Here is a 56326-nt window from a genome sequence, read left to right on the forward strand (position 1 = left end):
CATTGCCGTTCGTATCCCCGCCCGCAGCATCGTCGTGGAACGAGGTGAAGATGATCGGCTGCGCTTCGGTGCCCTCCGCCAGCAGCGTCCCATGCACGTCCAGATCGGTGTTGTTGACAAACTTCACCACCGTCCCCGGCACCAGGGTCAACTGCGCACCTTCCTTCACCGTCAGCGTGTTACCAATCAAGGGAAAAGAGGTCTCACTGACGAAGCTGACCGTACCGCTGATACTGCCGGTTACCTCGACGCCATTCTTGGGTGAGCCGGTCGAACTGTTCCCCCGCAGGTCGAAGCTCGCCGCCCCATCTGTCAGCGTGGCGTAGATCGCCCCGCTCGTATTCGAGATGAAGGTCGTATTCGTCACCCCCAGGCTGCTGCTGGTGCCCACACCCTCGTAGTAGATCCCGTAGCCACTATTCTCCCGCAACGTGTTGCCCCAGAGTTGCGGGGTTACATCGGCGGCGTGAAGACCATGGCCGCTGGACTGGACAATCGTACTCGCCTCGACCAGCAGATCACTGGTCTGCACATACAGACTGCGTCGGTTGCCCCAATACTCGTAGCCACCGTAGCGCACCTGTACGTGGCGCAACCGGCTCCCACTGCTCTGCGGGGTGAAGTACAGCCCGCCCCAGTTCCCCGCCGCCGGACTCGTCGTCGTACCATTGCCGTTCGTATCCCCGCCCGCAGCATCGTCGTGGAACGAGGTGAAGATGATTGGCTGCGTCTCCGTCCCCTCGGCCAGCAAGGTTCCGTTCACATCCAGATCCGTGTTATCGGTGAACTTCACCACCGTGCCGGGAGTTAGTGTCAACTGCGTCCCTGCATTTACACTCAGGGTACTGGCAATCAGTGGGAAGGTAGGCTCACTCACAAAGCTGACCGTGCCGGTCAGGTTGCCCGTCAACAGCAGGCCGTTGCGTGGCGAGCCGGTTGAACTATTGCCCGTCAGGTCAAAACTCGTCTGCGCCTGGTCTACCGTCGCATAGATCGCCCCGTTCGTATTCGAGATGAAGGTGGTACTGGTCACCGCCAGGCTGCTGCTAGTGCCCACGCCCTGGTAGTAGATGCCGTAGCCACTATTCTCACGGAAGGTATTGCCCCAGAGTTGCGGGGTGACGTCGGCGGCATAGAGGCCATGGCCGCTCGACTGGATAATCGTGCTCGCCTCGACCAGCAGGTCGCTCGTCTGGACATAGAGGCTGCGCGGATTGCCCCAGTACTCATACCCACCGTAGCTCACCTGCACATGGCGCAACCGGCTCCCACTGCTCTGCGGGGTGAAGTACAGCCCGCCCCAGTTCCCCGCCGCCGGACTCGTCGTCGTACCATTGCCGTTCGTATCCCCGCCCGCAGCATCGTCGTGGAACGAGGTGAAGATGATTGGCTGCGTCTCCGTCCCCTCGGCCAGCAAGGTTCCGTTCACATCCAGATCCGTGTTATCGGTGAACTTCACCACCGTGCCGGGAGTTAGTGTCAACTGCGTCCCTGCATTTACACTCAGGGTACTGGCAATCAGTGGGAAGGTAGGCTCACTCACAAAGCTGACCGTGCCGGTCAGGTTGCCCGTCAACAGCAGGCCGTTGCGTGGCGAGCCGGTTGAACTATTGCCCGTCAGGTCAAAACTCGTCTGCGCCTGGTCTACCGTCGCATAGATCGCCCCGTTCGTATTCGAGATGAAGGTGGTACTGGTCACCGCCAGGCTGCTGCTAGTGCCCACGCCCTGGTAGTAGATGCCGTAGCCACTATTCTCACGGAAGGTATTGCCCCAGAGTTGCGGGGTGACGTCGGCGGCATAGAGGCCATGGCCGCTCGACTGGATAATCGTGCTCGCCTCGACCAGCAGGTCGCTCGTCTGGACATAGAGGCTGCGCGGATTGCCCCAGTACTCATACCCACCGTAGCTCACCTGCACATGGCGCAACCGGCTCCCACTGCTCTGCGGGGTGAAGTACAGCCCGCCCCAGTTCCCCGCCGCCGGACTCGTCGTCGTACCATTGCCGTTCGTATCCCCGCCCGCAGCATCGTCGTGGAACGAGGTGAAGATGATCGGCTGCGTCTCCGTTCCCTCGGCCAGCAACGTGCCGTTCACGTCCAAACCGGTGTTGTCGGCGAACTTCACCACCGTGCCCGGTTGCACGGTCAGGGTCACACCCTGGGCGATCGTAACGCCCTGCAAGACATAGACATTACTCGCTGTCCAGGTGGTATTGGTGCTGATCGTGCCATTGACCAACACGGTGCTCTGTGGGACGATTGTTGTCAGCGATCGCGCTCCTTGAGCCGCAGTCACAAAACGAAGACCTGTTGCAGCAACAGGCAGGGCAAACGCACAGACGAGTACGAAGAGACCACCAATCAGCCACCGTAGCCAATCGCTCCGCTTCATCGTCGCCTCCTTGGGCGTAACCAGTTGTAAGCGCACAGAGACACCAGGACTGTAGGGGACATCGGCAACCCGTGCTGTTGTCAGCAACAGGGCAAGCGAGGAAGCTCACAGATGAGATTCCTCGCTTCACAACAACATGATTAGTAGTCTGTAACCTAAGTTTCTTGATACCAGCGGGGGCTTCGACAGGCTCAGCCTCCGTCCCTTTAAGTTTTTTGGCATTCTTGGGAGTGAGGGCGGGACGCCCTCGACCGCTCCCCGAGGGCGGGACGCCCTCGCTCCCAGGGTGCAAAGTACGTTGAAAACGTAAAAGAGGGATGTTAGCCAGAGCATAGCACAACAAGAATGTTGCATTGGTGGAGAAAAAGTGACCATCAGGAGAGGTGTTTTTTTGTATGGTTATTCACAATTAACTTTTTCGCGTGCTACAAGAAAAAACGGGCAGGCCCACCCAGCATAGCTGGGTGGGCCTGCCCGTGAAGACCAATGCTCACGTAGCAGTCATCACCGCCGTCATGTTCCACCGCAGACGCGGTTCAAACCGGTCGGGTTCGATCACAACAGTGTAGACAATGTCACCCTGGCGGCTACTCCCGATGGCTTTGATCTGGATGATATGACCAGGAAGCTCCAGATCGGGCAGGGCATCAAAGGTGAGCATCACAGCGTCACCTTCGCGTAGATGCACGACATCAAGCTCGCTGAGGTCGTCGGTTTCGATCTGCCAGGCCTGAAGATCGGCCAGGATCAGCGCAGGGATGCCAGGGCCGGCCACTTCGCCGATCGTCAGATTGAGTTGCGCAACACTGCCGGCGATTGGAGCAACAAGCGTGGCGCGTTCGAGGTCAAGCAGAGCCTGATCCAAATCGACCTGGGCGGCGTTGATTTCCACCTGGGCAGCAACAAGATCGACCTCGCGGGGTGCGGCACTGACCTGATCACGGTTGGCCTCGGCAAGCTCAATGCCTGCCGCAGCGACGGCGATCTGGCTGGTGCGCTGCGCGCCCTGGAGACGGGCAAGATTCGCCTCGGCCTGGGCAATGCGGGTGCGCGCCGCCGCAATGCGGTCATTGGTGGGGGCCGCCACCAAAAGCGCCTGACGCGCTTCGGCTTCGCGGAGCCGGGCTTCGGCATTCGCCAGGCCATCACGCTCGTTCTGCTGGGCCTGCTCAACCGCGACCTGGGCTTGCGCCAGCGAGTGCTCGGCATTCTCGACCGCCCGCAGCGCCGCAGCCTCTTGATCGATGCGCGCTTGCGGCAGATCTTCGTCATCCAGACGATCGGCAAGCTCAATATTTTCCCAGTAGATCCGGCTGTAGGCATCCTGAGCATTGCGTAGCGCATTTGCCGTCTGCTCCAGCGCCAGTTCGGCATTGGTTCTGGCTGCCGAGAGCGCGGTCTGTTGCTGATCGAGCGCCGTGCGTGCCTGATCAACCGCCGCCTGCGTCTGGTCAAGCTCGCTGGTTTGCGGGCCATCGAGCAGCGCCGCCAGCGCAGCCCGTGCCTCGGCGAGTTGGGCCTGCGCTGCCGCCAGATCCTGGGGCGAAACCGAAGTGACCACCTGCGAACGCTGCGCCGCCGCCTGTGCAATGCTCGCCTCGGCCGCCGCGATCGCCTCGGGGGCAGCGCCAGACGCGACCTGCTTGTAATGCGCCTGCGCCCGTTCCAGGTTGACCCGCGCACGCGCAACCCGCAACTCTAGTTCGCGGGTATCGAGGCGAGCCAGCGCTTGTCCTTCGGTGACCAGATCGCCTTCGGCCACCAGGACGGCGGCAACCGTACCGCTGCGTTCAAACGCAAGGTGTGCCTCGGCCACCGGAACAACCCGTGCATCGGCGATCACGGCGGGAGGCGTAGCAATACTCTCGTCAACCGGGCTTGCCGTCGAAGTTGTGGCAGGAGCAGGGTTCAACAAACCCGTTTGTGCCACGACGATGCCACCGCCAAGCAGAACCACGACCACGATCAGCCCAATCACAAGCTTACGCATCTTCGTCTTCCTCTATAATCCATCAGGCGTAACAATCAAGCCATCAGTCACCGTAATTGACCGTCCGGCCCGCTGCGCCAGATCGGTATCGTGCGTCACCATCACAATTGTTTTGCCCATCTCGACGAGGTGCTCGAAGAGATGGAAAATCGCGTCTGCCGTGCGCGAGTCGAGGTTGCCGGTCGGCTCGTCGGCAACAAGCAAGGGAGGATCGTTGGCGAGCGAACGCGCAATCGCGACCCGTTGCTGCTGCCCGCCCGAGAGCGCACCCGGCAACTTATCGGCGTGCTCACTGATCTCCATCTGCTCAAGCAAAACCATCGCCCGTTGCCGTCGCTCGCGGGGGCGCCCGATGTTACCAAAATCCATTGGCAACATAATATTCTCGGCGACTGTCAGCGTCGGCAAGAGTTGAAAGAACTGAAAGATAATGCCAACCGTGCGCCCCCGCCAAATCGCCAGTTGTCCTTCACTCAAACGCCCCAGATCGGTTCCGTCAACACAAACGGTGCCACTCGTCGAACGGTCAATGCCGGTGATCATATTGATCAGCGTGCTCTTGCCACTCCCCGATTTGCCCACTACCGCCACAAACTCTCCCGGCCTAATAGTTATGTCAATTCCTTTGAGCGCCCGATAGGGGCCGGCTGCAGTGGGATATTCTTTGATCACCCTGGTTAGCTGGATCACTGCTTCTCTTTTCTTTCGTTTTTAGGGCTGACGCCCTAAAAACCTAGGCGTATGCTGGCGAACATAGTCAGCGAAGCTGACTATGTTCGCCAGCATACGCGGATACCTGGGCATCTGCGGCCCTGAAGCTCCGCTTCTTTGCTGGCTTTGGTCGAGCACTCACTCATACGCTAATACCTCACGGACCGTTAGGCGAGTGGCATTGCGAGCGGGAAGATAGCTCGCAAGGCTTGCGATCAGCAGCACAATGAACAACCAGGCGACAACGGCAAGCGGCGCGTAGGTCCAGGTGAGCGGCAGATTGAGCAGACCCATGCCGAGTTGATAGCTCATGGCATAGCTCATCGGGAACGAGAGCAGCGTGCCAATGAGCCAGGCCAGTAGGCCGATGGTGATGCCTTCGACAAAGACCATCTGCTGCACGGCACCATCAGAAGCGCCGACGGCTCGCATAATGCCAAGCTCGCGGGTACGCTCGAGCACGTTGATGCTCATCGTGCCGGCCAGACCCAGACCGCCTACCGTACCGATGATCGCCGCCATCAGCGACAGCACCCCGGTCAGCACATTGAACCGCTCGCTGAGAATGTCGCGGTCTTCGGTGCGCGAGCGAATCAGGCGCACCTCGTAGCCACGCTCGTTCAAACGCTGCTCGACCGCCATCGTCGCTGCGGCGTGCGCGGCAGCATCGTGGCCGGTCGTCGCGATCCGCAGGGCATCAACCCGCCCCGTCCCACCATAGGCTCGCGTGAAGGACGCAAGATTCACATAGCCCAGCGCCGGGGTTGTGGGCGGCAAAAATTCTTCGACAAAGCCGGTAATCTGCCAGGTGGTATCACGATTATTGATCCGCAAGGTTAGCTCATCGCCGAGTTGAACGGTTGGATCTTTGGTACGATAGTTCGTGCTGAGCACGATGCTTCGCTCGTCAGCCGGATCAAGCCAGTGCCCATTCGACATCCGCGGAGCCAGTAGACTCGTTTCGGCAGGCAACGCCCGTAGATTCACCATCTCGGCGGTTGTGCCATCGGGCTGCACCGGAAACGCCTGCGCCCGCACCAGCGCTTCGAGATGCGTCACCTCAGGCAGTGATGCCACTTCTTGTATGATCCGTTCGGCACGGTAAGGGCGCGCTAGCTGGACTTCCAGGTCGTACTGCTGCGCCGCGATACTGTCGTCAAGGGTCGTAAAGAGCGAGACGCGCAGCGTCATCACGCTCACAAAGACGGCGCCGCCAAGCGACAGCGCAATGAGGGTACGCACAAGTCGCCCGCGCCGCCGAAACGTATTGCGCAGCGCAAGAATCGTCGGGCGTGTGATGAAGGCGACCGCACTCAACAACCGACTCAAGAGGCTCATCCGCGCTGGCGGCGGTGTCGTATCACCACTCAGCGCCTCGCGTACCGTTATCCGTGCGGTCGCCCGAATCGGCACTGCCGCCGAAATGATTGGTACCAGCACTGCCGCTACACCCTGCAAAGCCATAATTTCCAGGGGCCAGCGTATCCCTTCAAGCGTAACATTGAGCTGTGAAGCAACAAACAAGGCCACGCCATACCCGCCAAACATGCCAAGCGGGACAGCCAACAGCAACGCAAGCAGACCAAAACCCGCCGCGAGCACAAAATAGAGCCCCATGATCTGGCTGGTACGTGCCCCTATGGCCTTCATGATCCCGATCTGGCGCGTTTGTTGGGTCAAAATTGCCGTGATCGTATTAATAATCAAAAAGCCACTGATCAACAACGCCAGCAAACCAAGGGTCGCCAGAATCGCAACGAGCGTACCGAGCACCAGTTCGACAGGATGTTGCAAAGGCGTCGGCACATCGATCACCAGCACCTCACGGCCACTCCGTTCAATCAACTGTTCGACCTCACTGGCAACGCGCTGAATATGCTCGGCATCATCGCGCCCAGTGCTGGTCGTCATCAGCACCTGGTTATCATCGGCAGGGCCGCCGAGCCAGATCAGCGTCTCGGCGGTCACATAGCCAAACGCCTGACCGGCAATGGCCGCCGGAGGCAAACTCAAATCATGGGTAAGCCCTACCAAGGGCACCGATCGTGTCGGCCCATCAGCCAGTTGCAGAGCCAACACATCGCCAACCGACGCACGGGTCATGTCCAACGAGGCCCGCTCGATCAAAACGGTGCGATCATGCGGCGGCCACAGTCCCGTCTCGGGGCGCACAAGATTGATCGTCATCACACCATCATCGGGCACCACAAACAGCTGCAGATCGACCCACTCGTCAGGGCCAACCTGCGCCCGCGCCGCCACCGCACGTTGCCCCTGCGCATCGGCAACATCCGGTAGCCGCCGAATATTTTCGAGCAACACCTCATCAAAAGGCTGCGTTGTGATCAGCGCACTCGCCGGATTGACCGCAAGATAACTCGACTGCAACTCAGCGCGAATAATCGTCAGGCCCGTCAGGATCGCCCCGAATGCCGCCACACCAATTGCAATCGAAAGCACCACCAACAACGTGCGCGTGCGATACGCAAAGAGATCGCGGATTACTTTTGACCAGCGTGGAGCCATACAAACCTTAAAACTTTGCGCCTTTGCGCCTTTGCGTCAAAAAAACCGTCATAGCGGCAAGGTCTTGCCCCTAGACCTCCATCGTCCGCAAAAAAGCCTCGACCGTCTGTTCCACCATCGCCTCGGCACTGATTGTTGCCGCATCAGGCTGGGGAAAGAGCTCGCGCATGATCACAAAAGCCAGCAAGGGGCCAATAAACAACCGCACCGCAATGCCAGGATCCATCTGGCGCATCCGCCCAGACGCAATCTCTTGATCGAGGTAGAGCCGGAGAAAGCGGGTGCCCCGTTGTGGCCCGATCTTGTTCACGAGCTCGGCGATAGCAGGGCGGCGAAAAGCCTCGCTCACCACCAACTTGTAGGCTGCAAAGAGTTGACGATTCTCGGTCGCTTTCAACACCGTCGCGGCAAAGAGCGTCAAAACCTCACGCGCTGGGCGCTGCATCAGATCATCGGGATGATCGAGCAAGCTGATCATGGGCACAAAATGCTGAACCACATGGCGAAACAGATCGGCCTTATCAGCAAAATAGTGATAGATTAAACCTGGCGAATTGATGCCCGCTGCGGTAGCAATATCTTTATTTGTTGCCTTCTCAAAGCCCTTCGCGGCAAAAACCTCGAGCGCACCATCAAGGATTTGCCTGCGCCGTTGCTCAAATTCATCCTGATCACGCGGGGGCATACTGCTTCTCCTCAATCTTGATTGACCAATCAATCAAGATTGTAGCACAAGTTGATTGACTGGTCAATCAATTCTTCCCGCACAAAAAAGCCAGCTACGCTGGCTTTTTTGTGCGGGAAGAATTGGAAATTCAGGATGGGAGCATCTGCGCAAACCGCTCGATCGCCGCTGCAGCCTGCGGCCAGTCCGGGTCGAGCATCAGGTCGTGTGCGGCCTCAGGCACGACAATCAGTTCGGCTCGATACGTCGCCGCAGTGACCTGCTGCGCTTCGAGGCCAAAGACCATATCACGCCCGGCGGCAATGACCACTACAGGCGTGGCGTTGCGCGCCGGTCGCGGTCGCAACACCATGCTCTGCATCGTCACCAGCGGCGGCTCGGCGACCATCTGCGCAACATAGCCATGCAACGCTTCGGGGTCAATCTCGGGGCGGAAGAGCAGCTTGCGCATCGTCTCGGGCTCGCGGCGCAGCATCGCTCGTGGATCGATCTGTGCTTCAGGGGGCGTTGTTCGGGTAAGGAAATAGCGCACGCTGTCAACCGGCGAACTGCAGAGCAACACAACGCCAGCCAGCGGCGGCACTGGCCCAAAGCGTCCCGTCATATAGAGTTGCGCCAGATATCCACCCGAGCTATGCCCAACTAGGATCGGCGGTGCCGGCAGCGCCCGCACCACATTGATCAGATCGCGTCCATAATCAGACGCCGTCGTGAGCCAGTGGCGCCGCGGGCGATCACTCGCCCCATGCCCCCGCGTACTAAAGGCATGCACCAGAAAGCCACGCGCCGCCAGGTCACGCATCGCCTCGTGCCAGCACCACGCGCCATGCCACGCCCCGTGCAACAGCAGCAGCGGCGAAGCATAGCGCTGAGTAACTGGTTGCATGCAGATGTGTTCTAACGTATGCATCGTTCTTTGCGCCTTTGCGCCTTTGCGTCAAATCATCGGGCAACTTCATGCACAGTCTTCTTATGCCGAGCCGATCTCGTGCGGCAAGCCACGCTCGCGGCGCAGTTCCTCGGCGAGGCGTCGTTTCTCGGCGATCATTTCGTCGGTAACATAGACCCCAAAAGAACGCAGGCCAGCCAGTTTCAAGCCATGCTTCTGCCAGAGCCGGTACATCTCTTTGACCCGGTCGATCTCAATCGTCCGCCCAAGGGTGTAGTCTTCGAATTTGCCGTCCATCGCCAGCAACGCCGTTTCAGAAAGACATGCGTAGGCGGTGCCCGGAGGCATATCAATATCAAAGCCAAAGTCTGGTTCGCCTGGCAACACGATTTCGCCGCTTTCGACGATCAGCACGTCGGGACGACGGGCCGCATCCGCTTCTTTGACATCAGGCGGGCGGGCGACGTCACAGATCACCGCCCCTGGTTTGAGCTTGTCAACATTGATCACCTTGCCCGTCAGCGCACTGGTCGTCGTAATGATCAGGTCGGCGTCGCCAACATAGGCATCAGGGTGCGTCGCCGCAATCACCCGTGCCCCCGGGGTCTCCTGCTCGATCTGCTGCTTGAGCAAGAGCAGGCGCTCGGGGCGCGGCGCAATCAAGACAACATCGCGCACCGCCTGGGCCAGCAACCGCGCACAGACCGCGCCAATCGAGCCGGTTGCGCCAATGACTACAGCGCGAACCTTGTCGGGCCGTCCGCCCTTCATCAAATAGACCGCCTGCTTGGCCGCTTCGAGCGTCGCGGCCACCGTCAACGAATTGCCCGAGGTAATGCCAATATCGGCTTTCTGCGCTACCGTAATGCCCGCATCGCCAACCACCGAGGTAAAGGCACCGAGGCCCATCAGTTGTGCGCCCATCCGCTCAGCCATCCGGGCAGCACGAATAAGCCGCCGATAGGTGAAACTCGGTGGGCGGCGCATCATCTCGCGGGGCGTCGTGCCCAGGCTCAAGAGAATACCTTCCGCCTCCTGGCCGGTCGCAATCGAGCGAATCCCCCTGATCCGCGAAAGGTAGAGTGGTGGCATATGGGCGGCGATCCGCTCCACAACGCGCTCAGGCAAAAAACGTGTCCAGCTAAACCGGGGGTCATTGGCAATCAGGCTGGTGCGCAACGGGTGGATCACAAACGCAAATTTCGGCAGCGGGCGCGGATTCAAATCTTGCACCGTCGGCGTCCACCCGGCGGCAGCAATGAAATCGAGCGCATCGGCCTCACCTGGTTGCCCATCGGTCTCTTGCAGGGCCACCATGATCGCCTCGATGGCATCGGCGGCAAGGAAAGGCCGCTCGGTACTGATGGGCGGGGTCATTGTCACCAGGGTCATCACCCCACGTTCACGCAACTCCTCGATCTCCGCTGGCGAAGGATCATCGGTAATGATCGTCTTGCCCGTCAGATCGTTGGGCGCAAAGCGGCGAATAAAGGCAAAATCACCGGCAATCACCTGGGCCCACTCAAAGAGCCCTGTTGCCCGACGGTCGTGCCCCTCCTGGCCAAGCGCGACCGGGTGCAGAATGCGGTACGGCAAAAGTGCCGTCAAAGGCAGCGTCGTCGCCGCATAGAGCTCAAGCTGTTCAAGCGAGCGCGGCACGGGGAGAAAGGCGAGCCCACTATGGATCAGCGGATCAGCAAACCGCATTTCGGGCTCATACTGACTGATCGCCGCCGCAAGCTGATAACGTTCAATCCCACTGGTCATCAGTACGCGTCGATAGCGCAACAGCGACGGAATCTTGCGCACTGCCTGCGCAATCGCCCAGCGCTCGAGCGTCGCCTTGACCACCCCACCATCAACAACCGGCGTGCGACGCGCCTCAGCCGCAATCTGGATCGCCTCGTGATGCGGATAACGCGCCCGGCCAACCCGAAAAACCGGCGTCAAACCACCAAGCCCGATTGCGTCAACCCGCCCATCGAAAGCTCGGATTAACTCGGCAGCACGCGCCGTATTGCCATCTACCCCAAGTCGCTCAAGTTCTATCGTCTGGCCAAGAATGGACGTCGTTACACGATAATCACGGGCTGAGGAACCCAGACTGATACTTACAATGCGCTTCATCGCACAATGCCTCCGACATTATTTAGAGGGTCACCCTGTTGCTATGCACGAAGTATACCATATTGCCAAAAGCTTCCCGGAAGCTGTCAGGGCTACGCTGAAAATGGGGGAACCAAGTTCCCCCATTTTCAGCGTAGCCCTACGGAAGCTGTCAGCAGGTAATCCATTGGTAGCCGTTTCGCGGTATACTAAGGGCACGGTAAAAGAAGAGTAGGGAAAGCACTGCAATGCTTGAGCCGGGGGCCATTCTCCAGGATCGGTATAAAATTGTTGAGCAGATCGGCAAAGGCGGGATGGGCGCCGTCTATCACGCCCGTGATCTTCGTCTGCGTACCGATGTAGCGCTCAAAGAGACTTTTTTTCAGGATGCCGTCTACCGACGGGCGTTTGAACATGAAGCGCAGGTGCTTGCCCGCCTCCGCCATCAGGCTCTCCCACGTGTCATTGACCATTTCAACGAGGGCCAGGGCCAGTTTCTCGTGATGGAGTTTATTCACGGTGAGGATCTGGGCAATCAGATTAATCGCCTCGGACGCCGTTTTGCGTCGCCGCAAGCCATGCCCATGATTCTGCGGTGGACCGATCAGTTGCTCGATGCGCTGAATTATCTCCATACACGCCCCGTCCCGGTCTTTCACCGTGATATTAAACCCAAAAACCTGAAACTCACCCAGAGTTACGATATTATTCTGCTTGACTTTGGGCTTGCCCGTGGCGGGGTGACAGTGGCGATTGATCTTGAAGAGGTGGCCGATGCATCGGCCAATGCCCGCAAGATTTATGGCTTCACGCCACCCTATGCACCAATCGAGCAGATGCGCGATGGTGAGGCTGACCCACGCAGCGATCTCTATTCGCTCGCGGCCACCATGTATCAACTGTTGACCGGAACCCTTCCCGTTGATGCGATGACGCGCATGACGCGCATGATCAGTGGGCAAGCCGATCCGCTCAAGCCAATCCGCACGGTTGCCCCTCACGTGTCTGAACCCGTCGCCAAGGTGCTCGAACACGCGCTTGCCGTGATGATCGATGAACGCCCCGCCTCGGCCCGCGAGATGCGCACCGCGCTGGCCCGTGCGCGCAACCAGGGCGGCTCGCGAGAACGGGCGCGCGCACGACAGGAAAACGCTGAACAGGCCCCCCCTGAGCAAGAACTCCCGGTTGAGGCCGCACCGGAACCAATCGCAGGTCTTGTGCCCGGCGAAGTGACGGCTGGCAATCCGCTTGCTTCGCAGACCGGGTCGGGCGACAGTCAGGCGATCACTGGATCAAGTCTCGATCCTCAAGCCACCCTCTTGCATATGCTGACCACCGGTAGCCCCATCCGTTCAGTCGCCTTCAATCCGGCGGGTGATCTGCTCGCCGCTGGCTATGACGATCATACCGTCGGGCTCTGGCAGGTCAATAGCTATAGTCCGCTCGCTACCCTCAAAGGCCATGCCAGCAGTGTGCGAAGTGTCGCCTTTGCGCCCTATGGCAATCTCTTGGCTACCGGCAGCGATGATGAGACGGTGCGCCTCTGGCAGGCCAATGATGGTGCCTTCATCCGTGAGTTGCGCTTGCCCGGGTGCCCGGTAGAAAGCATTGCGTTTAGCCCCGATGGAACAAAACTGCTCATTGGTGGCTGGGGTGGTTCGCTCGCGCTCTGTGAAGTCGATCACGAGTATGTGCGGATCACCAAGACCCTCATCTGCCCGTTTGTCCATAGTGTCGCGTTTAGCCCCGATGGCAACCTGATTGCGGCCGGAGGCTACGATGGGGCGGTCTATCTCTGGCAGGTGAGCGATGCGTCGCCCTTGCCTTCATTGAGCGGCTTTCCAACCTTCATTCTTCGCGTCGCCTTTAGCCCCGATAGTACCTACTTCGCCGCCAGTAGCAATACGAGTATTCAGGTCTGGCGGATGAGCGACCAGAGGCCGATCGAGTTTTTTCAAGAACATCGTGGGCCTGTTCACGCTATCGCGTTTAGTCCTAATAGCCAGTTGCTGGTCACAGGAAGCGAAGATAAGAAGGTCTTTTTCTGGCGCCTCAGCGATGGAGTCCGCATCCCTGTTGCGTTAGAACATCGTGCGGGTATCGCCTCGCTCGCCTATAGCCCCGATGGCAAGCTCCTGGCAACAGGATGCCACGACGGGCGTCTGTACTTATGGACGGTAGGCGTCTAAGTGTCGCCATGGTGCAATGGCACGGTAAGGTGGAATGACCGTGTGATAAGGCACAACTATGAGCCAGAGAACCCACCTGAGCCTGCAACGCAAACTGTTCCTCGCCTTTGTCCTGGTGATGCTCATTCCGATTGTCGTGCTCTCGGGTTATGTGTTGGTGCGCGTGCGCGCCATGATTGTGCAACAGGTCAGTACCGATCAACTGCGCCTGCTTGAAACTCAGGCGACGCTGCTCAACGGTCAATTGGTCACCAGCGGAAGTGACCTGATTATTGCGCTCAAGTCGGCTGAACTGCAACAGTATGCCGCGCAGCGAGACGATCCTCAGCCTCTGATCCAGAGTTTTGCCACCTTCTTGCGCCAGTCACAGGGACGCTACACTGGCCTCTGTCTGCTTGATATCGAGGGCAACGAAGAGGTCTGTGTACGGGCCACTGAGGGTGCCTATCTGTCCGTCCCTCAGGCCGAACTCCGGAACCGTGCGGCTACACCGAGCTTTCAGCGCACCCTCCTCCAGGCGCAAGCCGGCCCCGGGGTACCGCTGACGATGACCCGGATCCCGTCCCATGCCAACGAAGTTCCACGCCTTGATCTTGCGACGACCTATCTTGATGACTCAGGTGCCGCGATCGGGGTACTCGTCCTCGAAATGCCGCTGGAGCCCTTGTTTGCCACCTTCCATACCGAGACACCAGACATCGAAATTTCGGTCGTTGAACACGATGGCACCTATCTCTTTGAGCAGAATCAACTCACGACTTCAACCCAGCCGGCCCGTCGGCTTGATCAGGTGCATCCAGCGAGCGCGGCGACGATCCTTGGTCAAAGCGCGGGCATTCTGATCAATCCAACTGATGCCCCGGGCAAGTTGCTTACCTTTGCCCGGGTGTCACCATCAAGCCGGAGTGTGTTGCAATGGACGCTGATCTACGAGCAGCCGATCGACAAACTGCTCGGCGGGGTCACTGAAACGTATCTCGTTATCGGGTTGATCACCGGTCTTAGCATCCTTGTGGCCCTGATCGCTGCCCATCTGCTCTCCATCACCATTGTCCGACCAATCCAGCACCTGGCAGCCGCAGCCGAACAGATCGGAGCAGGCAACCTTGCCATTCCTATTCCGCAGACTGGCCCCGCCGAGATCCGCGCGCTTGGCCAGACGCTCGATCAAACGGTGAGCCGCCTGCAGACAGCCCTGACCACGGCGGAACAACGCCGCCATGAGGCCGAGGCCCTTGCCTCAGCGATGCAGATGTTGAGTGCGAGCCTCAACCGCGAAGAGGTGCTGGGGCTGATTTTTAGCGAACTGCGCAAGGTTGTGCCCTATGATAGTGCGTCGGTGCAAGCGATCCAGGGCGACGCCTCGGTGATCATCGGCTGTTATGGCCTCGCCTACGCCGAGTCTTTGATTGGCATACGGTTCAGCCTGCAAGCGGGAACGACCCCCAACGCCGAAGTTGCCCATAGCCACACACCGTTGATCCTCAACGATGCCACCCAGAACTATCCGTACTTCAACGACGATCCACCGATCAATAATCCTATCTGCGCCTGGATGGGGGTGCCGATGCTGATGGGGGATCGCTTGCTCGGCATCATCACGCTCGACAAGTACGAACGCGGTTTCTATACCGTGGAACATGCCCGCCTCGTGGCCGTCTTTGCGACCCAGGCGGCGATTGCGATGGAACATGCCCGCCTCTACGAAGAAGTCTCGCGTGAACTGGCCGATCGCCGCCGCGCCGAGGCCGCGTATGCCCGGCTCGCCGCGATTATTGAGTCAACCAACGACCTCGTTGGCATGGCCCGTCCCAATGGCGAAATTCTCTTCCTCAATACCGCTGGGCGTCACGTGCTCGGCATTTTACCCGATGAAGATCTTGCCACCATCCGCGTGACCGATCTCTATCCGCCTTCACGGTTGGCATGGCTGCGTACTGAAGCGATCCCTGCGGTGATGCACGAGGGGATCTGGTCAGGCGAGTCGATCATCTATGCCCGTGATGGTACCGAGATCCCCGTTGAGCAGGTCATCCTCGCGCATCGCACCCCCGATGGTCAGACCGAGTTTATTTCAACGATTGCCCACGATATGCGTGAGCGGATGCGCGCCGAAGAACAACTGCGCGAAAGCCAGAAGATGGAGGCCCTGGGCCGCCTGGCTGGCGGGGTCGCTCACGATTTCAATAATCTGTTGACGGTCATTATGGGCGAGGCCGATCTTATCCTGAGTGACCCACCTGACGATGAGGATCTCTGCACCTCGATCGCACAGATCCGTCAGTCAGGCGAACGAGCCGCCACGCTCACCCGCCAGTTGCTCGCCTTCAGCCGTCGCCAGGTGCTCCAGACGGAAACGATTAGTCTCAACGAAGTCCTGACTGATATCGAACAACTTTTGCGACGTTTAATCGGCGAACAGATCCGACTTCAGATCAACTTGGATCCTGACCTTCCGCTGGTACGAGCCGACCCCGGGCAGATGACGCAGGTCGTGATGAACCTGGTGATCAATGCACGCGATGCGATGCCCGATGGAGGCATCATTGCGCTGACAACCACGCAACGCTCGATTACCCCCGCAATGGAAACCGAGTATGCCTCTGTGGAGGCCGGCACCTATGCGGTGTTGACCGTACGTGATACCGGCCAGGGCATAGATGAGCAGACCCGCGATCATATTTTTGAGCCTTTTTTTACCACCAAACCACGCGGCAAAGGGACTGGTCTGGGGCTGGCAACGGTGCATGGGATTGTTCGGCAGAGTGGGGGCAAAATTTTGTTTGCGAGCCAGCCCGGTCAGGGAACACAATTTGTGATCTACCTTCCCGTCGTTGTCGCCGCAGAAATACCGCCCATGACGTCACCCGATCCGACGGCTCAAGCGCACAAGACAAAAGCCTGTACGATTCTGCTGGTTGAAGATGATGCGAATGTACGCGAACTGACGCGCCAGTTGTTATCCCGCCTGGGCATGGTGGTGTTAGAAGCCAGTGATGGCGAGGCGGCGCTGGCCATCATTCGCAGCCATCCTACCCCGATTGATCTGCTCCTCACCGATGTCGTGATGCCTGGCGAACTGAACGGATTTCAACTCGGTGTTGCCGTCCAGACGCTCTGCCCCTCTATCCGCACCATCTATATGTCTGGCTATAGCGACATAGCCCTGCGCCAGCAAGCGTTGGCCGACCAGGCGATCTGCTATTTGCAGAAGCCCTTCACCGCCGATGAACTCGCCCAGGCTCTGCAGGCGATGATCACCTAAACGCTTGCACCGGTCTCGGCTACTCAGGTATAATGCGTAACGGATCCAGGGGGCCTAGCCCCTCTATCAAGGAGAAAGTATGTTCAAATGGCTCAAAAAGCTCGTTGGTGATACCAACGACAAAGCCATCCGTGAGCTCCAACCACTGGTTGAAGAGATAAATGACCTTGACTCTGAGTATCAGGCGCTGTCTGATGAGGCCCTCGCCGGGAAGACGGCCGAGTTCAAGGCGCGGCTTGCCGACGGTGAAACGCTTGATGATATCCTGCCCGAGGCCTTTGCCACGGTGCGCGAGACGGCCCGGCGGACGATTGGCCTGCGCCACTATGATGTGCAGTTGATCGGTGGCATTGTGCTGCACGATGGCAAAATTGCCGAGATGAAGACCGGTGAAGGCAAGACGCTCGTCGCGACGCTGCCCCTCTATCTCAATGCGCTCGAAGGCAAAGGGTCCCATCTGGTGACGGTCAACGACTACCTGGCCCGCGTCGGTGCAGGCTGGATGGGGCCGATCTACCATTTCCTCGGCCTCAGGATTGGCTTCATTGCGCACGATCAGAGTGCGATCTTTGACCCGACGTATGTTGATCCCAATGCCAATGCCGAAGATACACGCCTCATTCACTGGCGACCTGTGCCCCGGCGCGAAGCGTATGCAGCTGATATTACATACGGTACCAATAACGAATTTGGTTTCGATTTCCTTCGCGACAACATGGCCTATGAAAAAGAACAGATGGTGCAGCGCGAGTTGCATTTTGCCATTGTTGACGAAGTTGACAATATTCTGATTGACGAAGCGCGTACCCCGCTCATTATTTCGGGGCCGGCCCAGAAATCCTCCGATCTCTATCGTCAGATGACCAGCGTGGTCAAGCATCTGCGCCGTTCAAGCGTGACGCCCAAGCAGATCAAGGAAGAGGGCATAGAGCCCGATGGTGACTTTTTCATCGAAGAACGCACCAAAAGCATTACCCTCACCGAGCAGGGCATTGAGAATGTCGAACGCCTCTTGAAAATCCCTGATGGCGAGAGTCTCTATGATCCGCTGCATTTTGAAAAGACCCATTTTGTCGAAAATGCGTTGAAAGCTCAGTTCATCTTCCAACGTGACCGCGATTATATGGTCACCTCGGAAGGTGAAGTTATCATCATTGATGAGTTTACCGGTCGCTCGATGCCCGGACGCCGCTGGTCTGATGGGCTGCATCAGGCCGTTGAAGCGAAAGAGGGTGTGCTCGTCAAGAATGAAAATGTCACTCTGGCGACGATCACCTTTCAGAACTATTTTCGTATGTATGGCAAGCTAGCCGGGATGACCGGTACGGCCTATACCGAACGCGAAGAGTTCGCCAAGATCTATAATCTTGAGGTGGTGATCATTCCCACCAATCGTTCTTCCGTACGCGATGATCTGCCCGATCAGATCTATCGTAGCGAAGCCGCCAAGTTCAATGCCGTGGTCAGTCAGGTGGCCGAGTTGAACGAACAGGGCCGACCAGTGCTGATTGGTACGACCTCGGTCGAAACGTCAGAGAAGGTGAGTGAGTTGCTCAAGCGACGCGGCATTGACCATAGCGTGCTCAATGCCAAGTTCCACGCCAAAGAGGCGACGATTGTTGCCCAGGCTGGGCGCAAGGGCTCGGTCACAGTGGCAACCAATATGGCTGGTCGTGGAACCGACATTCTGCTCGGTGGCAACCCCGATGGCCTGGTGGAAGAGTTGCTGGCCGCGCAAGGGGTCGCGTTTGAAGAGGCAACCCCTGAACAGGTTCGGGTGGCAACCGAAGAGGCTCGGCGCCTGACGGCGACCGAGGGTGATCAGGTGCGTGAGCTTGGTGGACTGCATATTATCGGTACCGAACGCCACGAGGCGCGCCGCATTGATAACCAGCTTCGTGGTCGCGCTGGTCGTCAGGGTGATCCTGGCTCCTCACGCTTCTTCCTGTCCCTCGAAGATGAACTGATGCGGCGCTTTGGGCCGGTCGATCGCATCAAGGGCCTGATGAATCGCTTCCTTGATGAGGATCTGCCCCTTGAAGCTGGCCTGCTTGATCGTACAATCGAAAGCGCCCAGACCCGCGTCGAAGGTTATAACTTCGATCTGCGTAAACATACCGTCGAGTTCGACGATGTGATGAATAAGCAGCGCCAGATTATTTATCAGGATCGCCGCGATATCCTTGATGGCAAAGATGTCCGTGACCAGATCCTGCAGATGATCGGCGAAGAGATCGCGGCCCTCGTGGATGAGCATCTGCCCGACGAGGGGCCCGCAAGCTGGGATCTCGAGTCGCTGCTGCGCCAGTATCGTCAGATCAATCCGACCCTGCCTGAGGCGATCACCCCCGCAACCCTCAGCACAAAAAGCCGTGATGAGATCGAGATCTGGCTTGTTGAGCAACTCGAGGCCGCCTACGAAGAGCGCGAACAGGCGATGGGGGCCGAGACAATCCGCTTTGTCGAGCGTCGGATGATGCTCGGCACGATTGACCGCCAGTGGATCGATTATCTGACCGCGATGGACGAGTTGCGCCAGAACATTATGTTGCAGGCGTTTGCCCAGCGCGATCCGTTGATCGAGTTTCGTAAACAGTCCTTTGCGATGTTCGATCAACTGAAAGAGAATATCACCCGCGATATCGTCTATCAGATCATTGCGCAGTCTTTTGCCTACGAACGCTACCTGCGCCAGCTTGAGCTTGAGCAGAAGAACCGTCTCGCCACGGCACGTGCGGCGGGCGGCAGCAGCGAAATGCAGAATGTGACGGCCAAACCCCAGCGCAAGCTCACGAATATTGGGCGCAACGAGCGCTGCCCCTGTGGCAGTGGCAAGAAGTTCAAGCATTGCCACGAGGGCCGCGAAGAAGAGCTTGTCCATCTGCTCGCTGCGCAGGGCCAGGGAGCACAACCAGTCCATGCCGCCGTTGCGCAGGCAAGCCAGCCCCAGCCCCAGGCCGTGCCAGCCGGAACCCAGGCCGAGGCGCGTCGCGGACGCCAGGTGCCCTCTAGTGTGCCTCGCGGCAAAAAGCGTTAAGGTTGTCTCGGGTTGACGCAAAGGCGCAACGCGGCGCATGCAGATCTAGCAAATCTTCGCGCCTCTGCGCCTTTGCGTCACATATCCCACCGTAAACGGGCAGCGAGCAGGCCGGCCACCCGCAGGGCGTCGCTGAAGGTCTGATCGCGATGCCGCAGGCGTAGTTCGGCGGCGAGCAGGTCGGCCAGACCCGGTTCTTCGCAGCGGGCGAGACGGCTGATCGGCTCCATCCCAGCGATGGTCGCCGTAGTCAACGCATACCCCGGGGTCTCGGTGCGGTCAACCCGGAAACTCGCGGTGACGCCATCGAGTGCTTCGAGATGCAAGGCAAGCATGCCAGGCGTCACCCCGATGGCAGCCTCCACCGGGCAGAGATCAATGGTGACGAGGCGGATCGCATCAGGCCCCACCCCAACCGCCGGGCGACGGAGATGAAAGCGGATCTGAGCGGCTTCGATGCTAACGGCATCCTCCAAGGGAACCCAAGCGAGCGACGACGCAAGCCATCCCGCGAACAACAGGCCCGCTACCGGGTTGTTTGCACCACCTGGCGCTTGATACGTGATCGTCACATGATCGATCCGCCGCAAATGTGGTAACAAGGGGCGGGTATCAAAAAACTGGGCCGTCAGTTCGCGCCACGCCGTTAGCGAGGCCCAGGTGAGGTCGCTGATCGCAAAGGTATGCAAGGCGAGTCCGCCCGACGACACCGCACGCTCAAGCTCGGCCATGTGCACGAGTTCTTTCGTTGGATGGGCAAACGCCTGTGAATTGACAATCACCCGGTCAACGACGCTGCGCAAACGAGTGAGCAACGGGTCAGCAAAAGGATCAGGGTGGCTGAGCCACAACACGACGGGCAAGTCGGGCACAAGCAGCGCCAGGATCAGCGAGGCCACCTGTTGCACCGCCGAGCCACGCGCATCAAGCGTGATCTGTTCACCACAGACCTGGGGCGTCCCGCGCCTACTCAAGAGGCAATTGGCTTGCACAAAGCCGTCTAGCCGCGGTTCCGGCGCATCCGGCTGCAACAGCGCCAGGATCGCCCGACTCGGATGGCTCGCCGTCAACTGCTGGATTGCGTCGGTCATACGGTCGGCATGTGCGGCATCGTGCGTACAGGCAATCAGGTTCAGCGTCAGGGCTCGGATCACCGCCTGACCATCAGGCGCCTTCTCGGCGCTCTCGCTCCAGAGTTGACGCAATTCACGCTCGATGGCCCCGATCTCAACCGTGGTCATACTGGTCATTGGTCACACCTCAGTCCCACGCTCGGAGGGCGTGCGAGGGCGAGACGCCCTCGCTCCCAGGGTGCAGAAACTCGTTGACAGAGTATTCACAAACGCCGCCAGGTACGCCCATCACGGGCCATGAACTCGTCGGCACTGGTTGGCCCCCAACTCCCGGCCTCGTAATTGGGAAACGGCTGTGCAGGTGACGCCAGCCAGCCCTGATGGATCGGCGTAATCAGCGACCAACTCGCCTCAACTTCGTCGCGCCGCGTAAAGAGCGTGCTGTCACCGAGCATGCAATCGAGCAGCAGGCGCTCATACGCTTCGGGTGAGGCCACCCCAAACGAGGTACCATAGCGAAAATCCATCGTCACCGGGCGAATCTGCGGCTGACCCGGTACTTTCGAGCCAAACTTGAGCGTAATGCCTTCGTCGGGCTGGATCTTGATCGCCAGCACATTTGGCTCGATATCGTGCATCGGGGTCTCGGCAAAGAGCATCGTTGGCACCGTCTTGAACTGAATCGCAATCTCGCTCACCCGGCGCGGGAGCGCTTTGCCACTCCGCAGGTAAAAAGGCACGCCCGCCCAGCGCCAGTTCTCGACAAAGAGCTTCAGCCCGACGTAGGTCTCGGTCTGCGAGGCCGGATCGACGCCACGCTCATCACGATAGCCAGGCAACGGACGACCGCTCAGGCTCCCGGCGTCATACTGACCACGCACGGTATACGTTGCCACCTCTTCAGGCCTGATCCGCCGGATGGCCCGTAGCACCTTGACCTTTTCGTCGCGGACGGCATCGGCATCATACGAAACCGGCGGCTCCATCGCGACGAGCGCCAGCAGTTGCATCAGATGGTTCTGGATCATATCGCGCAAGGCACCGGAGTGGTCATAATAGCCGCCCCGGTCTTCAACCCCCAGATTCTCGGCGACCGTAATCTGCACATGATCCACCGAACGACGATCCCAGAGCGGCTCGAAAATACCATTGGCAAAACGAAAAACCATGATATTTTGCACCGTCTCTTTACCTAAATAGTGATCAATACGGTAGACCTGCGGTTCCGCAAAGACGGCGAGCACCTGCTGATTGAGGGCCTGGGCACTGGCGAGATCGCGGCCAAAGGGCTTCTCGATAATGATGCGCGTCCAGCCACCATGAGGCGACTGATGGAGCCCGTGAGCGCCAAGTTGACGAATAATTTCGGGGTAGGCTTCGGGGGGTGTCGCGAGGTAAAAGACGCGATTGCCCCCGGTACCGCGGCGCAGATCAAGTTCGGTGAGGCGTGCAGCGAGGAGCGCATACGCAGACGGATCATCAAAGCTGCCCGGCTGATAGTGGATGCCGTCGGCGAAACTGGCCCAGAGTTCAGCTTCAACCGCACCACTCCGCGAATTGGCATTGACGCCATCGAGCAGCACCTGCCGAAACTGCGCATCATCCCAGGGACGACGCGCAAAGCCCACCACCGAAAAGCCCCCTGGCAACCGGCGCTCGTGGGCGAGATTATAGAGCGCCGGCACGAGTTTGCGGCTCGTCAAATCGCCACTGGCCCCAAAAATAACAACCGTACACGGTTCAGGGGTACGCCCAATACGCAACCCGTGCCGCAAAGGATTGGGCAGATCTGACATGGTTACCTATCTGACTGCTTGACCGCGTGACCACCAAACTGATTGCGGAGGGCCGCCAGCACCTTCGCACTAAAGCTATCGTCCTGCCGTGACCGGAAGCGGGTCTGCAGCGAGAGCGTAATGATTGGCGCAGGCACATCAAGATCAATCGCCTCTTGCACCGTCCAGCGACCTTCGCCGCTATCCTGCACATACCCCCGGATCTTGCTGAGATCCGCATCATCGGCAAACGCCCGCTCGGCCAGTTCAAGCAACCATGAACGCACCACACTGCCCTGGTTCCAGAGATGGCTAATCTTTTGCAGGTCAAACTCGTAGCGCGACTTCTCCAAGATCTCAAAACCCTCGGCGTAGGCTTGCATCATCCCATATTCGATGCCATTGTGGATCATCTTGACAAAGTGCCCCGCGCCCACCGGCCCGCAGAGCAGATAGCCCTCGGGCGGAGCCAGCGTCTGCAGGATCGGCTCGATATAGGCAAACGTCGCGGGATCGCCACCAACCATGGTGCAGTAGCCAACCTGAAGCCCCCAGATCCCACCGGAGACACCCGCATCCATAAAACGCAGGCCCTGCGCGGCAAGTTGCTCACCGTGCGCAATGCTCGCTTTATAATTATTATTGGCCCCATCAATCACAATATCACCTGGACTCAGCAAGGGCGTCACCTGCGCAAGATGCTCATCGGTCGCCTCGCCCGCGGGCAACATCAACCAGACAATCCGCGGCGAAGGGAGGGCTTCGACCAATTCTTCAAGCGTTGTCGCCGCAATTGCGCCGTGTTCAGCCGCAAGCTCTTCAGCCTTCGCCACCGTCCGATTATAGACAACCACACGATGCCCACCCTGAAGCAGGCGGATCGCCATATTGGCCCCCATACGGCCCAGGCCGATCAATCCAATCTCCATTGCAGTCTCTCCATGTTCTGTTTGGTGCTTAGGGATTATTATACCATCCCTGGCTGAGCACCCGCCGTTGCTCGGCTGCGTCAAGCACAGTCGCACAGGACTCCCAATCAACTGGTTCGACTTTTGCGTAGCGTATCTCGAATGGGTGGGCGCGAGGTATCTCGTCGATAATCTTGCGCGCCCGTTCCTGTTCGCCGAGTGCGACAGCCACCCAGGCATCTTCGAGTACGTCAGGGATCTGGCCAAAGAGCTGGAAGATATCCTGAAGCCGACTCGAAAGCAATTCATGGACACGATCTTCGACCGAACCACGGTAACGCAGATTATAGATCGCGACCTTATTGTGGGTCTGACCGATCCGCTGGATGCGGCCCTTGCGCTGCTCAAGCCGGGTTGGATTCCAAGGCAGGTCCAGGTTGATCAACCGGGCGAGCATCTGCAAGTTTAGCCCCTCGGATGCAGCATCAGTCCCCAGGAGCAACCGCAGTTGACCGAGTCGAACCATGTTCTTCAACTCATCGCGTGTCTGCCGGTGCCACTCACCGCCCTGAATAATCCCTGAGTTGCTCGATCCCGAGTAGAGGGCGATCGGTTCGTCTGGCAACTCCTCGGTAAGTCGTTCAGCGAGCCACTGAATCGAGTCGCGGTACTGGCTGAAGACGATGCAACCAAGCTGTAGCCAGCCGTGATCAATCAAGAGCTCGCGCACCTTCTCGTATTTCGGGTCGCGGCCCTGATTAGCGACCAAAGCATCGACAAAGCACTCGAGCAGGTCGCGCTCGGTTGGTGTCAGCGTGCGCGGCATTGCTTCGTCTGTACTGTGCAGTTGAGGCTCACCATCAAACTCATCGTCGTCTTGCTCGGGCTCCTCTATATTTGCCCAGTCACCGAGCATGCGCTCTGCAGTGATCTTGCCTGCATAGACGGTGCTGCCGACGCGCCGCAGCAGCAAGGTTTTGAGAAAGCCAGCCCCACGCATACGCACGCTGATCTGTTTGCAGAATTGCTCAGCTCGCTCGTAGGCCGTCTGGAGGTAGACCGGTACGCTTATGGCCTCTTCATCACGCTCTCCGAGCACGTCAACGTGGATGGGATCAAGGAGCGGCTCACCACTCTCGGGGTGAATCTGCTCCTCTAACTGCTTCCGTGTGCGTCGAATAATGCGACAGATGAAGGGGTTGCGGCTTGCGATAAAATCGCCGAATTGGGCACAGAGACGCGAGCGCACACTAACATTGAGATCCATGAGCCGACTGCCGTTGGCTACGGCAACATCGTCATTGAGCTGTAGCTCACGACGTAGCCGCTCATAAAATGGCCCTTCTGCTTTAAGGGGGAGCGGGTTGCGCAACCACTCCCACTGCTCGTTCTCATCTCGCGGCAGTTCGCGCCGCCCCATGATAAGGTTCAGCGCTTCTACCGGCTGTCGCCAACGGCTATGAGCATTGCCAAGTACCGATTCGTCGCCGTAACCCAATACACTCAGCAGATCCCATGCCTCAATCGGTCGCAACTGTACAGGGGTGGCCGTCGCGAGGAGGAGGCTACGTGTACGCTCGGCGATCTTGTACATGAAATCCAGAAGGTTGTTGGGATCAGGCTTCTCGCCATCGCGTCGATCGCCAAGATTCTGTCGGCGAGCACGATGAGCCTCGTCGAGAATGACGCAGTCATACTCAACCTTTAAGAGATGCTCTACGGCGGCTGAGCGGTAGCTGATCAATCCCCCAGAAATAATGCCAACGCGTCGTGGGCAGCGCCGGATCGCTTCTGGCCCAGCGGCAGGATACTCGAAGCCACGCTCATCGACCCACTGCTTGCCGTTCCATCCAGCCGACGGCATGTCAAGCAGGTCGGCAAGCTCGGTCTGCCACTGCCAAACTAAGGTCTTTGGACAGATCACAAGCACCGGTTTCGTTCCTGCTAAGGCAATCAGCTTAGCGGCCATGGCAAGCTGGAGCGTCTTGCCAAGGCCAACCTGGTCGGCGAGGATGTAGCGCGCTTTGCCCTGCGGCCCGTGATGAGCATCAATGACGGTCTTAACAAAGTACTTCTGATGCTCCCAGAGGCCGGCCTCACGACGATAGACAGGCGTCTCGACCAGCGCAGACGCAGGATCAGGCGGCGTATGCGCTGGTGCCTCATCAGTCCACGCCGCGACGGTGCTGATGACCTGCCGCCTGGCCAGGCGCTCGAGATCCTGGATGACTGCCTCGGCAAGAGGCACCGCGTATGGTGAGTTCCAGAGCGCATCAAACTCTTCCTGTACCCAGGCAACTGCCTCAGACGACGAGTCTTCCCAGAGTAGCTCATAGTTAATCTGCCAGCCGAATTTCGACTCGTTCACACTGCCTATGAAGCTTGTGGCGCTGCCATCCGCACACGTGATCACGCCAGCTTTGCCGTGGATAAGACCAAACACGCTGTCGGGGAGCACCTTAACAACGAGTTTTCCGCTGGTCAGCATGGCGTAGAGGCGTTGGAAGCGATTACGTACCTGTGGCTCGCCCTCGCCCTGAAGCAAGGCCTCGGGTCGTGTGCCACACCATGCGCGGCGCAGGGCCGCCTCTGCGGCTCGGGCCGTGCGAACATCGTGAGGGTGCAGATCAGAGTTGCACACCACCCGGATTTGCCCAGCGACGTGTTCGAGTTCCTCGCCTGCGACTTCCAACAGTGATGAACTGAAATAGCCAGCGATGCGGTCATAGCGCAGAGCACCGCGCAGGCGCTCGGTGAGGAAGGAGCGGTCAAGCCGCTGGCGACGTGATGAGTAGCGGGTAATCATAAATGTGTGCAGAATGTAGCGAACGAAGCGTTACGCTGCCGTGCTAATTCGAGATCAACATGCGTTGCCAGGCATTGTTGCACGTGTTCGGTATAATTCTGTCGAAGTTGGGCCTTGAGCCATCTCTTGGGATCAGGGGGCGTATGCTCGGTGTTTGCAGATCCTGCCGGAACTCTTGCGAGTTTACAGTAGGTGCAGCCTGGTGCTAAACCAGCAATCAGCCAGGACTCGGTCTCGATCTTTGCCCAGCATACAACAACGCTGACCCTTAACTCGTTAGCAATCACGGTAGCTCGCCTTGGCATATCAAGATACTCTTGCGTCAAACTTTGATACGGCTCAAAGGTGGTGTCACCGTCCATGAGAATGATAAAGCGTTGCTCGCCAAGCGCGTGAAGACGCCTAAGCGTATCCTCAAAGCCACGTACGCGCCGGATGATATTTGCCTTCCCGCTTGCGTTGACGCATTTAATTCTGACTGACTCAGCCAAAGTACGTCGCGCCAGGATCGGGATGATAGCTTGTTCACCAGGACCTTCGACTATTACCGTGATCATACTTCGCTATCCATCAATTCTGGTGCAATTGGCTGCGGTTCGTCCCCGAAACCACCCTCTCGTTGGAAGTCACTCGGTCGTCCGAGGTTTTTTGCTATGCCGATCATTGCCGCTCTTGGCGCTGGGATAATTGCTTTTGTCCCCTTCCTTTGGGTGACAAAGCAGGCAATTCCGCCCTCGACATCATGCTGAGAGTCTAGACCTAAAGCCTCATCCAAGACGATTGGCGAGTGGGTTGTCAAAAAGATTTGCGAAGGATTCCGTCGGCGGGTAGCTGTGTCGCGAACACGCTGAAGAAAGCGTTGGATGGCATAGAGATGGAGTGCATTCTCTGGTTCTTCAATCACAATAACTGGGGGCGGCGTCGCTTGAAGCAGTACCGCAAAGAGTCCTAAAAGACGAATCGTTCCATCAGACATTTCAGGTAACTGAAAGTCTACGCGGGTATCACGCTCAGTGAAGCGTAGGGTCTTCAGGTTAAGCAGCCGATCGGGCTTGATTTCGTCAATATAGGGCACGACCTCTTGCAGTGCAGCAAGTAACTGCTCTGATTGATCAGTTTTTTGCAGTAAGCGCGCCACATAGGGAACAATGTTTTCACCATTACGGCGCAATTCCTGATCGTCATTGACGATGGAGCGCCGCACGGCTCCTGGCTCAATATTGTAGACGCGCCACGAAGCAATATAGTTACTAATCAAACGCGCACCACGCATATAGCGTGAAAAAAGCAGCAGCTCATCTTCACCGCTCTCATCCAGAAAGAGAGCCTCGATATTTTGGGCGTCAATCGTATTTTGGGGGTCATGCCAACTCTTGATGGTTGTGCCATCGCGCTCAAAACCAATGGTTATCTCTTCCAAGTTTGGGATGGGGCGAACCATACCCTTATCATCGCGACGGATAGGCCGCCGTTCATAGACAACTGCATCTAAAAACTCATTCTTTACTTGAATGCTTGCCGCACGACTCAGCTCGAAACCATAGCTAACCCGCTTAATCCCCCTATCTTTATCTTCGCCTAACTCAAGACGAAAGCGCATCGTGAAGGCACCACGAGGCGTTCGTGTGCGAACTTGTTCAAGACCGCCATACTCGCCAAACGCTTCGACAAGCCCGCGTCGGGCGATCAGCGAGAAGAAATCGATCAAGTCGGCAAAGTTGGTCTTGCCAGTTCCATTCGCACCGATAAGGACATTGATCTTGCTCGGCTGAATGTCAAATTCGCGTAAACCTTTAAATCCTCTGCCCGTCAATCTTGTAATCATGCATAATCCTTATGCGGTATCAAATATGATCATTCCGCACTGCCCCCGCCACCACTGCCGCCACCGCTGCGTCAGCGCTCCACTCCAGTGCGGCATTGTGCTGACATTGCCCAACGGCGGCCAGATACTCCAGGATATGGACTAGCTTCTCGCGGTTAGGCCAGTAGTCGGGTAGCTCGGTCTTCAGCCAACTCAAAATGTGCATCGTAAACGTCTCCACTGGCGCACCGGCTTCGTGCCTTGGCACATAGCACAAGTGTACCGCAATCAGCGGTTTTGGTCAACACAATGGGCAAAAGCCGCTCAAGCGGGGCGCTTCCTCCACCGGGTAGCCGGGGCGCATTACTGCGCCCCAGCCCCCTCAGAACCGGACGTGACGCTCTCACGTCATCCGGCTCAAGCCTTGAGCACCTTATAGCCTCGTCGCTGGTGATGCTGATGATGACACCATCTATGAACAGGCCGTTTGTTCTCCGGTTCATCCGACCCTCCTGCGTGGCGCGGAACAATGTGATCCGCCTCAATCGGGTCGTCTGTTGCGAATGGTACCCAGCACATGCCACAGCGGTAGCCGTACCGATACAGCAGTTCCCTTCGTACCTGCGAGGCCGTTTGTCGGGCAATCTGTCGCTTGGTTCGCTCCTGCCAATAGGCGCGGAGCTTCGGGTCATAGGGACTGTTTCGCCCGCTGACCTTCACGTAGCGTGTGATCGGCACCGACGTTGGTTTGACCAATTCGGCGTTCCCGTCCGCAAATGTCCAGTACCCGTCGTTGCGGAAGTACCGTTGTTTGACCCAGCGGCTCCCCTTGTTCGGGTGCCGCCGCTTGGCCCATCGCCAGAGCATTTGCCATTGCCGATGGCGAACTTTGCTGAACGTCTGCTTGGCCGCGCAATGCCGGTAGTAGTTCGCCCATCCCCGGATGACCGGGTTGAGGTCGTGGACGATTTTTCCGGCTGGTTCCTGCTGATGTGTGTCCAGGTAGGCTTTGATGGAGCGAAGATGCTTGTGGACTTTCTCCTTTTGGGGAGTGGTCAGCAGGGTGCGCTTGAACCGCCTGATCTGGAAGCCAAGGAAATTGAAGCCCTCTGTGACGTGGACGATGCGCGTTTTGGCTTCACTCAACGTCAATCCCCGTTCCGAAAGGAATGCAACGATGCGGGGCTGGACGTAGGTTTCCAGTACCGCTCGTGTCGGTGCCGTCACCACGAAGTCGTCGGCATAGCGGATCAGGCTGATGCCGCTGTTGGGGTGTTTCCGTTTGGCTGGCGGGATGAGCTTTCCTTCTGGCGTTTCCGCACCAAAAAGTCGTTCCATCCCGTCGAGGGCGATGTTCGCCAGCAGCGGCGAGATAACCCCGCCTTGTGGCGTTCCCGCTTCGGTGTCGGTGTAGTGGCCGAGTTCGACCACCCCGGCTTTCAGCCAACGGCGGATGACGGCAGCGAAGACCGGGACGCGGTTCAACAGGGTTGTGTGATCGATAGTGTCGAAGCAGCCTTTGATGTCTGCATCGAGGATCCACTTGCTCGACCCTTGCTGGTTCAGTGTTGTGTGGATGGCAGTGATCGCGTCCATGGTGCTGCGGCCAGGGCGGAAGCCATACGAGTTGGCTTCAAAGCGGGCTTCCCATTCGGGTTCGAGCGCCGCCTTGACGATGGCCTGCATCACGCGGTCTTTCACGGTCGGTATGCCCAACGGTCGCTGTTTGCCGTCGCTCTTTGGGATGTATACCCGCCGCGCAGGTTTGGGGCGATAGCCGTTGAGGCTCAGGCCGTCGCTCAGCAGGTGCATGCGTGCTTCGGGCGTGTCGCATATCACGCCGTCAACGCCTGCGGTGCGTTTGCCCCTGTTCTCTTGGGTGACGCGGCGGATTGCCAGGAGCTTGTTCGACGTGGCGCGCACCAGGAGCTTTTGAAGGTCTTTGACCTTGTTCCATTCCTGGCGCTCGGTGGCGCGGTAAATCCGCTCTTGCAGCCGCCGTACATGCCGTTCCACCGCAGCCCACGAGATGTCGGCCCAGGTTGGTTCAGTCTGCGCTTCAGTCGGTTCAGTGAAGATGTTCACCGTCTAACGTCTCCAAAGCTACGAGCGTTGCCCGAGGTTCCTTACCGTCAAGACCAGTCGGATGTCTGCTCCCTTTTGGAATGGGTAGCCCCGCCTCGTGGCGGCCCTATCCCGGCTATTACCGCCGGGCCTTCGCTTCGTCCGACCTCTCGTTCCCCCTGCATCGTCTCCCTTCCTTACGGTCGGGCTACCGCCGAGGCGGGATGCAAGGGGTTTCCCCAGTTGGCGACAAAGAAGATGCGCGTGGGCGAGGTTGGAGCCTGTCCCCCGGTGAGCGTTATGGATGTCGCTGTACGGAGCCTGAGCCGTACAGTCCTGCTCACGTACCATGTTGGTTACGGTATGTCAGCCTCTTTTACCGTTTGGGCTTAACGAGGTTTAGATGGCTCTTTGCTCGCGCTCAACCGTCCCACGCTTCCCTAGTCCACAGCCGCCGTGAGGCTGGCAGCTATCGGAACATTGTCCCCAGGGCTTCAGACGGTTGCTTGCGCTTCCGCCTGCCTGGGTAGGGACACCTGGACATCACAGGGTTCACGTCTACGTTGGTTCGTACCTCCATAGGTGATACTTCTCTGCGGCCCTTGTCGGGATCTGGTGCCTATGCGGGCACCGCTCCCGCTGGTCGCAACAGGGCTAAAGCACCTGGGCTTCCGCGCCAAAGGCAAGTATCCGTGAATGCAAGCGTTGGCAGTACCCACATTTCTCACTCACCCCTGGATCAACCGCAACAGTGCCTCGTTGAGCATCGCATAGCCTGCGGCACTGAGGTGCAGTTCGTCGTCGGCATAACGGCTGTAGACAAAACCGTCTGGCCCGCAGAGCACCGCAGCGCTGTCGAGCAGTTGCACGCCGTCTGTTACCAGGGTTGGCAGCCGCGCATTGACGGCCAGAATCGCGGCCTGAACCTGCGAACTGGCCCATGGCCCGCGGGCCAATGGGAAGATCGTAGTGAGAACGACCGGCGCAGCGATACGACGCGCCTCGGTGGTGACCGTTGCAAGCGCAGCGAACACTGCGTTTTGCGTTGCGAGGCCCGGCGATCCACCTGCGAGATCGTTGACGCCAAGCTGCAGCACGATCACATCGGGGTGCAATGGCTCGACCATGCGGGTGAAATGGCGCGCCAGGTAGGTCGCACTGCCGCCCGGCACTCCGGCGTTGAGAAAACGCAAACCGGCGAGGTTCGGTGTCAGCCACCAGTCCGCCCGCGAGTCGCCGAAGAAGACAACGCGGCGCACTGGTGAAGATTGGAGAGGTGATGATGCTTGCATAGAGTTAGAACGATTCCTTTGCGCCTTTGCGCCTTTGCGTCAAAAAATCTGTCTTCATTCGAAAAGTATTGGACTTACAGCCAGATCCGCTCGGCAGGGAACGTTCCCTCCACCTGATGCGCATACGCAGCGATCGCAGCGGTCAGCGCCGTACTCGCGTCGGCTACGTCACTCACCGCGAGCCCGAGTTGGCTCTGGGCCAATTCGACCATCTGGCTCGTGTAGGCCGCAATCGCGGCCAGTTTGGTGTCGAGCGTTGCGTCTATCGTCATGATTTGCTTATTCAATGGTAGGTCAATTTTTGCAAGTCGCTCGGCGAGTGCGCCGGGACGCATGGCATATGGGATGTCCTCATAGTAGATGAGGTTCGTCCCTACCACGGTACGCGCCGCAGCATGCGTCAACAGGTGATCGACATGCGCCCCGATCCCCAGTGGGGCATAAAAGGTCGCCTCGGGCAGACGCTCGCGGAGGGTGATCAGTAGCGTCGTGATCTCGGCATGCAAGGGGTCGTCGGCAGTAGGCTGATGGAAGAGGGTTGTCCGACTGGTATAGGCCGTCGGGTGACGATAGATCGCATCGAGATAACCAGCCCACAAGCCATCAGCGCCGAGCAATGCCAGGGCTGCCTCGTCCTCACGGAGCCGGGTCGCCACAACCTCGGCAGGACTGAGCCCCCAGGCGGTATGAAAGACCTGCGCGAGTTCACTGAAGGGGCCTTCCGGCGACGGCGTTGCGGTGCAGAGCGTCACGACAAGCACGCGCTGCTCCGCACGGTGCTGCGCACTGATCGCCCCGCCACACGAGAGCGCTGCGTCATCGAGGTGCGGCGAGAGGTAGACATGGTCGTAGGTGTGGCTTAGTTCGTTCAGGGAATGGAAGATCATGTCCTTATTCCTTGCCTCAGTGCGTCAATGTAACTTTGTTCAGGCCACGCGGCGTAGCCGGATCAAGCCCGCGGGCGATCGTAAGATGGTGGCAAAAGAGTTGGGCAGGGATGATGCTCACAAGCGGCATCAGCCACGATGCCACGCCTGTGGGTAGCCGCAATCCCACTGTTGCCCCTTCCAGCGTCGCTGCATCATCCGAAAGGACTAAAAGCTGCACCCCCTGGGTCGTACGCATACGGATGAGCAGGTCACGTACCGGGGCGAGGCCAGGATCGGTCGGGGCGACAGCCAGAATCGCAAAGCCTGGTTCAACCAACGCAATTGGCCCGTGCTGAAACTCTGCGGTTGAGTAACGCTCGGCAATGACATAGGCCAGTTCCTTGAGTTTGAGCGACCATTCAAGGGCAGTCGTAAAGTGAAAGCCGCGCCCCAGCACAACACATTCACGCATCGCCCGAAAATGCTCGGCTGCCGCCACAAGCTCAGGGTCAAGTCTCAGCGCCTCGGCAGCGGCGACCGGTACCCGCTCCAGCGCCGACCACATCGCGGGGTCGTCGGCGAGCGCGGCGGACAGCATCGCAAAGAGCATCAATTCGCCTGTGTAGGTCTTGGTTGCGGCCACCGCTCGCTCGGGGCCAGCCTGGATCGCCAGGCTCAATTCGGCAGCCTCGGCCAGCGGCGAGTGTGGATCGTTGGTGATCGCCAGCGTCAACGCGCCTTGCCTGCGGCCTTCAGCCAGCACGGCGACAATGTCAGGCGATTGTCCCGACTGTGAAACGCCGACGACGAGCGCGTTGGCTATCTGCGGCGGACGATTGTAGACAGTAAAGAGCGACGGCGCGCCAAGGGCAACCGGGAGACCATTGAAAGCCCCGAACACGTACTGCCCATAGATGCCGGCGTGTTCCGAGGTACCGCGCGCCACGAGATACACGTATTGTACCCCACGCGCACGGATCGCGGCAGCGACCGCTGCGACCTGCGTGCGCGCATGATCAAGCAGACCCTGCAGCACGACGGGTTGTTCACGAATTTCTTCCAGGAGAGTCATAGTTTGGTTTCTTTCACGTTAGGCGCTCACAGGCACGGGTAAACGACCTGGTGCATCGGCCCGCCCAAAGAGGGTGTCAGCAAGCGCGGTGAGCGCGGGCAGAGCGATGCTGTAGGTACAGAGACAGGTTGGGGCTGCCGGGTAGACCATGGTATCGTAGGGCAGCCGCAGCGCTGCCGCAATCACAGGCACCCCTTGCTGCACCAGCGCCTCGACCAGCGCCGCCTGGCCGGGGCGCGTGGTGGCGTTGATTGTCCCGATGATCACGAGATCATAGTCGGCCAGTTCCGCGCTTAGCGCAGCCACCTCAGCCGCCGCCGGGTCTGCTGCGATGACGAGTTCATCGGTGCGCGCATGGTAACGACGGATCGCCGCGCCCAATGCGCAGTGTTCGTAGCTCGATGTATCAGCAGGCGTCAGGTCGGCCAGTTCAGGTGTAACCACAACCAGACGGGCCTCGGCAGGCAAACGCAAGGGCAGGCGACCAACCCGGTCGCGCACCAGCGTGATCGCCCGCGCCGCGACCTCAGCCGCGAGCGCCTGATGCGCGGCACAGCCGACGACCGCCAGATCGGGTTGCACCTGAGTTGCCAGCCAGCGCTTGAGCGCCGTCACCCGCCCGGCGGCGGCCTCTAGATTGGCCGGGGCGAGGTGACCAGCCTGCGCCGCAGCGAGTAGAGTTGCATACGCCTGCGCAGGATCGTTCGGTTCCGCCAGCAGCAATAGATCGACGCCAGCCGCTGCCGCCTGCACCAGCCGGTCGTTCCACTCGGCTTCCGTGCCAAAACCCGCCATATTCAGCGCATCGCTGACAACGACCCCGCGAAAGCCGAGGGTTCCGCGCAACAGATCTTCCAGCACCCCCGGAGCCAGCGTCGTCGGCACATCAACCCGCCCGGTCAGCGCCGGCACCGCCAGATGCGCCGCCATCACCAGCCGTGCGCCAGCCGCAATCGTCGCCGCAAAGGGGGCCAATTCAAGTTGCTGCAACCGCGTCACGTCGTGCGGCAGCACGCCCAACGTATGGTGCGTATCGGCGTCGGTATCGCCGTGCCCAGGGAAATGCTTGGCCGTCGCGGCGACGCCACTCGCTTGCAAACCCTCAACCATCGCCGACGCAAGTCGCCCCACCAGCGCGGGGTCAGCACCAAACGAACGCACGCCAATCACCGGATTGGCCGGGTTGCTCTGCACATCAACGACCGGTGCAAAATTGACGTTCACGCCAAGCGCAGCTAGTTCCTGCCCAAGCGCCGCCCCTACCCGCCGGGCCAGTTCTGCATCACCTGTCGCGCCCAGCGCCATATTACCGGGAAACGCCGTCGCCCCCGGTAACACCTGCAATTGCCCGCCCTCTTGATCGGCACAGATCAGCAGCGGCAGTTGCCCCGCCGCCCGCGCTGCTGCCTGGAGTGCCCCGGTGAGCGCCCGCACCTGCGGCGGTGTCGCCAGATTGAGTTTGCGAAAGAGCGTCACGCCGCCGAGTGGGCGCTGCCGCACGAACTCCAGTAACGCAGGCGGAGCCTCATAGCCCTGAAACCAGAGCAAGAGCCGCTGGCTGATCTGATCTTCACGTTCCATCGCTTCTTCTGCTTCCGCTTGAAGGTGCCGCACGGTCATAACGTTGCGCCTTTGCGCCTTTGCGTCAAAACAACCGCCTACACAAGGGGACATGATCTTACCCCGCTAACCGCAGGCTCACAATCTGCTTTGCCCCCATCACCACGTCAAACACGCCCTCGCGCACTGGCAACGGTGCCTCAAGCGGCTCGCCCGCCAGATTCACCCGCTGGGCCTGGCGGATCGTCGTAGGCACATGCAACGTCGCCGTGATCGCAGCCTCTTCAGGGTTGAAGATCCGTACCTCCAACCCCAACGCCGTCTGCGCAAGGCTACTCAAGACGGCCCCCCCGCTGAGGCGCAACAGGCTAGCGCTGAGCGGCAGGCGTTGCGTCGGTTGCATAACGGGCCTATCGCCAGCCGCGCACTGACTCGTGCGCAATCCAGCGGCCACCTGCTGCGCCAACGCGCCGAGGGCCGCCCGGTCGGGGGCTGCGTTCAGCGGCACCAGCCAGTAACGCACGGCGAGTTGCTCGCCCAACAGTTGGCCATCCGGCTCTCCGTCGGTCAACACAGTACGCCCGGTACTGCGATAGAGCGTCAGGGCGAGCGAGCGATCAGGCCGATCGAGCACCGCCGTTTCCAGTTGCCCCGGCGCAACAACGGCCAGGCCACGCCCTGCCGCATAGACTGCGCTCCAATTCAATTGGGGGCGGCCTTCGACTTCCAACTCACGATAGGTATGCGCGTCGGCACGCAACGCCACTGGTCGTTCGAGCACATCAAACGCGCCATCAGCCAGATAGGTTGCGGCGTCTGTGCCACTCGGCAGCAGCACGCGCAACCGATGGTCAAACGCCGTGTTGCGCACCTTCGTCGCGACTTCCACCCGCGCACAACCGGGGCGCAGACTCACCAGCGTATCAAGCTCCAGCGTTGTCAGCGTCTCGGCGCGCGTGCCGCGTACGAAATCAAAACGCTCGGGCACACGTAGCGCCGTCCGCAGGCGGAACGTCGTCAGATACGGGCCGTTATGCACCAGGGCCACGCTCGTCGCGGCCCCGCACGAGCTATGCGCCGCATCGGCAACGGCCAGGCCGTGGAACCAGCCATCACCAATGTCGGCGCAATCTTCAAAACTCAGCAGGTGTTCGTAGGTAGCCCCATTCCGTCGATCATGCAGGCGCAAGGTGCCATCAGGTGCAATGGCAACCTCCAGCAACTCGTTCGCCATCGTGCGATCGCTGGTCGCCAGACCGCGCCCAGGATGGCGCGTTGGTTGAGCGATCGGGCGCGGACTCTGATGAGGCAACAGCGGGTCGAGCGCGCCAGGGCGCACGGTGAGACTCACGTAGCCAAGGGCCGGCAGCACCAGCGGCAGGCTCACGCGCACCTCGTGTACCTGAACCCCCTGCGGAAACTTATGCGGATCGAGGCGCGTTCGCGTCACCCCGAGGCGCTGGCTCAGGCGCTGGTATGGCACCTCGTTCCCCGCCGGATCGTAGATGCGAAAAGCCGGCAGATCCTCAAAGCCAAAGAACTCGGTGAACGTCGGCCAGGTACACGGAAGATCGAGGGTTAGCTCGATCGTCTCACTCAGCGGCTGAGCCAGTGAGTTAAAGACGACCACCCGCATCTCGTGCGCGGCCACGTCGCCCGCAACCGCTAGCGCCAGGGCACTCGTCGCCTCGCTGGCAAGCAGGTCGGCGATCTGGCGGCACTGGCTAAAGCGATAGTGCATATCGCGGTGCACCAGATCAATGCTACAGCCGCCAAGCGAGTCGTGGGGATGGTTCTGGAGCAGCCAGCGCCAGGCAATTTCGAGCAACTGGTGCGGATAGGGCCGCCCGAGGGCGAGCGCCGCCCAGACGCTGAACGGCTCGGCCCAGCGGGTGAGCAGCGTCTCGCAGGCGGCATTTTCCTGCTTGAGCGGCACGCGACTCGCGAGCACGCCCGGAATGAGCCAGGCCTCGTTCTCGGCGCGTGGCGGAAGACCCGGCTCGCGCAGTTCACCACTGATCGTCGCGGTAATCGCCGAAGGATCAGCGAGCAGGTCGTCAAGATAGGCATCGAGGCTCGCATGGATCAACGCAAAGGGCGCACCGGCATCCTGGCTATAGGCCGTCACAGCCTCATAAACCGTCGCATCCCAGGCCAGATGATCGCCGCCATCAAAGACGAGCAGCGGCGCAACCGACGTTACTTCGGCCTCGGCGTCAAGATACGCCGCCAAGCGCGCACGTGCCTCGGCGGCCCCCACGCGCCGCCCCGGATCATCGGCAGCGCGCACCTCAAACGCAAAAGCCGAATAGCCCCCGCGCCCAAAACGATAGGTTGGCAAAACCGTGCCATCGGCCCCACACCAGTGAAAATGTCGCCCCGCCGCGAAATTGACCCCACGCCAAAGGAAAACCCCGCGTAACCCGAAGCCGGCAAAGATCTGCGGCAACTGACTGATATGCCCAAACTGATCACAGACCCAGCCTGCTGACGAGGGCACCGCCCCAAACCGTCGCGCCACCTCGCAGCCATAGCGCAGATTGCGCACCAGTGCCTCGCCCGAGACCAAAAATTCATCAGGCACGGTATACCAGGGGCCAACGACCAGCAACCCGGCGCGGGCCAGCGCCTCAACCTCGGCGCGGCGCTCGGGGCGCACCTCGAGGTAATCCTCGAGCATGATCGCCTGACCGTCCGTGGTAAACGGCCCGTGCAGACGGCCTGTTGCCAACGCATCGAGCACCTCATCGAGCAACGTCACCAGCGCCGAGCGAAAATGCTGCAGCGGGCGATACCACTCACGATCCCAGTGGCTCGAAAGAACATAATGCGCACGTCGTTTCATAGAACCCCTGGCCCCTGCCTAGCCCTTCACTGCGCCCGAAAGCCCGGCGACAAAGTAGCGCTGCGCGAAAATAAAGGCGATCAGAATAGGGATGATCACCATCACCGCCCCAGCGGCAATCAGGCGAAAATCGGCGGTAAACATCCCCCGCAGGGCCATCAAACCGACAGGCAGCGTATACAACTCACGCGTACGCAGCATCAGTGACGGCCAGAGCAGCGCGTTCCACGACGTAACCGCCGTAAAGACTGCCGCCGTCGCCAGCGAGGGCCGGATTGTCGGCGTCAACACCGACCACCAGATGCGCAACTCGTTCGCCCCATCGATCCGCGCCGCATCAATCAGATCGTTTGGCACCGTCTTGTACGCCTGGCGCAACAGAAAAATATTGAACGCACTGAAGACACTCGGAAAGATCAGCGCCCAGAGCGTATCATAGTACTGAAAGACCTGTACCGCCAGAATATAACCAGGAATAAAGGTCAATTCTGCCGGCACAATCAGCGTCGCCAACAACAGATAAAAGATCACCTCGCGCCCAGGAAAATTCATCTTGGCGAGCGGATAAGCCGCCAGCGACGAAACCGTCACATTGAGCGTCACGGTTAGCGCAGCCACAAACAGACTATTGAGAAAAAAGCGCCAGATCGGCAACTGCTCCCAGACGCGGGTAAAATTCGCCAGCGTTGGCTCACGCGGCAGAAACTGCGGCGGAAAGCCAAAAACCGCATCACTCGGGCCCTTCAACGCCGTCATCAGCAACCAGAGAAATGGCAACACCGTCACGATACTTGCTAGCAACAACAAGCCATACCAAAAGAGATTGCGTGTCCAGGCGGGACGAACGGAGCGCGTCCGGCCTGTGGGCATCGGCTCAGCAACTGTGCTCATCCAGATCCTCCTACCTTTCCCCTCGCTCAAGCATCCGCACATTAATGATCGAGAAGGTCAGCGTGATCACCAGCAAGACCATCGCAATCGCCGAGGCGTAGCCAACATTTTGCAAGCGAAAAGCCTGCTTCCAGAGGTAGAACACCATTGTTGAGCCGCTATTGAGGATACCGCCCGTGCCATTCGTGAGCACATAGATCTCATCGAAAACCTTGAGCGCACTGAGACTCGAAATCACTGCGACAAAGACTATCGATGGGCGTAGCCCTGGCACACTGACGTGCCAATGCTTCTGAAATTCATTGCATCCGTCGATGCGCGCCGCATCGTAGAGATCCTCAGGGATCGATTGCAACCCGGCGAGAAAGACGACCATGTAGTACCCAACGCCCATCCAGGTCGTCATCATCATCGCGATCGGCAACGTCCAGCCTGGCTCGGTCAGAAAGATGATCGGTTTTTCGATCACCCCCGCCGAGAGCAGCATGCCATTGATCGGTCCGCCACTTCCGTCAAAAAGGAATTGCCAGGCGATGCCAACCGCCACCGCCCCCGTGATCACCGGGATATAGTAGAGCGCCCGGAAGACCCCGATGCCTAGCAAGGGGCGATTGACAATGATCGCCAGCGCAATCGCGCTCACAATAATCACCGGCGTCACCAGCAAGTAGGTGAACGAGTTGCGCAACGACAGCCAGAAGACCCCATCACCAAGCAGACGCTGGTAATTTGCCAGACCCACCGGCTCAGCCGGGCGCAAAATGTTGTACTCAGTGAAACTGAGGTAGCCGACGCTCGCCAACGGATAGAGCGTGAAGGTCGCCATAAAGAGCAGCGCCGGCAGCAAAAAGAGATACGGGGTCAGGCGCGAGCGTAACGTGTTGCTCATGATTCTTCTCGTTTCCGCCCTTAAAACCTATGGGATGCTGGTCATTTTTGCCAGCATAAGCGCGATTTTTGAGGGCTTATGTCCTCACCCCCGGCAGTTTGTGCTGGAAAAAGCCAGCGACGCTGGCTTTTTCCAGCACAAGTACAATCCTTCCCCGTGTATGCGGGGATGAAGGCGAAAGCTACCGAATCAAGCCATTGGCCTGCTGCACCGCGTCGCTCAGCACGGTCTGCGGATCGGCACCACCAAAGATCGCCCCCTCAATCGCCTGGCGAACAATGTCGTTCACTTCAGCCGGACGTGGAATTTCGGGCAAAATGTTCTTTTGCTGCGAAATAATGCCTTCGGCCAGCGGGCGGATCTGATCCTCGATCGCTACCGGCTGCTGTGTGAAGAAGGGATCTTCGTAACTCGCTGGCGTCGAGGGGTAGATCGCGACGAGCTTGGAAAATTCGAGCATGCTCTGTGGGTTCGAGAAGAAGGCCGCCAGCGCTGCGGATGCCTTGGGATACGGGGTGCTCTGGCTGACGACAATCGACATCGAGACGGGAGGCAAGGCACCCGAGCGGCCAATCGCCCGCGGGGCCAGCGCCAGGTAGCCATAGCGGCCAGGGTTGCCCTCGCGTACCAGGCGGATCAGCTGCGGGCCAGTTACATAGAAGGGCATCTGCGCCGCGGTGAAACGCTCGAGGCCAATGCGGTCGTCGGCGTCGTTCAACAGGATCAAGTCGCGGTGGATCGCCCCGGCCTCGTTCAGATCAACATAGTCCTGCAACCACTGAACTGCTTCGGGTGAGTCGAAGGTGAAGGCAGTGCCGTCGGCGTTCATCACCTCGACGTTGCCCTCGTAGGCCATTGTCTGCAACAGGTTGCCGGTCTGCATGCGCAGGCCACACGGGATGTCACTCGCCTCGTAGAAGTCGAGACAGAATTGCTTCTGCTCATCGAAGGTCGTGGGCAGATCGTCCATGGTATACCCGGCGTTCTCAAGTACGTCGGTGTTGGCGAGATAGGCGTCAACCGCCTGGTACCAGGGCACCTGGAAGCTCGAACCACCAACATTGGTCTGATTGAACAGATCAGGGAAGTACTGATCCTGCACGGCTGGGGGCAACGCTTCGCTCATGTTCAGCAACTGCTCATTCTGGGCAAATTCTTGCACCCAACCCGTCGGGATGTTGACGACATCGGGGGCATTGCCCGCCGCCAGGCTGTTGCGGTACTCTTCCTGGAGCGTGGCCTGACGATCTTCCCACTTCACTGTAACGCCTGGGTAGGCTTCGTTGAAGCGGGCGATAGTGCTCTGAATATACTCATCGAACGTCGGCGAGAGGAAGAAGGTCCAGAAGGTGATCGTGGCCCCTTCCTCAACCTCCATCACGGCCTCGGGGTTCGGCCCGGGGGTTGGGGTGACAATTACTTGCTGTTCAACGACCTCGGTCTGCACAACAACCTGGGTCTGCACGACAACCTGAGGTTCAGCGGGGGCCTGGGTCGCCGGGGCGGCTCCGCCACAGGCAACCAGGATCATGGCGAACATGGTCAGAAAGATGGTTAACGCAAAGCGTCGATTGCGGATCATATGAATCTTGCTCCTCATACTTGTTTCTGCGGTACGTTGCACTGGGAACGCGGGTCGCTGGCCGTTTTGATCCCAGGCAGACCAGAACATGTCGTTCACTGAATCGTTCACGAGGTTCCTGGGCGGTTGATCTTCGTACGTGGTGAGTGGCCATCACCCCCTTTCTGTGGTCGTTCAAACGATGGCTTCCAGGTCAAAATCAAGCTCGAAGGTTCGTCCCCAGGGGAACCGGACACTTGCCTGGTTCAGGCGGTAGCGTTCAGCAAAGCCTGGCAATGCGGCAAGAAAATGTGCGAGTTCAGCTGCGCTCCGTTGCCGCGCTAGCTCGGCCCACTCCGGGGTGACGGGATCGTGGTGACCGGTATGTTGCGTGAGCCAGGCCCGCACGTCGGCCCGCACCATATGCTGGTAGCCCCAATCCTCGACCAGGCGGTGCAGCAGTAGCCGTTCGTGGGCAATCGCCCCGGCAGGCGTGCTGATCAATTGGGCGGCAAAGGCCTGCGCCAGCGTGGTGCCAATGGTATTGCCGGCGGTATTCCAGGCTCCGTAGGCCGTCAGTTGGGCCAGCGGCACACGCTCGCTCAGTACCTCCATCAGCGCCGGGTCGGCCCCATTCGGGTAGGCGACATCGGCAATAGCAACCGCCTGCCCCGCCGCAAGCCGGGAGGCCGCCTCATCAGCAAGCCTGTTCAATGCGGGGAGGCGTGCGGTCTTCTCCTCTGCTGCATGCGCCGCATCCCATTCGGCACGCCGCGCTACCGGTGCATTCACCCCCAACCAGATCGGCGCGTCACCCTCGGTCAGATGCGCTCCCGCAGCCGCCACCTGCCGCGCCACGGTCAGCCGGATCGGGCCATCTTCATAGGCCGCCACGTGCTCGGCCCCTTGCAACGGCGCATACGCGACCGTCACTGCGGGTCGCACCCCGGCACGCTCATGCAGCAGCCGCGCCACCAGAACCGACCCCACTTCATCGGCGCCAGGGTACATCAGCAGCGACGGGGTTGCCGTGGTCTTGTGGAGCGAAGCGCCCAGGCTTCCCAACAATGCGCCCCAGCTCGCCAGCCATCCCTTTTCCCGCGAGGGCAAGCCAGACGGACTCGTGTCGTCAGAACTGAGCACCAGCAGGTCAAGCGTGCCATCCTCCAGCAGGCCGAGGGCCGCGAGATTGACGGTATGGTTGCGGAGGCGCCGGACGAGCAGGTCGCGCCGGTACGTCGCCGGGATCGCTGCCTCGGCTGCCGCCAACGCCTCGGCAACCGCCTCGCCACGCCCGTGCCGATCAAGCAACTGCGACAGCGCATAGAGTCGTTCACCATACGCGGCCCAGTAGTCCGGCTCTTCGACCGCATCATTCGCGTTGGAAACCCGTGTAACCACATTGAAGGCATAGATCGGCAGGCGTGGCGCGAGCGAACGCACCGTCCGCAAGACTTCGAGACGGTTCAACACGACCGCCACCGGCTCATCAGAAATGCGCGAGGCGATCAGGCCGCCATAGCCGAGTTGCTCGATCGCCACAATCAGCCCATCAAGCCGCGGAGCCATTGCCGTCAGCCATGCCGCCAGCATCTGGGCATCGCCCGGCTTGCGTCGCTCACTCAGCGCCGCCGGTGGTGGCAGCAGCACCTCGGCACCTGCGATGGCCGCCACCATCACCGGATAGCGCGTATTCGCCGGTCGCTCATCAAGGGGAATAAAACCAAACTTCATGCATTTCTCACTGACTGGGCGCATCCGGGGCGGAGTGCGCTAAACCCAATAAGACGGGTTGTTTGACGCAAAGGCGCAGAGGCGCGAAGGTTTGATGTATCGCTCTGCGCAACTTTGCGTCTTTGCGTCAACACGGGTTAGCCTTTATCCCGATCGATCGCCTGGAGACTAAAGAGCAATGCTCGCGGCACATGGAAAAAGCCCTTGTAATTGCCACCTTTGCTCGTCAGCGCCAGATCGCCCCGCCGATCACAGTACCCAAACCACTCGCCATGCACCGGATCAACAAAATGGGTGTAGGTATAACGATCCACCCGCTCGAGCCAAGTCAGCCAGTGCGCCTCGCGGGTGAGGGTATAGGCCAGTACCAGCGCATAGATCGCCTCGGCATGCGGCCACCAGAGCTTCATCGTCGCCTCAAGTTGGAGCGTCGGGCGGCCCGCGAGATCCATAAAATAGAAGAGGCCGTCATACTGCGCGTCCCAGCCCAGTTCAAGCGCGCCAGCCAGGGCCGCAAACGCCACCTGCTGCGCCTGAGCATCGGGGTTGCGGGCGAGCATGTGCAGCAGAATCCAGACCGTCTCGATCGTGTGCCCAGGGCTAAAGAGCCGCCCTTCGGGAAGGGCGGTCAGATCACGACCGTCGTGCGCCACCACCTCGCGAAAGACACGGTGCGTGGCATCGTAGTGACGCAGCACCCCGTCCACCGTCGTACGCAGCACCTCGTCATAGCGTGGATCATCAAACTGGCGAGCAAGTTCAAGCGCCATCATGCCTACCACCAACCGATCCGCCAGTTGACTCACCGCAACCTGACCGGGCAAGACCGGACGCCCAAGCAGCGTCGGCTGCTCGATCCATGCCACAATGCGCCAAAAGAGCGCCACAGCCTCATCAAGGCACGCCGGATCGCCCGTCGCCAGCCCATACTCAAACAGACCCATCTGCACAAAGACGGCCGCATACGGCTTGCGCTGAAAAAAGAAGGGCTGGCCCTCGCGCGTCAGGCTAAAGAAGATCCGGCCCTCGGCGTCGCGCCCATAACGGCGGATAAAATCCACCCCGAGCCGCGCCGCCGCCAGCCACTCGTCACGCGGTTCCAACTCACGGTAGAGCCGGGCGAACATCCAGACCGCACGGCCCTGGAGCCACATATATTTACGCGAATCATAGACGGTGCCATCGCGATCGAGACAGGTAAAGTAGCCGCCGTGCTCGTGATCAAGCGCATGGCGGAGCCAGAAAGGAATAACCGCGTCAACGAGATCGCGCCGGTAGCGCTCTGCATAAGCCTCTAGCATCATTGCCTCTGCTTGTGATCCACGTGTTATGGCCTGAAAAGACGTTCAATCCCCAATTCAAACGTCAAGAGTGGCGCTGCCGCGCCGAGCAGCGGCGCGTCTGGGCCAAGGGCAACGACTTCGACAACCGTTGCGTGGGCAAGCGCCGGCAGGCAACGTCGCGCCAGATTGGTCACAACCGCCTTGCGCAGCAGTTCACCAAGCGGGGCAACATGGCCGGTAATCAGCACCCGCCGAATATTCAGCACGCTCACCAGACTCGCCAGCGCAATGCCGAGATAACGCCCGGCATCGGCAATCACCGCACGCGCCAGCGGATCACCAGCCTCGGCGAGATGGGCCAACTCCTCAAGCGTTGGTTCAGCCGAAAGCGCCGATGGCTGGGTCAACCGCAACTCACGCGCCTGGCGCAAAATCGCCGCACTGCTCGCCACGGTCTCCAGGCAACCCCGATTGCCACACTTGCACAACGGGCCATCTTCGGCGACCACCAGATGTCCAATCTCACCGGCCCCATTGCCTTCACCCGTATAGAGGCGATCACCGAGCACAATGCCCGCCCCGATGCCATTGCCAACCTTGACCACAATCAGATCGGGGGTGCCCTGAGCCTGCCCAAACATATACTCGGCCAGCGCCAGGCTATGGCTATCATTCGCCAGATAGACCGGCAACTGACAGCGCTCTTGCACCAGTGCGCGCAAAGGCAGGTCCACCCAGCCGAAATCAACGGCCCGCACCACCGTGCCGCGCTCAACATCGATCAGACCCGGCGTATTGATGCCGATGCCCAGCAGGGGATGTTCCGCCGTACGCCGCAACTGATCAGCCACCGCATAGATCGTCTCCAGAATGGCTTCACCGTCACACGAAGGCACGTCCAGCGTCACAGAGGCACGCAACTCACCGCGCAGATTGACGAGCGCCCCCACGACGCGCTCATTGGTCACACTGATCGCCGCCACCTGGCGCGCATCCGCGACCACACTGAGCAAAATCGGCGTCCGCCCAATTGCCACCGTCCCGTGGCCAACCTCCTCAAGCAACCCGCGCTCGAGCAACTCGCCCACCGCGTCCGAAACCGTCGCCCGCGTCAACTGCGTCAGACGCGCCAGATCAGCCCGGCTAATCGCGCCGTACTCATAGATCGTGCGCAACAACAGACGACTGTTGTGCTCTTTGGTGTGCTGGCGGGTCGCCTTTTCGAGCAACGGATCCACGGTTTCGCCCTCAACCTATTTAGATAGTTCAATAAACTTACAAAAGAGTGTAGCATATTTTGGGGGGCTGTCAAGCCCCCCAAATGCCGTGCTCAGTTCAGACACCCTACTCGCTTGCGCGTCGTACCTCGCCCTGCCGTGCAGGAATAGCACCGGTCACATGGGCATAAAAGGCGCGGTAGACCGCAAAATCAGCGTCAATATCGCCCGTCGGCATGCAGATTGGGCCAAGGCCAATCCGACGCTTGGCGTAATCAGCATACCCGAGCACAACAGGAACCCCGGCACCCATCGCAATATAGTAAAAGCCGGTCTTCCAATGATCAATATACTGGCGCGTCCCTTCGGGCACAATCGCGATCCGCAGGTCGGGATACTGGGCAAATTTCTCCACCATCTGCACAACAAAATTGGCCCGTGCCCCACGTAGAACTGGCATCCCCCCCAGCGCACGCAAAAGCCAGCCGAGCGGTGGGCGAAAGAGTTCAGCTTTCGAGATCCAACGAAACCGAACCCCTGTGGCCCCCATCAAGAGCAAGGTCAGGATCAGATCGAACCATGTCGTGTGGGGGGCCCCGATGATCACACACTGCTTTGGCAACGGTCCGGCAAGCTCAGCCCGCCATCCCCTGAGCGCGAGCAGGATGATGCAAAAGTTCTGGAACAACGTCTTACGGCCAGGTGATGATGCTGAATACGGCATTGTATCCTCGGGTGACTTTCTAGCGATGGAACAGTATCTATCAGCGGTCTATTATTCCACAGGCACCGGGATCTGTGCAAGGATCTCGGCAATCAAAGCACTGCTTTTGCGGCGGCGCAGACGTGTTTCGGCGGTGAGCATCAACCGATGACCAAGCACCACCGGCGCCATAACTTTGATATCGTCGGGCAACACAAAGGTGCGCCCACGCAGCGCCGCATACGCCTGCGCCGTCTGATAGAGCGCCAACGAACCACGGGGACTAGCCCCGAGCTCGATCTCGGGGTGGGTGCGGGTGGCGCGTACCAGTTCAACCAGGTAGCGCCGCACCTCTGGCGTCACCGCAACCATGCGCACATCCGCCTGCATCTGCAGAACCTCCGCTGCGGTGAGCACCGGCGTCAGGTCGTTCAGCGGATTGGTACGCTCAAAGCGCACCAGGATCGCTTCTTCCTCCTCAAGGCTCGGATAGCCTGGCTCAAGTTTGAGCAAAAAGCGGTCGAGTTGCGCCTCGGGCAGCGGGAACGTCCCCTCAAGTTCAACCGGATTCTGGGTCGCCAGCACAAGGAACGGGCGCGGCAACGGACGGGTTGCCCCATCAACCGTCACCGTCCGCTCTTGCATCGCCTCGAGCAACGCACTCTGGGTACGCGGCGTCGCCCGATTAATCTCATCAGTCAAAACAACCTGAGCGAAAAGCGGCCCCTCGCGAAACTGAAACTCCCCGATCTTCTGATTAAAAAACGCAAGCCCGGTCATATCCGAAGGCAACACATCCGGGGTACACTGAATGCGCTGAAACGTGCAGCCAAGCGAAGCGGCCAGCGCACGCGCCAGCGTCGTCTTGCCCGTGCCAGGCACATCTTCCAGCAACACGTGGCCCTCACAGAGCATCGCGACCAGCAAGCGATCAATCAATTCTTCTTTGCCCACCATCACCCGCGCCACACTCGTTCGCGCACGGTCAATCAGTTCACTGAGCACCTGCACACGCTCACGACTCAATTGCTGCAATCTCTTTTCTCCTTGGTGCGGGCGCCCGCCGCTCGACCCCTACTTGCTCTCTGCTCAAACACCAACTACGCTGGCTTTTGAGCAGAGAGTATACACGATCCAGACAATGTACACACGAAATGGTATAATGTTCGGGTGTCAGGCCACCCGGACACGAGCAAGAAGGAGGAGCGATGCGCTTATCAGAGGATAAGGTGCGCCGGATTGCCGAGCGTTTGCATGATGAACTAGCCCAGGAAAACCTGCTTATCTACCGCGAACTTGCCGGAAGCAAGGCTGGCGTCGGACGCGCCGCCCGCGTCAAGGCGATCTTTGATTTCATTGTCGAAGATCTGCGCCGCGAAGATGAGCTTGACGCTGAGGTTGAGAAGGTGCTCACCACCTATAGCCGCGAAATCAAAGGCACTGAACGCGACATCCTCTTTCGCAAACACAAAGAGGAAATCGCCCGCAAAAAGGGGTATATTCTCTAACATGCTGAGATCACACAAAAAAGCCAGCTACGCTGGCTTTTTTGTGTGATCTCAGCATGTTACATTACTGCTTCTTGACGGGCTGGCCGGTGTAGGGGTCGTACTGCCACTCGCCCGTCGGATCAACCGGCGGCTGGAGCGTGTTCTGCGCACTGCTCTGCACACGGGCCTCCTCAGGCATCACAATCCAGAGGATCAGATAGAGCAACGGGCTGAGGCCACTCAGCACGGCGAGCACAAAGACCAGACGCACAATCGTGGCATCAATATTGAAATACCCGGCCAAGCCGCCACATACCCCACCAAGCATACGATTGCTGGAACTGCGTACCAGACGATTTCCCATGATTACGCTCCTTGCTTACGATAACCTTCACGTTACGAAGGTCACGATTCTTCACTTGCCCATATGACGACGAGCAATGGAGATAGTTGCAGCAAAGCTTAGAGCATAATGGGCGTATCGTTGCGCACCAGTTCTTCGCTCAATTCCCAGAGGCGCGTCTGGGCACCACGGTCATACGAGGTGAGCGAACTGGTCTGCGCGGTACGTTTGGCAAAATATTTGCCGGTGACGCCCTCGATCTCGGGTGATGAGGCAAGGAAGATCGAGGTGTCGGCACCCTGTTCAGGGCTCAGCATAAAGATGCGCCCCAGGTTGAAGAAGATGCCAAAGAGACCTTTCGTCTCGGCGGCAAAGTTCGAGTTGACCGCTCCGGGGTGCAGACAGTTGGCCGTGACGCCAGTTCCTTCGAGTCGGCGGGCAAGTTCATAGGTAAAGAGAATATTGGCAAGTTTCGAGTCGGCGTAGGCCCGAAAGCCATTGTAGCCACGCATTGCCCGCGGGTCATCGAAGCGAACGCCGCCCCCCATATGCGCTCCCGACGAGACCGTCACAATGCGCGAGGGGGCGCTCGCCTTGAGCGTCTCCAGCAGCAGGTCGGTCAGCAAAAAGGTCGCCAGATGGTTGACCGCAAAGGTCATCTCGTAGCCATCAGCGCTGACCTGGCGCTCGTCAAGGTAGAGGCCGGCATTATTGACCAACACATCAAGGCGCTGGTAACGGCGCTTGAACTCATCAGCGGCGGCACGCACCGCCTCAAGCGACGCAAAATCGGCGAGGATAAAGTCAACCTTCTCATTCCCAGTTTCCGCAATGATCGCATCACGGGCAGCCTCGGTGCGCTCACGATTCCGTCCGAGCAGCACAACCGTCGCGCCCATGCGGGCAAGTTCGCGGGCCGTCACCCGGCCAATGCCGGAACTGGCCCCTGTAATCAGGGTGATTTTATTTTCCATGGATGTTTTCCTTTTTTTATTTCTGCTAGAGACGGGTTAGTGGCGGCTGCGCCGCCACCTCCCAGGGACGCAAACGCCCTTTGCGCCTTTGCGCCTTTGCGTCAAATCATCAGACTATGTATTTCCCAAACTTCTTACGCAACAGGAACCGCCACGGCTGGCACGTCGCTGCTCGCACTAGCCAGCGCAATCTTCAACACTTCATCCATTGACGAAACCGGGATCAGGGTCAGGTCGTTCCGTACTTTCGCCGGGAGGTCAATGATGTCTTTGGCATTCTCTTTGGGCAGAATGAAGGTGCGAATGCCAGCTCGATGCGCCGCGAGGGTCTTTTCTTTCAAGCCCCCAATGCCCAGGACTTTGCCCCGCAAGGTGACTTCGCCGGTCATGGCGACGTCACGGCGAACGGGTTTGCCCGTCATCGCGCTGATCAGCGCGGTGGTCAGGGTGATCCCCGCCGAAGGTCCATCCTTCGGTACGGCTCCCTCGGGAATATGGATGTGAATATTGTGCTCTTCAAAGTAGTTTGGATCGATGCCAAGCTCGGTCGCTCGATAGCGCACATAGCTTACTGCGGCCTGCGCACTCTCTTTCATCACATCGCCGAGTTGCCCGGTCAGTTGCAAGCCGCCTTTGCCTTTGACCGGCAAAACCTCGATGCTGAGGATATCGCCGCCGGCGGTTGTCCAGGCGACGCCCGTTGCGACCCCAATTTCGTCCCGCTCTTCGGCAAGCCCAAAGGTGAAACGCTCGGGGCCAAGATAGGTGGCAACATCACTCTCGTCGATAGCAAAAGATGTTGGCCCGCCTTCTGTCCCAGGCTCGCTCGCCGCAGCGACCTTGCGGGCAACTTTGCGGCAGAGACTGGCGATTTCACGTTCAAGGTTACGCACCCCGGCTTCGCGGGTATACTCCCGGATGAGCTTGATCACCGCGTCGCTGCTGATCGTCAGTTGTTCGGCTTCGAGACCGTGAAACTCGCGCTGCTTGGGAATAAGGAAGCCCCGCGCAATTTCGAGTTTCTCGTCTTCGGTGTACCCCCCGATCTCGATAATCTCCATCCGATCACGTAACGGGCCAGGGATTGGCTCAAGTTGGTTGGCCGTCGCAATGAAGATGACTTTGCTCAGATCAAAAGGTATTTCAAGATAATGATCCGAAAACGTACTATTCTGCTCAGGGTCAAGTACCTCGAGCAACGCTGACGTCGGATCGCCACGGAAATCGGTGCCAACCTTATCCACTTCGTCGAGCACATAGACCGGGCTGTTCGACTTGACCGACTTGATGCCCTGGATGATGCGGCCCGGCATCGCCCCAATATACGTACGGCGGTGCCCACGGATCTCGGCCTCATCGCGCACACCACCGAGGCTCGTGCGGATAAACTGGCGATCAAGCGCCCGCGCAACACTGCGCCCGAGGCTCGTTTTGCCAACCCCGGGAGGGCCAACAAAACAGAGGATCGGACTACGCATCTTGTTGCCAGCGAGCTTGCGCACGGCCAGATACTCAAGGATGCGCTCTTTGACCTTTTCGAGGCCATAGTGATCCTCATCAAGCACCTTCTGCGCCTCGATAATGCTAATCTCACCATGCGGCTCTTCGCCCCACGGCAAATTGGTCAACCAGTCAAGGTACGTCCGGATCACCCCGGCTTCCGGGCTATTCATGCCCTGTTGCGCCAGCCGCTTCACCTCGTGGAGCGCCTGACTCTTCACGTACTCAGGGGCTTCCATTTCATTGATCTTGCGGCGCAACTCATCAATGGGATCGTCGCTATCATCGTCTTCACCGAGTTCACGCCGAATAACGCGCATCTGCTCACGCAGAAAATATTCGCGCTGGCTCTGATCGAGCACCTCTTTGGTGTCTTGCTGGATCTTGGCGCGCAGCTTGAGCAACTCGAGCTGGCGGGCCAGCACAAAGTGGGCTTTGCGCAAGCGTTCGACCGGATCGAGCGTATTCAACACCTCAAGACGGTCTTTGAAATCAAAGGCAGGCCCCCAGGTGACAATATCGGCCAGATGCCCGGCACGATCAATGCGATGGACAAACTGCACCGCCTCTTGCGGCACCTCACCAAGGTGATCAACAAACTCATCAACCTGTTGCTTGACCGTATCCATCAGGGCGTGAACTTCCATGCCCCCCGTTTCGGGATCAAAGACAGGGATACAGCGCACCCGGTAAAAGGGTGTGATCTGAAGCGACCCCTGGATCTCGGCACGGTGCAACCCCTCGAGGATCACGCGCGCGGTGCCGTCTTGCAACTTGGCAAACTCATCGAGCCGCGCAATCACCCCGATCGGCGGCAATTTCTGCGGATTTGAACTCTTGTAGCCATCAAGCTCATATTCACGGACAAAGATCAGCAACACCTCGTGGTGATCCTCTTGCCAGGCCTGTTCCATCGCCCGATACGATTTGCCAGGGGGAACCTGCAGCGGGATCGTCATATGAGGCATAATGACCATTTCGCCCAACACAACCAGAGGCAGATCCCGCCCTTCGAGGAGCGGCTCATCTGGTTGCAATATGCCAGGAAGCGCCTCTTCAGGGATCGTAGTGGGCTCAACGGAAGCACGACGTTTGTTGGTAGACATCAATTCTCCTCACTTTTAGGTCAATTCAGCGAGCAACGGTAACAATTCCTGGTCTTCGGGGCGAAACTGCAAGGCATAGAGTCGGGCATAAAGCCCGCCCTGAGCCACCAGTTCGGCATGGCTGCCTAGTTCGACAAGCTCACCGGCGACAATCACCGCAATGCGGTCGGCACGTTTAATCGTACTGAGACGATGGGCAATAATCAGACTCGTTCGCCCATGCATCAAGCGCTCAAGGGCCTCTTGCACAAGACGCTCACTCGCACTATCAAGGGCGCTCGTTGCTTCATCAAGAATAAGAATGCGTGAATCTTTGAGGATCGCCCGGGCAATCGCCACACGCTGGCGCTGCCCACCCGAGAGCTTCACCCCACGTTCCCCAACAGGAGTGGCATACCCCTGAGGCAACTGCTCAATAAACTCGTGCGCATTTGCCGCCCGTGCAGCCGCCTCCAGTTCCTCCTGGCTCGCTTCAAGCCGCCCATACCGAATATTTTCGGCAATGGTTCCATTGAACAGCTGAGTTTCCTGTGGAACAATGCCGATCTGCGCACGCAGACTCTGCAATGTCACGTCGCGAACATCATAGTCATCAATCCGCACGCTCCCCTGTTGGATATCATAAAAGCGGGGCACCAGACTCGCGATCGTGCTCTTGCCAGCCCCACTCGGGCCAACCAGGGCCACCACTTCGCCAGGATGCACATCCAGGCTGAAGGCTTTGAGCACCGCCGGCGCCGCAGGGGGCGGGGCTTGCGCGTCATCAGACGGGGCCTCGCTCGGATAGGCAAAAGTAACGTCATCGAAGGTCACCCGGCCAGCAAGCGTCGACAGCACCACGGCATCAGGCCGGTCGGTGATCTCGGGGGGCGTATCGAGCAATTCAAAGACCCGTGCGACTGCCCCAAGCGCCTGTTGAAGCTGGCTAAAGAGACCGGAGAATGAGGCCAGCGTGCCGCTGATCGCCCCGGCATAGAGCAGAAACGTCACCAGATCGCCCGGCAGCAAACTTCCCTCCAGCACCAACCGGCCCCCAGACCAGAGCACCAGCACCAGGGTGCCCCAAGCCGCAAAGCCAATCAACGGTTCAAAGGTTGCGCGCACGCGCGCACGGCTCATCGCAGTCTGAAAGGTCGTCTCGATCGCCTCGGTAAAGCGCCCAATCTCATACGGTTCGCGAGCAAACGACTTCACCACCCGCACCCCCGCGACCGTCTCTTCCAGCACACTCGACGCATCGGCAAGGCGATCCTGCACCGACGTCGAGAGCCTCCGGAGCTTGCGGCCAAAGAAGATCGCCAGCAGCGTAATGGCAGGCACCAGCAGCAACGCCAGACCCGTCAATTGCCACGAGACCATGAGCATCAGAATCAGCGCCCCAACAAACTGGACAACCGACCCAAGCAGGGTGGCCAGATTCGTCGTCACGGTCGTCTGAATCAGGGTGACATCATTCGTCACCCGGCTCGTGATCTCGCCAGTGCGACGGCCATTGAAAAACCCGAGCGACAGGCTCTGCAAATGGGTATAGGTCTGGATCCGCAGATCGCTCACCACGCGTTCACCCACAAACGAAAGCGTATAACTCTGCACCAGCGTAAACAAGGACTGCACCAACACCACGACCACCAGCAAGATGGCAACCTGATTCAGGTTAAACGCAAAGCCGTCGGCGACAATCGCATTGATCAACTGACCAACTGCGAGCGGCAAAATGAGGCCAACGCCAGTCGCAATGAGCATTGCCACGAGGGCAAGTACCATCCACCAGCGGTAAGGAGCGACATAACCCAGCAAACGCCGCCAGCTTACGCCTGATAGCGCAGCCAACGCAACACGTTGGCGTGGCGGATCAGCCGGGCGAGCGTCGCTAGCGCGACGAGCAACCGGAAGTGAGCGTTTCATGCGAGACGACCACCCTCAGCACGTTCGAGGGTACGCGCCATCCCCGACAAAACTCGATCAAGCAATAACATCAATGCCTCAATTTCAGTTTCAGCAAGGTGAGCGAGCGCCATTTGCATCTGTTCACGACGGGCCTGCTTGATCTCTGCGACAAGCTCACGCCCATAGGTGGTCACTGCCACCATCACCTGGCGACGATCTTTTGCATCGCGCACCCGTTCAATTAACTGTTTTTCATCGAGCCGGTCAACGACCCCAGTCAACGAAGCAGCTGACTGATGCGTAGCCTCGGCAAGATCAGACATTTTACAAGCCTCGGCAAGCTGTTCAAGGTGGAGCACCGTATAAAACTGCGGCACCGTCAACCGAAAGCGCTCGTCATCGAGCAACTGCATAAACTGGCGCTGGGCCAGCCAGCTGATCTGCATCAGCGAGCGTTCAATCTCATCAAACGGCGTCCGTTCACCTTCCGCATGCTGCTCACGATGGACCTGGGTCATGGGCTATCCTGACTATTCCTCGACCCTCTAGATAATCAACAACATTTAGTATATCACTCCTTAAGTATACCCGCAAGAGCAACGCAGCCTGTCGTTAGGGCGATTGCATCATACGAAACCGGATACAACGGGGCACCCGCAAGGGGTGCCCGTACCGGGGCGGGGGCCGAATCCGGTGTACGGGCACCCCTTGCGGGTGCCCTTGCGGGTGCCTTGGCGGGGTGCATACACGGAAGATGCAATCGCCCTAAGCCTGTCGTTAGGGCTGATGCAAAGTCCCGGTAGGGTTAGATAGCATCCGCAGATTAGGGCTTCCGCATCTGCGTAATCTGCGTAATCTGCTCACGCTCAGCCAGCAACTCGGCCAGGCCCGCCTTGAAGGGACCAAGCGTCGGCGCCGCATAGGGCACCGTGCGGGTGTAGGCCGCTGGCGTCGCCGAATCCAGCGCCTTCCTCACCGTCTTGCGTGAGCAGCAGAGCTCACGAGCGATCTGACGAATACGCTTCTTGTCGACGTAGGAGGCCCGTCGAATAGCTTCCGCATTGTTCCACCGACAACATCTCCTGCTCCACTCTGTTCAGGGCAAGCGTATCTCCCCGAAGAGTAGCAGCATATTTATTCGGTGGCCCCCATTTCCTTGATCATTCTGGGGCTTAGGTGGCTCCCTTTTTTACTTTATCAAAAACATGCCCATTTGCAAGCTCAAGAGGAAGCCACCTGCTTTCGAGAGCGGCCCAGTTCTGCCGAACGATTCTTCCGCAAGGGTAAGGCGGACAATTGGCGGGAGGAGTTAACGCCCGCCCAGATCAAACGGATTGAAGCGGAGTATGGGCCAGTCATGGCCCGCCTGGGGTATTTGGAATGGACAACGCTACATTGACGCCGCAGGTCACCTCCCCGGCCCAGAGTCTCTGCGTGCGTTGTGGGTTGTGCTGCGATGGAACGATTTTTGACTATGCCCGACTCTTCCCAGAGAGTGAGATTACGTTACATTCGACCGTCGTCCGTTCCAGCGATGTCATGGCCAGCACGGTAGACAATGAACTCGTGATGATGGACATCGAGCGGGGCGTGTATTACAGCCTGGATCAGATCGGCACAGACATCTGGAACCGCATCGCCGAGCCAGTGACCGTCGCCGATCTCTGCGCCCAGTTGATGCAGCAATACGAGGTCGATCCGGCCACCTGCGAGGCCGACGTGTTGGCGCAGCTCAACGATATGGCGCACAACGGCTTGCTGGGGTAAACGGGTGTTTTGACCCAAAGGCACCATGCTTCATGCCCACGGGAGGACAGGCGCGGTGATCATACCGGTTGCGACCACATGTTCTATGCCCCGACAGGGCGCCGCCGTTCCGTTCACCTTGCCACTGGCAAGCGGTACGTGCGCGAACGAGCGTGGTGCGCATCGGTGCGCAGGTGCCACTCGTCCGGGGTGAACTGTGACTCGGCGAGCAAACGGGATAACGGGTCGCCAGCATCAAGCGTGAAGGTGTCAGCCGCCGGGTCAAACCGGTAGGCGGTGGTTGGGCCACCAAGACGGGCGCGGAACCAGCCCGAGCCGGGGCCGGGCAGGATGATCGACCCTGTCCAGAGTTCGTCCCGCTGCCAGAGTGGATGGGCCGCTGGCCTCATCAGCGCACACAGCACCAAGGTTTTGTCATGGGAGATTGTGATTGTTGCAGGGTTGGTTGCGGTGACCGCGATTGACCGGTGGGTGTAGGGGGTTTGAAAGAACTGACGCTCGAGCCAGGCCAGCAGGCGTGACGAGTTGTAGGCGCTGGCAAGGTAGAGCCCGCTCGGCGACGTACCGGTTAGCCCCTCGCCGACAAAGACCCCCAGCGTGAGCTCGCGAAAGGGAATGCCGGCCCAGCGTAGCGCGGGGGCCGCCAGTACCAGTGAGGCCCGGTCAGCGTGCGGGGTTGGGGCCAATCCTACGGGAGCCAGACGGTGCTGCCAATAGGCAAGGTCGGCACTCCCGTAAAGTAGCACTTCCTGCACATGGTCGATTACCGCGATATAGGGTCGTGCAGTGGTGTCGTGAGGCGTGTGCATCGCTTGCTCCGTTCTGTTCTTGCCAGAGCCACGCAGGCTGGTGGCGCGCTAGCCTTGATTATGCCAGAGAAGCGACAAAAGAGAAAGAGCCAAGCGGCGTAGCACCAGGGCGATTGCATCATACGAAACCGGATACAACGGGGCACCCGCAAGGGGTGCCCGTACCGGGGTGGGGGCGGGCCCGGTGTAGGGGCACCCCTTGCGGGTGCCCGTACCGGGGTGGGGCACCCGCAAGGGGTGCCCGTACCGGGGTGGGGCACCTTTTGGGGGTAGGTTTTTTTATTCACGGGCCGAGGGAGCGTCATGACGTTCGT

The 56326-nt window shown here is 59.3% G+C and carries 42 protein-coding genes; 7 read left to right on the forward strand and 35 right to left on the reverse strand.

What is annotated here, in order from left to right; all coding sequences use genetic code 11:
• The 7 genes from EYB53_RS02110 to EYB53_RS02140 form a co-directional block, all read right to left on the reverse strand.
• A partial coding sequence (locus tag EYB53_RS02110; RefSeq protein WP_167857219.1) for a beta-helix domain-containing protein occupies positions 1–2392 on the reverse strand: 2392 nt, incomplete at its 3' end.
• Between the two features lie 490 nt (positions 2393–2882).
• Positions 2883–4382, reverse strand: coding sequence for an HlyD family efflux transporter periplasmic adaptor subunit (locus EYB53_RS02115; protein ID WP_135476253.1), 1500 nt, complete (start codon positions 4380–4382; stop codon positions 2883–2885).
• Between the two features lie 12 nt (positions 4383–4394).
• Positions 4395–5072, reverse strand: coding sequence for an ABC transporter ATP-binding protein (locus EYB53_RS02120; protein ID WP_135476255.1), 678 nt, complete (start codon positions 5070–5072; stop codon positions 4395–4397).
• A gap of 159 nt (positions 5073–5231) precedes the next feature.
• Positions 5232–7619: an ABC transporter permease gene (locus EYB53_RS02125; protein ID WP_135476257.1), complete on the reverse strand. Its 2388-nt coding sequence runs from the start codon at positions 7617–7619 to the stop codon at positions 5232–5234.
• Between the two features lie 70 nt (positions 7620–7689).
• Positions 7690–8304 carry a TetR/AcrR family transcriptional regulator gene (locus EYB53_RS02130; RefSeq protein ID WP_135476259.1) on the reverse strand — a complete coding sequence of 205 codons (615 nt, stop codon included), beginning with the start codon at positions 8302–8304 and terminating at the stop codon, positions 7690–7692.
• Between the two features lie 130 nt (positions 8305–8434).
• On the reverse strand, positions 8435–9214 hold the full coding sequence (locus tag EYB53_RS02135) for an alpha/beta hydrolase (protein ID WP_135476261.1): 780 nt from the start codon (positions 9212–9214) through the stop codon (positions 8435–8437).
• A gap of 60 nt (positions 9215–9274) precedes the next feature.
• Positions 9275–11320, reverse strand: a complete 2046-nt coding sequence (locus EYB53_RS02140; protein ID WP_135476264.1) for a DUF8754 domain-containing protein — start codon at positions 11318–11320, stop codon at positions 9275–9277.
• A gap of 227 nt (positions 11321–11547) precedes the next feature.
• On the opposite strand from EYB53_RS02140, the gene EYB53_RS02145 reads away from it, so the two are divergent.
• From EYB53_RS02145 to secA, 3 genes are all read left to right on the forward strand, one after another.
• Positions 11548–13488 carry a serine/threonine-protein kinase gene (locus EYB53_RS02145; protein ID WP_135476266.1) on the forward strand — a complete coding sequence of 647 codons (1941 nt, stop codon included), beginning with the start codon at positions 11548–11550 and terminating at the stop codon, positions 13486–13488.
• A gap of 58 nt (positions 13489–13546) precedes the next feature.
• Positions 13547–16753 carry an ATP-binding protein gene (locus EYB53_RS02150; protein WP_135476269.1) on the forward strand — a complete coding sequence of 1069 codons (3207 nt, stop codon included), beginning with the start codon at positions 13547–13549 and terminating at the stop codon, positions 16751–16753.
• Between the two features lie 79 nt (positions 16754–16832).
• Positions 16833–19790, forward strand: a complete 2958-nt coding sequence (gene secA / locus EYB53_RS02155; RefSeq protein ID WP_135476271.1) for a preprotein translocase subunit SecA — start codon at positions 16833–16835, stop codon at positions 19788–19790.
• Positions 19791–19867: 77 nt separating this feature from the next.
• On the opposite strand, the gene EYB53_RS02160 is transcribed toward secA, so the two are convergent.
• The 15 genes from EYB53_RS02160 to EYB53_RS02230 form a co-directional block, all read right to left on the reverse strand.
• Positions 19868–21040: a glucose-6-phosphate dehydrogenase assembly protein OpcA gene (locus EYB53_RS02160; RefSeq protein WP_254150836.1), complete on the reverse strand. Its 1173-nt coding sequence runs from the start codon at positions 21038–21040 to the stop codon at positions 19868–19870.
• Positions 21041–21126: 86 nt separating this feature from the next.
• A complete protein-coding gene (gene zwf / locus EYB53_RS02165; RefSeq protein WP_135476273.1) occupies positions 21127–22659 on the reverse strand; it encodes a glucose-6-phosphate dehydrogenase in 1533 nt (510 codons plus the stop codon).
• Between the two features lie 2 nt (positions 22660–22661).
• Positions 22662–23567 carry a phosphogluconate dehydrogenase (NAD(+)-dependent, decarboxylating) gene (gene gnd, locus EYB53_RS02170; protein ID WP_135476275.1) on the reverse strand — a complete coding sequence of 302 codons (906 nt, stop codon included), beginning with the start codon at positions 23565–23567 and terminating at the stop codon, positions 22662–22664.
• A 28-nt stretch (positions 23568–23595) separates the two neighbouring features.
• Positions 23596–26352, reverse strand: a complete 2757-nt coding sequence (locus EYB53_RS02175; RefSeq protein ID WP_135476277.1) for a phospholipase D-like domain-containing anti-phage protein — start codon at positions 26350–26352, stop codon at positions 23596–23598.
• A complete protein-coding gene (locus EYB53_RS02180; RefSeq protein WP_135476279.1) occupies positions 26349–26909 on the reverse strand; it encodes a DUF4276 family protein in 561 nt (186 codons plus the stop codon). The genes EYB53_RS02175 and EYB53_RS02180 overlap by 4 nt, the downstream gene beginning before the upstream one ends.
• The gene (locus tag EYB53_RS02185) at positions 26906–28177 is read right to left on the reverse strand and encodes an AAA family ATPase (RefSeq protein ID WP_135476281.1); all 1272 of its coding nucleotides are present in this window, start codon (positions 28175–28177) and stop codon (positions 26906–26908) included. The genes EYB53_RS02180 and EYB53_RS02185 overlap by 4 nt, the downstream gene beginning before the upstream one ends.
• A 19-nt stretch (positions 28178–28196) precedes the next feature.
• The gene (locus EYB53_RS02190; RefSeq protein WP_135476283.1) at positions 28197–28382 is read right to left on the reverse strand and encodes a hypothetical protein; all 186 of its coding nucleotides are present in this window, start codon (positions 28380–28382) and stop codon (positions 28197–28199) included.
• A 191-nt stretch (positions 28383–28573) separates the two neighbouring features.
• Positions 28574–30241: a group II intron reverse transcriptase/maturase gene (ltrA, locus tag EYB53_RS02195; RefSeq protein WP_135476287.1), complete on the reverse strand. Its 1668-nt coding sequence runs from the start codon at positions 30239–30241 to the stop codon at positions 28574–28576.
• A 707-nt stretch (positions 30242–30948) separates the two neighbouring features.
• Entirely contained in the window at positions 30949–31512 is a 564-nt protein-coding gene (locus EYB53_RS02200) for an SGNH/GDSL hydrolase family protein (protein WP_135476289.1), read from the reverse strand.
• A gap of 74 nt (positions 31513–31586) precedes the next feature.
• Positions 31587–32399: a PIG-L deacetylase family protein gene (locus tag EYB53_RS02205; protein WP_135476291.1), complete on the reverse strand. Its 813-nt coding sequence runs from the start codon at positions 32397–32399 to the stop codon at positions 31587–31589.
• Between the two features lie 16 nt (positions 32400–32415).
• A complete protein-coding gene (locus tag EYB53_RS02210) occupies positions 32416–33453 on the reverse strand; it encodes an SIS domain-containing protein (protein WP_135476293.1) in 1038 nt (345 codons plus the stop codon).
• 18 nt (positions 33454–33471) lie between these two features.
• Positions 33472–35073 carry a glycoside hydrolase family 3 protein gene (locus EYB53_RS02215; protein ID WP_254150837.1) on the reverse strand — a complete coding sequence of 534 codons (1602 nt, stop codon included), beginning with the start codon at positions 35071–35073 and terminating at the stop codon, positions 33472–33474.
• Between the two features lie 58 nt (positions 35074–35131).
• A complete protein-coding gene (locus tag EYB53_RS02220; RefSeq protein ID WP_135476295.1) occupies positions 35132–37858 on the reverse strand; it encodes a glycoside hydrolase family 38 N-terminal domain-containing protein in 2727 nt (908 codons plus the stop codon).
• Between the two features lie 18 nt (positions 37859–37876).
• Positions 37877–38749, reverse strand: a complete 873-nt coding sequence (locus EYB53_RS02225; RefSeq protein ID WP_254150838.1) for a carbohydrate ABC transporter permease — start codon at positions 38747–38749, stop codon at positions 37877–37879.
• 10 nt (positions 38750–38759) lie between these two features.
• Positions 38760–39638, reverse strand: a complete 879-nt coding sequence (locus EYB53_RS02230; RefSeq protein WP_135476297.1) for a carbohydrate ABC transporter permease — start codon at positions 39636–39638, stop codon at positions 38760–38762.
• On the opposite strand from EYB53_RS02230, the gene EYB53_RS02235 reads away from it, so the two are divergent.
• Positions 39637–39810: a hypothetical protein gene (locus tag EYB53_RS02235; RefSeq protein WP_209949570.1), complete on the forward strand. Its 174-nt coding sequence runs from the start codon at positions 39637–39639 to the stop codon at positions 39808–39810. The genes EYB53_RS02230 and EYB53_RS02235 overlap by 2 nt on opposite strands.
• 9 nt (positions 39811–39819) lie before the next feature.
• On the opposite strand, the gene EYB53_RS02240 is transcribed toward EYB53_RS02235, so the two are convergent.
• The 6 genes from EYB53_RS02240 to EYB53_RS02265 form a co-directional block, all read right to left on the reverse strand.
• On the reverse strand, positions 39820–41220 hold the full coding sequence (locus tag EYB53_RS02240) for an ABC transporter substrate-binding protein (protein ID WP_135476299.1): 1401 nt from the start codon (positions 41218–41220) through the stop codon (positions 39820–39822).
• A 174-nt stretch (positions 41221–41394) separates the two neighbouring features.
• On the reverse strand, positions 41395–42933 hold the full coding sequence (locus EYB53_RS02245) for a DUF4127 family protein (RefSeq protein ID WP_135476301.1): 1539 nt from the start codon (positions 42931–42933) through the stop codon (positions 41395–41397).
• Positions 42934–43070: 137 nt separating this feature from the next.
• Positions 43071–44237 (reverse strand): AGE family epimerase/isomerase, encoded by a 1167-nt coding sequence (locus EYB53_RS02250; RefSeq protein WP_254150839.1) that lies wholly within the window; start codon positions 44235–44237, stop codon positions 43071–43073.
• A 23-nt stretch (positions 44238–44260) separates the two neighbouring features.
• Entirely contained in the window at positions 44261–45454 is a 1194-nt protein-coding gene (locus tag EYB53_RS02255) for an ROK family protein (RefSeq protein ID WP_135476303.1), read from the reverse strand.
• Between the two features lie 106 nt (positions 45455–45560).
• On the reverse strand, positions 45561–46157 hold the full coding sequence (locus EYB53_RS02260; protein WP_135476305.1) for a 1-acyl-sn-glycerol-3-phosphate acyltransferase: 597 nt from the start codon (positions 46155–46157) through the stop codon (positions 45561–45563).
• A gap of 51 nt (positions 46158–46208) precedes the next feature.
• Positions 46209–47093 carry an AAA family ATPase gene (locus EYB53_RS02265; protein ID WP_135476341.1) on the reverse strand — a complete coding sequence of 295 codons (885 nt, stop codon included), beginning with the start codon at positions 47091–47093 and terminating at the stop codon, positions 46209–46211.
• Positions 47094–47344: 251 nt separating this feature from the next.
• On the opposite strand from EYB53_RS02265, the gene EYB53_RS02270 reads away from it, so the two are divergent.
• Positions 47345–47644, forward strand: coding sequence for a DUF507 family protein (locus EYB53_RS02270; RefSeq protein ID WP_135476307.1), 300 nt, complete (start codon positions 47345–47347; stop codon positions 47642–47644).
• 64 nt (positions 47645–47708) lie between these two features.
• Here EYB53_RS02270 and EYB53_RS02275 read toward each other — a convergent pair whose 3' ends face one another.
• The 6 genes from EYB53_RS02275 to EYB53_RS02300 form a co-directional block, all read right to left on the reverse strand.
• Positions 47709–47990, reverse strand: coding sequence for a PspC domain-containing protein (locus EYB53_RS02275; protein WP_135476309.1), 282 nt, complete (start codon positions 47988–47990; stop codon positions 47709–47711).
• Positions 47991–48088: 98 nt separating this feature from the next.
• Complete coding sequence (locus EYB53_RS02280; protein ID WP_135476311.1) at positions 48089–48943, reverse strand: SDR family oxidoreductase; 855 nt, start codon at positions 48941–48943, stop codon at positions 48089–48091.
• Between the two features lie 134 nt (positions 48944–49077).
• Entirely contained in the window at positions 49078–51549 is a 2472-nt protein-coding gene (gene lon, locus EYB53_RS02285) for an endopeptidase La (RefSeq protein WP_135476313.1), read from the reverse strand.
• A gap of 15 nt (positions 51550–51564) precedes the next feature.
• On the reverse strand, positions 51565–53454 hold the full coding sequence (locus tag EYB53_RS02290) for an ABC transporter ATP-binding protein (protein WP_135476315.1): 1890 nt from the start codon (positions 53452–53454) through the stop codon (positions 51565–51567).
• The gene (locus EYB53_RS02295) at positions 53451–53954 is read right to left on the reverse strand and encodes a MarR family winged helix-turn-helix transcriptional regulator (RefSeq protein ID WP_135476318.1); all 504 of its coding nucleotides are present in this window, start codon (positions 53952–53954) and stop codon (positions 53451–53453) included. The genes EYB53_RS02290 and EYB53_RS02295 overlap by 4 nt, the downstream gene beginning before the upstream one ends.
• Positions 53955–54259: 305 nt before the next feature.
• Positions 54260–54412, reverse strand: coding sequence for a hypothetical protein (locus EYB53_RS02300; RefSeq protein ID WP_167857220.1), 153 nt, complete (start codon positions 54410–54412; stop codon positions 54260–54262).
• Between the two features lie 165 nt (positions 54413–54577).
• Between EYB53_RS02300 and EYB53_RS26540 the strand changes: the two genes are divergently transcribed.
• Positions 54578–54835, forward strand: coding sequence for a sulfotransferase domain-containing protein (locus tag EYB53_RS26540; RefSeq protein WP_167857221.1), 258 nt, complete (start codon positions 54578–54580; stop codon positions 54833–54835).
• Positions 54817–55203, forward strand: coding sequence for a lasso peptide biosynthesis PqqD family chaperone (locus tag EYB53_RS02310; protein WP_135476320.1), 387 nt, complete (start codon positions 54817–54819; stop codon positions 55201–55203). The genes EYB53_RS26540 and EYB53_RS02310 overlap by 19 nt, the downstream gene beginning before the upstream one ends.
• 113 nt (positions 55204–55316) lie before the next feature.
• Here EYB53_RS02310 and EYB53_RS02315 read toward each other — a convergent pair whose 3' ends face one another.
• Positions 55317–56012, reverse strand: a complete 696-nt coding sequence (locus tag EYB53_RS02315; protein ID WP_135476322.1) for a hypothetical protein — start codon at positions 56010–56012, stop codon at positions 55317–55319.
• Positions 56013–56326: the final 314 nt, after the last annotated feature.

It is taken from the genome of Candidatus Chloroploca mongolica (assembly GCF_004762035.2).
In the GTDB taxonomy this organism is placed as follows: Bacteria; Chloroflexota; Chloroflexia; order Chloroflexales; family Chloroflexaceae; genus Chloroploca; species Chloroploca mongolica.

Excerpts from the sequence above, each read along its gene's own strand:
- EYB53_RS02115 (WP_135476253.1), bottom strand. The coding sequence starts at position 4,382 with ATGCGTAAGCTTGTGATTGGGCTGATCGTGGTCGTGGTTCTGCTTGGC.
- EYB53_RS02125 (WP_135476257.1), bottom strand. The coding sequence starts at position 7,619 with ATGGCTCCACGCTGGTCAAAAGTAATCCGCGATCTCTTTGCGTATCGC.
- EYB53_RS02130 (WP_135476259.1), bottom strand. The coding sequence starts at position 8,304 with ATGCCCCCGCGTGATCAGGATGAATTTGAGCAACGGCGCAGGCAAATC.
- EYB53_RS02135 (WP_135476261.1), bottom strand. The coding sequence starts at position 9,214 with ATGCATACGTTAGAACACATCTGCATGCAACCAGTTACTCAGCGCTAT.
- EYB53_RS02140 (WP_135476264.1), bottom strand. The coding sequence starts at position 11,320 with ATGAAGCGCATTGTAAGTATCAGTCTGGGTTCCTCAGCCCGTGATTAT.
- EYB53_RS02145 (WP_135476266.1), top strand. The coding sequence starts at position 11,548 with ATGCTTGAGCCGGGGGCCATTCTCCAGGATCGGTATAAAATTGTTGAG.
- EYB53_RS02150 (WP_135476269.1), top strand. The coding sequence starts at position 13,547 with ATGAGCCAGAGAACCCACCTGAGCCTGCAACGCAAACTGTTCCTCGCC.
- secA (WP_135476271.1), top strand. The coding sequence starts at position 16,833 with ATGTTCAAATGGCTCAAAAAGCTCGTTGGTGATACCAACGACAAAGCC.
- EYB53_RS02160 (WP_254150836.1), bottom strand. The coding sequence starts at position 21,040 with ATGACCAGTATGACCACGGTTGAGATCGGGGCCATCGAGCGTGAATTG.
- zwf (WP_135476273.1), bottom strand. The coding sequence starts at position 22,659 with ATGTCAGATCTGCCCAATCCTTTGCGGCACGGGTTGCGTATTGGGCGT.
- gnd (WP_135476275.1), bottom strand. The coding sequence starts at position 23,567 with ATGGAGATTGGATTGATCGGCCTGGGCCGTATGGGGGCCAATATGGCG.
- EYB53_RS02175 (WP_135476277.1), bottom strand. The coding sequence starts at position 26,352 with ATGATTACCCGCTACTCATCACGTCGCCAGCGGCTTGACCGCTCCTTC.
- EYB53_RS02180 (WP_135476279.1), bottom strand. The coding sequence starts at position 26,909 with ATGATCACGGTAATAGTCGAAGGTCCTGGTGAACAAGCTATCATCCCG.
- EYB53_RS02185 (WP_135476281.1), bottom strand. The coding sequence starts at position 28,177 with ATGATTACAAGATTGACGGGCAGAGGATTTAAAGGTTTACGCGAATTT.
- EYB53_RS02190 (WP_135476283.1), bottom strand. The coding sequence starts at position 28,382 with ATGCACATTTTGAGTTGGCTGAAGACCGAGCTACCCGACTACTGGCCT.
- EYB53_RS02200 (WP_135476289.1), bottom strand. The coding sequence starts at position 31,512 with ATGCAAGCATCATCACCTCTCCAATCTTCACCAGTGCGCCGCGTTGTC.
- EYB53_RS02205 (WP_135476291.1), bottom strand. The coding sequence starts at position 32,399 with ATGATCTTCCATTCCCTGAACGAACTAAGCCACACCTACGACCATGTC.
- EYB53_RS02210 (WP_135476293.1), bottom strand. The coding sequence starts at position 33,453 with ATGACTCTCCTGGAAGAAATTCGTGAACAACCCGTCGTGCTGCAGGGT.
- EYB53_RS02215 (WP_254150837.1), bottom strand. The coding sequence starts at position 35,073 with ATGACCGTGCGGCACCTTCAAGCGGAAGCAGAAGAAGCGATGGAACGT.
- EYB53_RS02220 (WP_135476295.1), bottom strand. The coding sequence starts at position 37,858 with ATGAAACGACGTGCGCATTATGTTCTTTCGAGCCACTGGGATCGTGAG.
- EYB53_RS02225 (WP_254150838.1), bottom strand. The coding sequence starts at position 38,749 with ATGAGCACAGTTGCTGAGCCGATGCCCACAGGCCGGACGCGCTCCGTT.
- EYB53_RS02235 (WP_209949570.1), top strand. The coding sequence starts at position 39,637 with ATGATTCTTCTCGTTTCCGCCCTTAAAACCTATGGGATGCTGGTCATT.
- EYB53_RS02230 (WP_135476297.1), bottom strand. The coding sequence starts at position 39,638 with ATGAGCAACACGTTACGCTCGCGCCTGACCCCGTATCTCTTTTTGCTG.
- EYB53_RS02240 (WP_135476299.1), bottom strand. The coding sequence starts at position 41,220 with ATGATCCGCAATCGACGCTTTGCGTTAACCATCTTTCTGACCATGTTC.
- EYB53_RS02245 (WP_135476301.1), bottom strand. The coding sequence starts at position 42,933 with ATGAAGTTTGGTTTTATTCCCCTTGATGAGCGACCGGCGAATACGCGC.
- EYB53_RS02250 (WP_254150839.1), bottom strand. The coding sequence starts at position 44,237 with ATGATGCTAGAGGCTTATGCAGAGCGCTACCGGCGCGATCTCGTTGAC.
- EYB53_RS02260 (WP_135476305.1), bottom strand. The coding sequence starts at position 46,157 with ATGCCGTATTCAGCATCATCACCTGGCCGTAAGACGTTGTTCCAGAAC.
- EYB53_RS02265 (WP_135476341.1), bottom strand. The coding sequence starts at position 47,093 with ATGGTGGGCAAAGAAGAATTGATTGATCGCTTGCTGGTCGCGATGCTC.
- EYB53_RS02270 (WP_135476307.1), top strand. The coding sequence starts at position 47,345 with ATGCGCTTATCAGAGGATAAGGTGCGCCGGATTGCCGAGCGTTTGCAT.
- EYB53_RS02275 (WP_135476309.1), bottom strand. The coding sequence starts at position 47,990 with ATGGGAAATCGTCTGGTACGCAGTTCCAGCAATCGTATGCTTGGTGGG.
- EYB53_RS02280 (WP_135476311.1), bottom strand. The coding sequence starts at position 48,943 with ATGGAAAATAAAATCACCCTGATTACAGGGGCCAGTTCCGGCATTGGC.
- lon (WP_135476313.1), bottom strand. The coding sequence starts at position 51,549 with ATGTCTACCAACAAACGTCGTGCTTCCGTTGAGCCCACTACGATCCCT.
- EYB53_RS02290 (WP_135476315.1), bottom strand. The coding sequence starts at position 53,454 with ATGAAACGCTCACTTCCGGTTGCTCGTCGCGCTAGCGACGCTCGCCCG.
- EYB53_RS02295 (WP_135476318.1), bottom strand. The coding sequence starts at position 53,954 with ATGACCCAGGTCCATCGTGAGCAGCATGCGGAAGGTGAACGGACGCCG.
- EYB53_RS02310 (WP_135476320.1), top strand. The coding sequence starts at position 54,817 with ATGGACAACGCTACATTGACGCCGCAGGTCACCTCCCCGGCCCAGAGT.
- EYB53_RS02315 (WP_135476322.1), bottom strand. The coding sequence starts at position 56,012 with ATGCACACGCCTCACGACACCACTGCACGACCCTATATCGCGGTAATC.